Origin of the sequence: Listeria cornellensis FSL F6-0969 (assembly GCF_000525855.1) — a bacterium.
Classification (GTDB): Bacteria; Bacillota; Bacilli; order Lactobacillales; family Listeriaceae; genus Listeria_A; species Listeria_A cornellensis.
The window spans coordinates 1-57,671 of record NZ_AODE01000005.1; the positions used below are offsets into that span (position 1 = coordinate 1).

Annotated in this window: 54 protein-coding genes, 2 tRNA genes, 13 pseudogenes and 2 other annotated features (1 of these 71 running past the window's edge); of the genes and pseudogenes, 49 read left to right on the forward strand and 20 right to left on the reverse strand. The window is 42.3% G+C overall.

Annotation, left to right across the window (positions count from 1 at the left end; genetic code table 11):
- The 8 genes and pseudogenes from PCORN_RS01690 to PCORN_RS01725 all read left to right on the forward strand — a co-directional run.
- The coding region (locus PCORN_RS01690; RefSeq protein ID WP_036077021.1) for an LPXTG cell wall anchor domain-containing protein at window positions 1–751 on the forward strand (751 nt) is incomplete at its 5' end.
- Between the two features lie 80 nt (window positions 752–831).
- A complete protein-coding gene (locus tag PCORN_RS01695) occupies window positions 832–2,517 on the forward strand; it encodes a poly(glycerol-phosphate) alpha-glucosyltransferase (protein ID WP_420912009.1) in 1,686 nt (561 codons plus the stop codon).
- A 41-nt stretch (window positions 2,518–2,558) separates the two neighbouring features.
- A complete protein-coding gene (gene rpsP / locus PCORN_RS01700; RefSeq protein ID WP_036077025.1) occupies window positions 2,559–2,831 on the forward strand; it encodes a 30S ribosomal protein S16 in 273 nt (90 codons plus the stop codon).
- A 14-nt stretch (window positions 2,832–2,845) separates the two neighbouring features.
- Window positions 2,846–3,076 (forward strand): KH domain-containing protein, encoded by a 231-nt coding sequence (locus tag PCORN_RS01705; protein WP_036072758.1) that lies wholly within the window; start codon window positions 2,846–2,848, stop codon window positions 3,074–3,076.
- Window positions 3,077–3,522: 446 nt separating this feature from the next.
- Window positions 3,523–3,910 (forward strand): annotated as a pseudogene (locus PCORN_RS01710) (YlqD family protein).
- Between the two features lie 10 nt (window positions 3,911–3,920).
- Complete coding sequence (gene rimM, locus PCORN_RS01715; protein WP_036077028.1) at window positions 3,921–4,439, forward strand: ribosome maturation factor RimM; 519 nt, start codon at window positions 3,921–3,923, stop codon at window positions 4,437–4,439.
- Window positions 4,440–5,181 (forward strand): annotated as a pseudogene (trmD, locus tag PCORN_RS01720) (tRNA (guanosine(37)-N1)-methyltransferase TrmD).
- Window positions 5,182–5,183: 2 nt separating this feature from the next.
- On the forward strand, window positions 5,184–5,528 hold the full coding sequence (locus PCORN_RS01725; RefSeq protein WP_036077031.1) for a hypothetical protein: 345 nt from the start codon (window positions 5,184–5,186) through the stop codon (window positions 5,526–5,528).
- Here the strand turns inward: PCORN_RS01725 and PCORN_RS01730 are convergent.
- Window positions 5,515–6,174 (reverse strand): MBL fold metallo-hydrolase, encoded by a 660-nt coding sequence (locus PCORN_RS01730; RefSeq protein WP_065520105.1) that lies wholly within the window; start codon window positions 6,172–6,174, stop codon window positions 5,515–5,517. The two genes, PCORN_RS01725 and PCORN_RS01730, sit on opposite strands and share 14 nt — an antisense overlap.
- A gap of 137 nt (window positions 6,175–6,311) precedes the next feature.
- Between PCORN_RS01730 and rplS the strand changes: the two genes are divergently transcribed.
- Window positions 6,312–6,656 carry a 50S ribosomal protein L19 gene (rplS, locus tag PCORN_RS01735; protein ID WP_036077033.1) on the forward strand — a complete coding sequence of 115 codons (345 nt, stop codon included), beginning with the start codon at window positions 6,312–6,314 and terminating at the stop codon, window positions 6,654–6,656.
- A gap of 112 nt (window positions 6,657–6,768) precedes the next feature.
- A complete protein-coding gene (locus PCORN_RS01740; RefSeq protein WP_036077036.1) occupies window positions 6,769–7,164 on the forward strand; it encodes a VOC family protein in 396 nt (131 codons plus the stop codon).
- Window positions 7,165–7,215: 51 nt separating this feature from the next.
- Here PCORN_RS01740 and PCORN_RS01745 read toward each other — a convergent pair whose 3' ends face one another.
- The gene (locus PCORN_RS01745; RefSeq protein WP_036077038.1) at window positions 7,216–8,277 is read right to left on the reverse strand and encodes a type I restriction endonuclease; all 1,062 of its coding nucleotides are present in this window, start codon (window positions 8,275–8,277) and stop codon (window positions 7,216–7,218) included.
- A gap of 132 nt (window positions 8,278–8,409) precedes the next feature.
- Between PCORN_RS01745 and PCORN_RS01750 the strand changes: the two genes are divergently transcribed.
- The 7 genes and pseudogenes from PCORN_RS01750 to PCORN_RS01780 all read left to right on the forward strand — a co-directional run bounded on the left by PCORN_RS01750 (window position 8,410) and on the right by PCORN_RS01780 (window position 12,369).
- On the forward strand, window positions 8,410–8,655 hold the full coding sequence (locus PCORN_RS01750; RefSeq protein WP_036077040.1) for a hypothetical protein: 246 nt from the start codon (window positions 8,410–8,412) through the stop codon (window positions 8,653–8,655).
- Between the two features lie 124 nt (window positions 8,656–8,779).
- Window positions 8,780–8,918 (forward strand) — a sequence feature (ribosomal protein L20 leader region).
- Between the two features lie 44 nt (window positions 8,919–8,962).
- The gene (gene infC / locus PCORN_RS01755) at window positions 8,963–9,478 is read left to right on the forward strand and encodes a translation initiation factor IF-3 (protein WP_149024216.1); all 516 of its coding nucleotides are present in this window, start codon (window positions 8,963–8,965) and stop codon (window positions 9,476–9,478) included.
- A gap of 21 nt (window positions 9,479–9,499) precedes the next feature.
- Window positions 9,500–9,701 (forward strand): annotated as a pseudogene (gene rpmI / locus PCORN_RS01760) (50S ribosomal protein L35).
- A gap of 66 nt (window positions 9,702–9,767) precedes the next feature.
- Window positions 9,768–10,127: a 50S ribosomal protein L20 gene (rplT, locus tag PCORN_RS01765; protein ID WP_036062116.1), complete on the forward strand. Its 360-nt coding sequence runs from the start codon at window positions 9,768–9,770 to the stop codon at window positions 10,125–10,127.
- A 137-nt stretch (window positions 10,128–10,264) separates the two neighbouring features.
- Complete coding sequence (locus PCORN_RS01770) at window positions 10,265–11,344, forward strand: M42 family metallopeptidase (protein ID WP_036077044.1); 1,080 nt, start codon at window positions 10,265–10,267, stop codon at window positions 11,342–11,344.
- A gap of 40 nt (window positions 11,345–11,384) precedes the next feature.
- On the forward strand, window positions 11,385–11,753 hold the full coding sequence (locus PCORN_RS01775; RefSeq protein WP_036077046.1) for a hypothetical protein: 369 nt from the start codon (window positions 11,385–11,387) through the stop codon (window positions 11,751–11,753).
- Window positions 11,692–12,369: an NAD-dependent epimerase/dehydratase family protein gene (locus PCORN_RS01780; RefSeq protein WP_149024211.1), complete on the forward strand. Its 678-nt coding sequence runs from the start codon at window positions 11,692–11,694 to the stop codon at window positions 12,367–12,369. Before PCORN_RS01775 ends, PCORN_RS01780 begins: the two co-directional genes overlap by 62 nt.
- A 45-nt stretch (window positions 12,370–12,414) precedes the next feature.
- Here PCORN_RS01780 and PCORN_RS01785 read toward each other — a convergent pair whose 3' ends face one another.
- Window positions 12,415–13,761, reverse strand: coding sequence for a sodium-dependent transporter (locus tag PCORN_RS01785; protein ID WP_036077050.1), 1,347 nt, complete (start codon window positions 13,759–13,761; stop codon window positions 12,415–12,417).
- Window positions 13,762–13,904: 143 nt separating this feature from the next.
- On the opposite strand from PCORN_RS01785, the gene PCORN_RS01790 reads away from it, so the two are divergent.
- Window positions 13,905–14,663, forward strand: coding sequence for a TrmH family RNA methyltransferase (locus PCORN_RS01790; protein WP_036077052.1), 759 nt, complete (start codon window positions 13,905–13,907; stop codon window positions 14,661–14,663).
- A 54-nt stretch (window positions 14,664–14,717) separates the two neighbouring features.
- Here PCORN_RS01790 and PCORN_RS01795 read toward each other — a convergent pair whose 3' ends face one another.
- A complete protein-coding gene (locus tag PCORN_RS01795; protein WP_036077054.1) occupies window positions 14,718–15,062 on the reverse strand; it encodes a DUF6054 family protein in 345 nt (114 codons plus the stop codon).
- Between the two features lie 175 nt (window positions 15,063–15,237).
- Here PCORN_RS01795 and PCORN_RS01800 point away from each other — a divergent pair, with 175 nt between their 5' ends.
- The 7 genes and pseudogenes from PCORN_RS01800 (at window position 15,238) to PCORN_RS01830 (ending at window position 25,378) form a co-directional block, all read left to right on the forward strand.
- Window positions 15,238–15,573, forward strand: a complete 336-nt coding sequence (locus tag PCORN_RS01800; protein WP_036077056.1) for a winged helix-turn-helix transcriptional regulator — start codon at window positions 15,238–15,240, stop codon at window positions 15,571–15,573.
- 453 nt (window positions 15,574–16,026) lie between these two features.
- Window positions 16,027–16,259: a binding site (T-box leader), on the forward strand.
- A gap of 45 nt (window positions 16,260–16,304) precedes the next feature.
- A complete protein-coding gene (pheS, locus tag PCORN_RS01805; RefSeq protein WP_036077058.1) occupies window positions 16,305–17,345 on the forward strand; it encodes a phenylalanine--tRNA ligase subunit alpha in 1,041 nt (346 codons plus the stop codon).
- A gap of 14 nt (window positions 17,346–17,359) precedes the next feature.
- A pseudogene (gene pheT / locus PCORN_RS01810) lies at window positions 17,360–19,766 on the forward strand (phenylalanine--tRNA ligase subunit beta).
- A gap of 102 nt (window positions 19,767–19,868) precedes the next feature.
- A pseudogene (locus PCORN_RS01815) lies at window positions 19,869–20,314 on the forward strand (MarR family winged helix-turn-helix transcriptional regulator).
- An 18-nt stretch (window positions 20,315–20,332) separates the two neighbouring features.
- The gene (locus PCORN_RS01820) at window positions 20,333–23,551 is read left to right on the forward strand and encodes an MMPL family transporter (RefSeq protein WP_036077061.1); all 3,219 of its coding nucleotides are present in this window, start codon (window positions 20,333–20,335) and stop codon (window positions 23,549–23,551) included.
- A 142-nt stretch (window positions 23,552–23,693) separates the two neighbouring features.
- Complete coding sequence (locus tag PCORN_RS01825; RefSeq protein WP_051999169.1) at window positions 23,694–24,671, forward strand: HD domain-containing protein; 978 nt, start codon at window positions 23,694–23,696, stop codon at window positions 24,669–24,671.
- Between the two features lie 32 nt (window positions 24,672–24,703).
- The gene (locus PCORN_RS01830) at window positions 24,704–25,378 is read left to right on the forward strand and encodes a uracil-DNA glycosylase (protein WP_036077063.1); all 675 of its coding nucleotides are present in this window, start codon (window positions 24,704–24,706) and stop codon (window positions 25,376–25,378) included.
- 50 nt (window positions 25,379–25,428) lie between these two features.
- On the opposite strand, the gene rnhC is transcribed toward PCORN_RS01830, so the two are convergent.
- The gene (rnhC, locus tag PCORN_RS01835) at window positions 25,429–26,355 is read right to left on the reverse strand and encodes a ribonuclease HIII (protein ID WP_149024217.1); all 927 of its coding nucleotides are present in this window, start codon (window positions 26,353–26,355) and stop codon (window positions 25,429–25,431) included.
- 188 nt (window positions 26,356–26,543) lie between these two features.
- On the opposite strand from rnhC, the gene zapA reads away from it, so the two are divergent.
- The 9 genes and pseudogenes from zapA (at window position 26,544) to PCORN_RS01875 (ending at window position 36,133) form a co-directional block, all read left to right on the forward strand.
- A complete protein-coding gene (gene zapA, locus PCORN_RS01840) occupies window positions 26,544–26,810 on the forward strand; it encodes a cell division protein ZapA (protein ID WP_036077066.1) in 267 nt (88 codons plus the stop codon).
- A gap of 1 nt (window position 26,811) precedes the next feature.
- Window positions 26,812–27,354 carry a CvpA family protein gene (locus tag PCORN_RS01845; RefSeq protein WP_036077068.1) on the forward strand — a complete coding sequence of 181 codons (543 nt, stop codon included), beginning with the start codon at window positions 26,812–26,814 and terminating at the stop codon, window positions 27,352–27,354.
- 76 nt (window positions 27,355–27,430) lie between these two features.
- Window positions 27,431–29,144, forward strand: a pseudogene (gene polX, locus PCORN_RS01850) (DNA polymerase/3'-5' exonuclease PolX).
- Window positions 29,145–29,174: 30 nt separating this feature from the next.
- A pseudogene (locus tag PCORN_RS01855) lies at window positions 29,175–31,535 on the forward strand (endonuclease MutS2).
- Between the two features lie 78 nt (window positions 31,536–31,613).
- The gene (gene trxA / locus PCORN_RS01860) at window positions 31,614–31,928 is read left to right on the forward strand and encodes a thioredoxin (RefSeq protein ID WP_036077069.1); all 315 of its coding nucleotides are present in this window, start codon (window positions 31,614–31,616) and stop codon (window positions 31,926–31,928) included.
- A gap of 143 nt (window positions 31,929–32,071) precedes the next feature.
- A complete protein-coding gene (uvrC, locus tag PCORN_RS01865) occupies window positions 32,072–33,871 on the forward strand; it encodes an excinuclease ABC subunit UvrC (protein WP_036077071.1) in 1,800 nt (599 codons plus the stop codon).
- Between the two features lie 11 nt (window positions 33,872–33,882).
- A pseudogene (locus tag PCORN_RS01870) lies at window positions 33,883–35,098 on the forward strand (aspartate kinase).
- Window positions 35,099–35,336: 238 nt separating this feature from the next.
- A complete protein-coding gene (locus PCORN_RS19190) occupies window positions 35,337–35,513 on the forward strand; it encodes a hypothetical protein (RefSeq protein WP_159102507.1) in 177 nt (58 codons plus the stop codon).
- Window positions 35,495–36,133, forward strand: a complete 639-nt coding sequence (locus tag PCORN_RS01875; RefSeq protein WP_051999170.1) for a hypothetical protein — start codon at window positions 35,495–35,497, stop codon at window positions 36,131–36,133. The genes PCORN_RS19190 and PCORN_RS01875 overlap by 19 nt, the downstream gene beginning before the upstream one ends.
- A gap of 137 nt (window positions 36,134–36,270) precedes the next feature.
- On the opposite strand, the gene PCORN_RS01880 is transcribed toward PCORN_RS01875, so the two are convergent.
- The 5 genes and pseudogenes from PCORN_RS01880 to racE all read right to left on the reverse strand — a co-directional run bounded on the left by PCORN_RS01880 (window position 36,271) and on the right by racE (window position 39,206).
- Window positions 36,271–36,344 (reverse strand) — tRNA-Arg (locus PCORN_RS01880).
- A gap of 146 nt (window positions 36,345–36,490) precedes the next feature.
- Window positions 36,491–37,016: pseudogene (locus PCORN_RS01885) on the reverse strand (metallophosphoesterase).
- Between the two features lie 32 nt (window positions 37,017–37,048).
- Entirely contained in the window at window positions 37,049–37,654 is a 606-nt protein-coding gene (locus PCORN_RS01890; protein ID WP_036077073.1) for an XTP/dITP diphosphatase, read from the reverse strand.
- Window positions 37,651–38,400, reverse strand: a complete 750-nt coding sequence (gene rph, locus PCORN_RS01895) for a ribonuclease PH (protein ID WP_036077075.1) — start codon at window positions 38,398–38,400, stop codon at window positions 37,651–37,653. The genes PCORN_RS01890 and rph overlap by 4 nt, the downstream gene beginning before the upstream one ends.
- Window positions 38,400–39,206 (reverse strand): glutamate racemase, encoded by an 807-nt coding sequence (gene racE / locus PCORN_RS01900; protein ID WP_036077077.1) that lies wholly within the window; start codon window positions 39,204–39,206, stop codon window positions 38,400–38,402. Before racE ends, rph begins: the two co-directional genes overlap by 1 nt.
- A gap of 204 nt (window positions 39,207–39,410) precedes the next feature.
- Here racE and PCORN_RS01905 point away from each other — a divergent pair, with 204 nt between their 5' ends.
- From PCORN_RS01905 to PCORN_RS21050, 3 genes are read left to right on the forward strand one after another with little or no spacing between them, the layout of a single operon-like run.
- Window positions 39,411–39,866 (forward strand): YslB family protein, encoded by a 456-nt coding sequence (locus PCORN_RS01905; protein WP_036077079.1) that lies wholly within the window; start codon window positions 39,411–39,413, stop codon window positions 39,864–39,866.
- Window positions 39,867–39,924: 58 nt separating this feature from the next.
- A complete protein-coding gene (locus tag PCORN_RS01910; protein WP_338151755.1) occupies window positions 39,925–40,290 on the forward strand; it encodes a YbaK/EbsC family protein in 366 nt (121 codons plus the stop codon).
- Window positions 40,193–40,408 carry a YbaK/EbsC family protein gene (locus PCORN_RS21050; protein WP_338151756.1) on the forward strand — a complete coding sequence of 72 codons (216 nt, stop codon included), beginning with the start codon at window positions 40,193–40,195 and terminating at the stop codon, window positions 40,406–40,408. Before PCORN_RS01910 ends, PCORN_RS21050 begins: the two co-directional genes overlap by 98 nt.
- A 49-nt stretch (window positions 40,409–40,457) precedes the next feature.
- Here the strand turns inward: PCORN_RS21050 and PCORN_RS01915 are convergent.
- Window positions 40,458–40,547, reverse strand: a tRNA-Ser gene (locus tag PCORN_RS01915).
- A gap of 212 nt (window positions 40,548–40,759) precedes the next feature.
- On the opposite strand from PCORN_RS01915, the gene PCORN_RS01920 reads away from it, so the two are divergent.
- Window positions 40,760–41,212 (forward strand): hypothetical protein, encoded by a 453-nt coding sequence (locus tag PCORN_RS01920; protein ID WP_036077081.1) that lies wholly within the window; start codon window positions 40,760–40,762, stop codon window positions 41,210–41,212.
- 395 nt (window positions 41,213–41,607) lie between these two features.
- Here the strand turns inward: PCORN_RS01920 and PCORN_RS01930 are convergent, their stop codons facing one another.
- Genes PCORN_RS01930 through PCORN_RS01940 form a run of 4 tightly spaced genes read right to left on the reverse strand, consistent with a single transcriptional unit; the run spans window position 41,608 to window position 43,286 of the window.
- A complete protein-coding gene (locus PCORN_RS01930; protein WP_036077086.1) occupies window positions 41,608–42,021 on the reverse strand; it encodes a VOC family protein in 414 nt (137 codons plus the stop codon).
- A 43-nt stretch (window positions 42,022–42,064) separates the two neighbouring features.
- A complete protein-coding gene (locus PCORN_RS18085) occupies window positions 42,065–42,400 on the reverse strand; it encodes an FBP domain-containing protein (RefSeq protein ID WP_077913747.1) in 336 nt (111 codons plus the stop codon).
- Window positions 42,378–42,707, reverse strand: coding sequence for an elongation factor G-binding protein (locus PCORN_RS18090; protein WP_051999172.1), 330 nt, complete (start codon window positions 42,705–42,707; stop codon window positions 42,378–42,380). Before PCORN_RS18090 ends, PCORN_RS18085 begins: the two co-directional genes overlap by 23 nt.
- A gap of 3 nt (window positions 42,708–42,710) precedes the next feature.
- Window positions 42,711–43,286: a TetR/AcrR family transcriptional regulator gene (locus tag PCORN_RS01940; protein WP_036077088.1), complete on the reverse strand. Its 576-nt coding sequence runs from the start codon at window positions 43,284–43,286 to the stop codon at window positions 42,711–42,713.
- A 152-nt stretch (window positions 43,287–43,438) separates the two neighbouring features.
- On the opposite strand from PCORN_RS01940, the gene PCORN_RS01945 reads away from it, so the two are divergent.
- A complete protein-coding gene (locus tag PCORN_RS01945; RefSeq protein ID WP_036077090.1) occupies window positions 43,439–44,143 on the forward strand; it encodes an AzlC family ABC transporter permease in 705 nt (234 codons plus the stop codon).
- A complete protein-coding gene (locus tag PCORN_RS01950) occupies window positions 44,140–44,463 on the forward strand; it encodes an AzlD domain-containing protein (protein ID WP_036077093.1) in 324 nt (107 codons plus the stop codon). The genes PCORN_RS01945 and PCORN_RS01950 overlap by 4 nt, the downstream gene beginning before the upstream one ends.
- 242 nt (window positions 44,464–44,705) lie before the next feature.
- Here the strand turns inward: PCORN_RS01950 and PCORN_RS01955 are convergent, their stop codons facing one another.
- Both PCORN_RS01955 and PCORN_RS01960 read right to left on the reverse strand, forming a co-directional pair.
- On the reverse strand, window positions 44,706–45,308 hold the full coding sequence (locus tag PCORN_RS01955) for a DUF1361 domain-containing protein (RefSeq protein ID WP_051999173.1): 603 nt from the start codon (window positions 45,306–45,308) through the stop codon (window positions 44,706–44,708).
- Window positions 45,309–45,465: 157 nt separating this feature from the next.
- A pseudogene (locus PCORN_RS01960) lies at window positions 45,466–45,931 on the reverse strand (hypothetical protein).
- A gap of 159 nt (window positions 45,932–46,090) precedes the next feature.
- On the opposite strand from PCORN_RS01960, the gene PCORN_RS01965 reads away from it, so the two are divergent.
- The gene (locus tag PCORN_RS01965) at window positions 46,091–47,017 is read left to right on the forward strand and encodes an alpha/beta fold hydrolase (protein WP_036077096.1); all 927 of its coding nucleotides are present in this window, start codon (window positions 46,091–46,093) and stop codon (window positions 47,015–47,017) included.
- 59 nt (window positions 47,018–47,076) lie between these two features.
- Here the strand turns inward: PCORN_RS01965 and PCORN_RS18095 are convergent, their stop codons facing one another.
- From PCORN_RS18095 to PCORN_RS01980, 3 genes and pseudogenes are all read right to left on the reverse strand, one after another.
- Entirely contained in the window at window positions 47,077–49,149 is a 2,073-nt protein-coding gene (locus tag PCORN_RS18095) for a glutamate-5-semialdehyde dehydrogenase (RefSeq protein WP_077913748.1), read from the reverse strand.
- A 105-nt stretch (window positions 49,150–49,254) separates the two neighbouring features.
- Window positions 49,255–50,455, reverse strand: a pseudogene (locus PCORN_RS01975) (PrsW family glutamic-type intramembrane protease).
- Window positions 50,456–50,544: 89 nt separating this feature from the next.
- A pseudogene (locus PCORN_RS01980) lies at window positions 50,545–50,959 on the reverse strand (helix-turn-helix domain-containing protein).
- Between the two features lie 149 nt (window positions 50,960–51,108).
- Between PCORN_RS01980 and PCORN_RS01985 the strand changes: the two are divergent.
- The 8 genes and pseudogenes from PCORN_RS01985 to ylqF form a co-directional block, all read left to right on the forward strand.
- Window positions 51,109–51,324, forward strand: coding sequence for a helix-turn-helix domain-containing protein (locus tag PCORN_RS01985; RefSeq protein ID WP_036077098.1), 216 nt, complete (start codon window positions 51,109–51,111; stop codon window positions 51,322–51,324).
- A gap of 154 nt (window positions 51,325–51,478) precedes the next feature.
- Window positions 51,479–52,072, forward strand: coding sequence for a hypothetical protein (locus tag PCORN_RS18100; RefSeq protein ID WP_051999174.1), 594 nt, complete (start codon window positions 51,479–51,481; stop codon window positions 52,070–52,072).
- Window positions 52,065–52,433, forward strand: a complete 369-nt coding sequence (locus tag PCORN_RS18105) for a hypothetical protein (protein ID WP_051999175.1) — start codon at window positions 52,065–52,067, stop codon at window positions 52,431–52,433. Before PCORN_RS18100 ends, PCORN_RS18105 begins: the two co-directional genes overlap by 8 nt.
- 118 nt (window positions 52,434–52,551) lie before the next feature.
- Window positions 52,552–53,848, forward strand: a pseudogene (tig, locus tag PCORN_RS01995) (trigger factor).
- A gap of 389 nt (window positions 53,849–54,237) precedes the next feature.
- On the forward strand, window positions 54,238–55,497 hold the full coding sequence (clpX, locus tag PCORN_RS02000; RefSeq protein ID WP_036077100.1) for an ATP-dependent protease ATP-binding subunit ClpX: 1,260 nt from the start codon (window positions 54,238–54,240) through the stop codon (window positions 55,495–55,497).
- Window positions 55,498–55,718: 221 nt separating this feature from the next.
- Window positions 55,719–56,303, forward strand: coding sequence for a type I signal peptidase SipX (sipX, locus tag PCORN_RS02005; protein ID WP_051999176.1), 585 nt, complete (start codon window positions 55,719–55,721; stop codon window positions 56,301–56,303).
- A 149-nt stretch (window positions 56,304–56,452) separates the two neighbouring features.
- Window positions 56,453–56,992, forward strand: coding sequence for a type I signal peptidase SipZ (sipZ, locus tag PCORN_RS02010; RefSeq protein ID WP_036077103.1), 540 nt, complete (start codon window positions 56,453–56,455; stop codon window positions 56,990–56,992).
- Between the two features lie 12 nt (window positions 56,993–57,004).
- Window positions 57,005–57,671 carry the 5' portion of a ribosome biogenesis GTPase YlqF gene (ylqF, locus tag PCORN_RS02015; protein WP_036077106.1) on the forward strand. Its footprint extends 227 nt past the window's final position, so only the first 667 of its 894 coding nucleotides appear in the window; it begins with the start codon at window positions 57,005–57,007; its stop codon lies beyond the right edge, outside the window.

The following is a 57,671-nucleotide window of genomic DNA, read 5'->3' on the forward strand; positions in this document are numbered from 1 at the left end:
CGATGCCGATGCCGATGCGGATGCTGACGCCGATGCCGATGCCGATGCCGATGCCGACGCCGATGCAGACGCTGACGCGGATGCCGATGCCGACGGGGACATTGATTGGATGAACTATATTGTCGATAGACCGCTTATCAATCCTGTTCATGAAGGTGATACGTTTATCCGTGGCGATGGGATCTATGATGATGCACCTAGTCCTATCAATAGCTTGATTCAACGAGCTCAGGCTTTAGCTCCGGAACTTCCAGAAGGAACGGATTTGGAGTTAACGCTACAACTTCCAGATGGTACTATTATTGGTGATGTAACGTTAGATGACGACGGGGATTATGTTGTCAATGTCTCTGGTCATAAGTTAGATGCTGGTGATATTATTACGGCGTATCTAACAGCAACTAGAGGAGAAACTACTAAAACTAGCGCTATTGCTTCAACGGAGGTACTTCCTTTAGTCGATGATGCTGATGGTGATACAGATCCTAATACGCCAATCAATACAGGAACTGGTGGTACAGGTGGAACTGGCGGTACTGGTTCGGTGATTGTGCCTATTAGTACAGGTGGTACGGGAACTGGAACGACGAGTATGATAAGTGCGGATACTTCCTCGTCTGGCTCTGACGGCTCATCGTTACCGTCTACTGGTGATGAAAATTCTACTACTGCGCAATGGTTCGGTGCTGGATTGCTCGCGTTAGCTGGTGGTTTCTTACTAAGATTGTTTAGAAGAAAGCCGCAAGAATAATTCGATTTTTTCACGCTAAGTAACAATACTAGGCCTCCTTATTTTTCGGAATAGGGGGGCTATATAAGGAGTGGATGGCTATGCAAAGTGTGGATGCTGTTTTGGAAATTAAAAAAGCTATTGAAAACGAGGCAAAACAAGTCGGGACTATGAGTTGGCTCGGAAATTGGAAAGTCTTCCTATCACTGGAACATTCTACAAAACGCGCGACGGTTATCAATTACAGCAATGCGTCACTTGACTATATTTTTAAGCAACTTAGAAAAGAAACAGATAAACATACTGCTAATTTTAAAATTGACGTGGCTTATCAGTTCAAGGCAATGCTTTTTTCGGAATGGAACGATATGGCGCTACATACGAAGAAGAATTATTGCCGTCTCGGTGTTTCATTTGATAAAGGGTTCCACACGGCTTTGTTGGAGCAAGAGGTCAATGGAAATGCAATGATACAGCCAAAAGAAACTGGTTTGGCGCTGAATGTGGAGAACTTGAATCGTTATTTGATACAGTCGCATAAGGAACATGGCAAATTAGAAATAGAGGCGAATTCCGAAGTGATTGTTTTTGATACGATTGGGTTTTACTTTGATGGAGATACTGTTTTGCCACTTTACCGTGGGGAGCTAAATCATGGGCGACGCATCATTTCACAATTGGAGCCTTCAGAAGTGGAGGAGCTCATCCGGAAATCTGGCGCGTATTTGGCAGATCAGGTTGGTGCGGATGGTGAATTTATCTATGGTTACTTCTCTTGTTTTGATAAGAAAATAAAACATTATAATAGTCTGCGTCATGCGAGCTCCACGTATTCGATGCTGGAGTCGTATGAAGTGTCTGGCGAACCAAAGATTTTGCGAGCTGCTGAGAAAGCACTCCGTTTTCTGGCGATTGATCTGATTCGTGAGCAGGAAAGCCGTGCATATGTCATTGAGCGCGATAACAATGAAATGAAGTTAGGCGCGAATGCAGCGGCAATCTTGGCTTTTTCAAAATATATGCAGGTGACTGAAAATAATAGCTATTTAGCGCTTTCTCAAAAGCTTGCGCATGCGATTTGTGACCAGCAGCAGGAGGATGGCCGGTTTATTCATGTTCTTGAATACCCAACGCTTGCAGTAAAAGACGCTTTTCGGATTATCTATTATGATGGAGAAGCTGTTTTGGGCTTGCTGCGTTTATATGAACTCGATCGCGATTCACGTTGGCTGGACGTTGCAACGAAGGCGTTTGATCATTTTATTAAAAACGAATACTGGAAAAATCATGATCATTGGCTCAGCTATTGTACGAATGAAATAACGAAATACTTACCGGAAGACCGCTATTTTGAATTTGGTCTAAAAAATGCTTTCGGGCGCCTGGACTTTATTTATGATCGCGCAACGACATTCCCGACATTCCTGGAGCTGACTGTGGCAACGCATGATATGTGCGAACGGATTGAAGCGGAAAACAAAGCTTATTTGCTCGAAGGCTTTCATCGTGAAAAATTAGAGCGCACCATCGAAAAACGCGCGGACTATCAACTGAATGGTTTTTTCTATCCAGAACTGGCAATGTATTACAAAAATCCAGCACGTATTCTGCACAGTTTCTTTATTCGCCACCATTCGTTCCGCGTTCGCATTGACGATGTCGAACATAATATTTCTGGTTACTGTCGCTATTTACACCGAATCACAGCAGCTGTTCCAGAAAAAAAAAGAAAGAAAAAATGCAGCTGTAAAGAAAAAACACTTTACAAACAAATCCTTTACTGGTAATATATATACTTGTGTAAGACTTTATGGAGGTGTATATATAAATGGCAGTTAAAATTCGTTTAAAACGTATGGGTTCTAACAAGAAACCTTTCTACCGTATTCAAGTTGCAGATTCTCGTTCTCCTCGTGATGGCCGTTCAATCGAAACAGTGGGTACATACAATCCACTTTTGAACCCAGCAGAAGTGAAAATCGACGAAGAAGCAGTTTTAAAATGGATGCATAATGGTGCGAAACCATCTGACACAGTTCGTAACTTGTTGTCAAATGAAGGCATTATGGAAAAATTCCACAATTCAAAACTAGGTAAGTAATAGAGGTCATGGCTATGGAGGATTTAATTCTAACCATCGTAAAGCCTCTCGTTGATCATCAAGATGACGTAGTTGTCTCGGTGGAAGAGAGTGCTACAAGCCTTCTTTATAAGTTATCAGTAAACAAAGATGATATGGGCCGTGTGATAGGCAAGCAGGGACGGATCGCGAAATCGATTCGTACGCTTGTCTACGCGTCAGGCAACCGTAGCGAGAAGAAAGTGCGTCTCGAAATCATTGAATGACCACCTACATTAATTTGTGAGGTGGTTTTTTGTTGGAGCTGTTTGAACAAAGTGAATTACAGCTCCAATATGCATGCGAGCGAAGCGAGCAGGTAATCCTCTCTGGAGCGGAGTATTGGATACAGACATAGACTTATAGGTGAATAATGATTGATTTTCTGTGATATCGCTTTTCGTGCCTCTGGTCTAGCTTTAACGGCCACAAAAAGCAAGAGCGGCTTTTTCCTGCGGCCGCTCCAGTTTTTTTCGGAGCTGAGCGGGCCGTTTCAGCTCTTCATCGGATCCAGCTTCGGAAGCCAGACCCTCGAAATTTTCGTGGTCTCCGCAAAAACCAAAAACGGGTTTTCACGGAGACCCTAACAAATTTTTTCGGGTCTAACGGGCTTCCTCAGCTCTTCATATGTTACAATAAAACAAACACCCCAACGGATAAAGGAGCGTGCCTCATGAAAATTATCCAAAAAGTCACTGTGAAACAAATTCTTACGGAAAAAAGTAAGGAGAAATTATTTCAATTCTACTTAGAACAACGGCAAACGTTACAAAAAGAAAGTGATCAACTCCATTTTGAACAAAAAAAAGATGGAACACAAAAATAAGTTTAATCAAGAATCGGTGAATAGTTACTTTGCAAAAGAAATTGAAATGCGACACGAGAAAGTAAAAAGGATTGAATTCCAAGTCGAGCAGCTCGAAATTTTACCGATTGGAAGTGAAATCAAAGAGCGTGAATTGGAGGCAATCCTAGACGTCGCGGTTGGCGATGCTTGGGACGAGACCATTTTTGCGAAAACGATTGTCGTGAAAGATGATGTTATACTAGAAATACGCTAGAGGTGAAAGCATGGAACAGATGTTTAATGTAGGAAAAGTAGTGAATACACACGGTTTAATGGGAGAGATTCGCGTTATTTCGCAGACGGATTTTGCGGATGAGCGCTTTGTCCCTGGAAATGAGTTATTTTTATTCGCAAAAGGTAGCAAGAAGCCTGAAAAACTGATTATCAAGACGCATCGGAAACATAAGAATTTTGACTTGTTGACGTTTGAGGGGATTATTGGTATCAATAACGTCGAGCGAATGAGGGACGGGATACTGAAAGTGCCGGAATCGCAGCTTGGTGATTTGGAGGAAAACGAATATTACTTCCACGAGATTATTGGATGTGAGGTGTATACGGAAGAAGGCGACTTGCTCGGAACGATTAGTGAAATCTTGACGCCTGGCGCGAATGACGTTTGGGTTGTGCAGATGAAGGGCCAGAAAGACAAGTTAATTCCATATATCGCGGATGTCGTGCAGTCGGTCAATATCAAGGATCAAAAAATCACGATTTCTGTCATGGAAGGATTGTTTGACTAAATGAAAATGGATGTTTTGTCGATTTTTCCAACGATGTTTGATGGCATGACGGGGAATTCGATTATAAAAAAAAACAATTGAAAAAGGACTCGTGGATGTTTCTATTACAGACTTTCGGGAATATGCAGAAGGAAAGCATCAAACGGTCGATGATTACCCGTATGGCGGCGGCGCTGGGATGCTTTTGAAGGCACAACCGATTTTCTCAGCAGTGGAAGCGCTACGGGAAAGAACGCCGGATACGAAACCGCGAATTATTTTGATGGATCCAGCTGGCAAACGATTCGACCAGAAATTGGCGGAGGAATTTGCGCAGGAGGAACATTTGATTTTTATTTGTGGGCATTATGAAGGCTATGATGAGCGAATTCGCGAGTTTTTGGTCACGGATGAAGTTTCGATTGGTGATTATATTTTAACGGGTGGCGAAATTGGGGCGATGGCGATGATGGATAGCGTGATTCGTCTGCTTCCAGGAGCGCTTGGGAATGCGGATTCAGCTGTAACGGATTCTTTTTCTACAGGCCTACTTGAGCACCCGCACTACACGCGACCAGCGCAGTTTCGCGATATGGAGGTTCCGGAAGTACTTTTAAATGGGAATCATAAATGGATCGAAGAATGGCGGGAACGTGAGTCATTGCGCCGCACATGGGAACGCCGACCAGACTTACTTGAAAGTTATACTTTATCTGACCAGCAGCAAAAATGGTTGGAGGAGATTCAAAAAGGAGTGGACTAGGCATGGGAATTTTTAAAAATGAAGAGGCTGAAAATCGCGACGACGTATTGAATCGTGACGTGGAATCCGTACTTGTATCGACTGGACCAACAGCAGTAAACCACGATGTTGTACAGGTTGTTTTTGTTCGTAATTACGTGCAAGCGGAGGCAAAAGTGGGCTGGGCCGCGACATCTGATTTTTCAGGAATCGTTCGAGGTTTGCAAGAGCAGGCTCACGAGCTTGGCGGAGACGCGGTACTTAACTGCCATTTCGAGGAGCAGTTCATTCGAGAAGAAGATGGCAAATTACTCATGAGCCAAGTTGGTTATGGCACGGTAGTCATGACGAAAATTACGAGATTTTAGTGGAAGCAATACCGGTTTCTAAATCCCATGTGCCCATTGTAGGGAAAGGGAAGAGGAGACGCGTATCGCCTGCGACTGCTATGCCGCCTTGTGTTTGCAACAAATCACCGACAATCACAGCTTTCGTCCGATTATCAAAAAAAGAAACGGATCCAGGCGTGTGACCTGGCGTCTCAATCACGGATAAGGAGCCAATCATGTCGCCTTCTACGATTGTTTTATCTACCTTAACTGGAAATGTTTTGGGATAGGAACCTTTGATGGGTTTCTGCGCTTCAAATGCATACGGTGCTGGATTTTTGAGTAGTTGCAATTCTCGGTTAGAAATCATAATTTTCGCATCAGGATGAGCTTCTGCAATTCGTTGTAGCGACCCAATATGATCGCCGTGTGCGTGCGTCAAAACAATATACCGGAGCGGTAAACCAATGGCCGCAATCTGCTTTAAAATTTTGTTAGCGCTCATTGGCAAGGCTGTATCAATGAGTGTGAGGAAATCTTCATCTTTAACTAAATAGCAGTTGACCGGAAATAGGAATGGCAATGTGGTGAGTTGTGTGAGGTTATTTTGCGTCACCGTTCTCATCGTTGGAACACGTCCTTTCTTCTTGGAATAGATAGCATCATCATACCATATTTTAGCCATCAAGAAAAAACCCTTTACACACCATGATAAATGTGATAAATTAGATGAGTAACTGGACAGATCCAGTTTTATAACGATGTTCCGCTTCATTACATATGTTGAATGAAAGAATGTCTGTTGGAAGGAGATGAAATGTAATGAATTTGTTAATCAATGAAATTACTAAAAGTCAATTAAATCCAGACGTACCTAGCTTCCGTCCTGGTGATACTGTTCGCCTTCACGTGAAGGTTGTCGAGGGAACTCGCGAACGTATTCAGCTTTTTGAAGGTATTGTAATCAAACGCCGTGGAGCAGGAATCAGCGAAACTTTCACAGTTCGTAAAATCTCTTATAGTGTTGGCGTTGAGCGTACATTCCCTGTACACACACCGCGTATCGCTAAATTAGAAGTATTACGTCGTGGTAAAGTACGTCGTGCGAAATTGTATTACCTACGTGATCTACGTGGTAAAGCAGCTCGTATTAAAGAAATTCGTTAATTATAAAAAGACGGTCGGCATCGCGCTGATCGTTTTTTTTATGTATCGCTTGCAAAAAAAAGAGACAATCGCGTATTCTGATACTATCAAATAATGGAAGGAAGTTAAAACGATGAAAAAGCTCATTCCTTATTTAACAACAGATCACTGTAAAGAAGCAGTTGCCTATTATCACGCCATTTTTGGAGGAGAAATTAAAAATTTTCAAATGTCAGATGGGATTCCCGGTTTTGAACAATATCCGAATAAAGTCCTCCATGCAGAAATCGTCATTAACGAAAATTTGACACTCTATCTCAATGATATTTTCCAAACGCCAGTCACAGAAGGAAATAGCGTCATGCTAGGCTTAGAGTTTGATTCAGAGGAGGAGATTACCAATATCTACACAGCGCTTGCCGAAGAAGGCACAATCGAAATGGAACTCCAAGAAGCTTTCTGGGGCGCCGTACACGCAAAGGTTGTCGATAAATTTGGATTTAGTTGGGAACTGAATTGGGAGAAATGACAAGCAAAGGCTTGAATCCGTTTTATGAGATTCAAGCCTTATATACTATATTTATTGATAGCTATCTAGTATTGGAATAATTTTATCTGCATGATTGTATATATCCAAGACTTCATTGATGTCAATGGTTGTCTTTTCTTCATCATTTAACGTGATAAACTTCCGACTATTATTTACATGTAATCTAAGTATCCATTTGCGTATATTATCGTCTAGTATAATATTGAAGTACGAACGATTATCCCTAAAGAAAATACGACTTGTATCAATCTTATCTTTTAAAAGAAGTTTTACTGTTGTAAATGCTTCCAGTTCTTCGTGTGTTGTTTCAATTTCAACTTCTTCTACTTGGGAGTCTTGCAAAATTTCCTCAACCTCTACGGAAGAACTCACGTTATTGTTTAATGCGGCACTCAACTTGTTGTTTACTTGGTCAGAAATATATTGACGGAAACCGCGCCTTACGACAGGTGTAAACTTATCAATAACGGCTTTTGTCTTCATACCCTCATAGACCTCATTAATGACGAATTTTACAAACTCTTCACTTGGATTATCAATTTCTTGCTCGATGAATTTTTTAATGTGACCTAAATATTTTAAATCGGAGGCATTTTTAGCAATCGCTTCAACATCGAAATTTTCTTTATGAAATTTAATGATTTCAGGAATCTGTACATCTTGTAAATCAGTGAGTGAGAATGTGAAGAAAGGTGTTGGATCCATTTTGTTAGGCGCTTCCAAATCTGTATAAATACGATATTCGTCACCATTTGTCAGTATCCCGAATTTTGCCGATGTTGTACCGAAATACCTGAAAAGTTGCGAATCATGTTTTTTAAGTTTCTCATTAATAGACTTTGCTTCGATTAAAATTAATGGTTTACCGTCAGCTAAAATAGCATAGTCCACTTTTTCACCTTTCTTTATGCCTACATCTGCAATAAATTCTGGCGTGAACTCAAGCGGGTTGAAAACATCATAACCAAGTATTTGAAAAAATGGCATAATCAATGAGGTTTTCGTAGCTTCTTCTGTGATAATCGATTCTTTCAGTTGCGTGATACGGTCTCCAAGTACTTTTACATTTGCGGTAAATTGGTCTTGTTCCATTTTTATTCGCTCCCTATTTCAATCTATTTTCGAAAAGTGCTATGTAAGGCCTCCTTATTCATTATAAAAGATAGTACAATTATATCACGGAATACACATTTTTACATATCTTAGGCGGAGGAGGGAAATAAAATGTATATACTAACAGGTCACAATAATCACATCACCATCGAAAATCAATCTGGCCAACACTTCCAACTAAACGGCGAGCTCATCCGCGGCGGCTTCATCGCAGATCCAACATCCATCCAAAACTGGCACAAAGCAAACGAAATCACGCCAATCTCCCAGCTCGAAAAAGACCAAATCATGACCCAAATCATGCAACAAACGATCCACAGCCCATTCAAAATCCTCTTTGCCGAGCCGGGAATTTGAAAAAGTTTCAGAAAGCTCTTGAAAAGCAGGCCAAACTTTGATATGATAAATCTCGTAGTCGAATGAGTAGGTGATTTGACATATGCAGTCTAGCCGTGGTACAATAACTTCTGGTTAATGAATGACAAGAAAGAAGGAGCATCCCGCTTCTCGCCTCGTAAATGTATTTTTGCAGGCAAAGAATTGGAATTATAGTTCACGTATGATGTATGTGAATTTTCTGATGTGCGGGTTTGTAATGAAACCGGCGCTTTTTTTATGCGTACTTTCACTTGTTATGAGTAATAATTTATGGAGGTGGCTCACCATTAGCAAAGACATGTTGGTAAACGATGGGATTCGTGCACGTGAATTAAGATTGATTGATCAAGACGGCGAACAGCTTGGTGTCAAAACAAAAGCTGAAGCACTTGAAATTGCGGAGAAAGCCAATTTGGATGTTGTTCTAGTTGCCGCGACAGCGAAACCGCCAGTAGCCCGTATTATGGACTATGGTAAATTCCGCTTCGAGCAGCAGAAGAAAGACAAAGAAGCTCGCAAGAATCAAAAGATCATCGTAATGAAGGAAGTTCGTTTAAGTCCTACGATTGACGAACATGATTTCGATACGAAACTACGTAACGCGCGCAAGTTCCTTGAAAAAGGCGATAAAGTAAAATGCTCTATCCGTTTTAAAGGGCGTGCGATTACCCATAAAGAAATCGGTCAGAGAGTGCTTGACCGTTTTGCAAAAGAGTGCGCAGACCTTTGCACAATTGAGCAAAGACCAAAAATGGACGGACGTTCAATGTTCCTAGTCCTAGCACCAATTCAAGAAAAGTAAAGTTCTGAGGAGGAAAAATTCATGCCAAAAATGAAAACTCACCGTGGCTCTGCTAAGCGTTTCAAAAGAACAGGTTCTGGTAAATTAAAACGTTCGCACGGTTACACAAGTCATATGTTCGCAAACAAATCTCAAAAAACAAAAACGTAAACTACGTAAAAGTGCGTTAGTTTCAAAAGGTGACTTCAAGCGTATTCGCCAAATGGTCGCTAAAATGAAATAAGCAAGTTTTAATTCGGAAAAACACAGAATCTTAATTTTTGTGAAAACCCATTAGGAGGTAATTTATATGCCACGCGTAAAAGGCGGAACAGTAACACGCAAACGTCGGAGAAAAGTAATTAAATTAGCGAAGGGCTATTACGGCTCGAAGCATACACTATATAAAGTAGCAAACCAAGCGGTAATGAAATCTTACCAATACGCTTATCGGGATCGTCGTCAAAAGAAACGTGATTTCCGTAAATTATGGATTGCACGTATCAATGCGGCAGCTCGTTTGAATGATCTTTCTTACAGCAAATTCATGCACGGTTTGAAACTCGCCGGTATTGACATGAACCGTAAAATGCTAGCAGATCTTGCAGTGCACGATGAAGCAGCTTTCACGCAAATCGCGACACAAGCAAAAGACGCTTTAGCTAAATAGGAGATACATTGCATAAGCGGTGAACAGAGAATCTGATTCTTGTTCGCCGTTTATTTTTATGCCTAGAAGTGGTTTTGCCAGAAAAATAAGCGTATACTATAGAAGGAAAAGATGTAATTTTCGAGGAGGAACGAAAGATGGATAAACAATTAGAAATGTTGAAAGAGCTTACCGACGCGAAAGGAATCTCAGGAAATGAGCGTGCGGTGCGTGAAGTCTTCAAGCATTACATAGAGCCACTTGCAGACACGTTTGAAACGGACGGGCTTGGCAGTGCAATTGCAACAAAAACAGGAGATGCAAACGGTCCTAAAATCATGATTGCGGGTCATTTGGATGAAGTCGGGTTCATGGTTACACAAATCGATGACAAGGGTTTTATCAAATTCCAAACGATCGGTGGCTGGGTTAGTTCTGTGATGTTAGCGCAGCGTGTAACGATTGTGACGCGTTCTGGGGAAGAGATTACTGGTGTTATCGGTTCGAAACCGCCACATTTGATGAGTGCAGCGGAGCGCCAAAAGGCTTTTGATATAAAAGATATGTTTATCGATGTTGGTGCGGCGGATAAGGATGAGGTCGTGAGTTGGGGCATTAAGCCTGGCGATATGATTGTTCCTGCGTTCGAATTTACTGTGATGAAAAATGAGAAATATCTCCTTGCAAAAGCGTGGGATAACCGGATTGGTCTTGCGATTGCGATTGAAGTGTTGCGCAACTTACAAGGCGAAAAACATCCGAATATCGTCTATGGCGTTGGAACCGTGCAAGAAGAGGTCGGCTTGCGTGGCGCTAAAACGTCGGCATATCAAATCATGCCGGATATCGCATTTGGTGTCGATGTTGGGATTGCGGGCGATACGCCGGGCGTGACGGCGAAAGAAGCAGTCAGCAAAATGGGTGAAGGTCCGCAGATTATTATTTATGATGCGTCGATGATTAGTCATGCGCCATTGCGGAATTTTGTGACAGATGTAGCCGATGAGCTAGAGATTCCTTATCAATTCGAGGCAATTGCTGCTGGTGGGACGGATTCTGGTGCGATTCATTTGACTGGTAATGGGATTCCATCGCTCTCTATCACGATTGCAACGCGTTATATTCACTCGCATACATCAATGTTACATCGTGATGACTTTACGAATGCTGTGACATTGATTACAGAAGTTGTGAAACGTCTAGATGCGGATAAAGTAAAAGAGATTCGTTTAGGTTAAGAGTAGCTTCACTTCAGACGAGCTGGGAGGGTCTACAACAGTGAAATCCGTATTTATTCTTGGCGGAACAGGCTTGATTGGTTACGCCGCAACAAAAGCGTTTTTAGACACGGAGGACTATCGGGTGACGACTTTTTCCTTACCACCAGTACCGGCAGATGGTGTTCTAGATGCGCGAGCCAAACATCATTTTGGTGATATAAATGATATGTCTGACGCTGAAATTGTGAAATTTTTTAAAAGGGCAGGATATTTTTATTTTTGCAGGTGGGGTAAACTCACATTATATTCCGAAAAAGCCGGCGAAAGCGTTTTTCTTTCAGGTCAATGTGGAACCTGTGCAACACTTGGCGCAACTCGCACGGCAGGCTGGGGTATCTCGATTTATTCTCTGTACATCGTTTTATAATTACTTTCATGCGCTATGGCCTGATATGCAGTTGACGGAGCTTCATCCGTATATTTATGCAAGTGTGGAGCAGGAGATGCGTCTGCTGGCTGAGAACGGGAATGGCTTGGAAACGATTGCTCTGCGCTTACCCTATGTTGTGGGGCTAGTTCCTGGCCATGAATCGGCTTGGAAAACGTACGCCAAACGCTTGCAACGCAGGGAGTTTCCACTTTACGTTGATCAGCATAACAAGGCGACAGGGGGATCGTGCTATATGACCGCAAAGCAGGTTGGACAGGCGCTTGTTGGAGCAGCCAATGATGAGGTCGCACCGAAAAGTTATACGCTAGGTTGGCGAAATATCTCAAATGAGGCTTTTTTGATGAAAGCCAAATGTGCATTGCAATCCGATATACAGATTAAGACGTTGACATTTCGCGAATTTCAAGCAGTGGCAAGAAAAGAGGCGCACGAGATTGAATTAACTGGTCGTGAGGCAGGATTTGAACCAGTGGCGTACACAGAACTGCTCGCTCGTGCCCTTTACGTGGATCCAATCGAGGCGTTAGATGTGCTTGATTACCATACAGACAATGTAGAAAAAGCGATTCAAGAAGTTTTCACGACTTTATAACGCAAAAACGATGATGCCTAGATTGCGCATCATCGTTTTTTGCGTTTATAAAATGCCTAACTGTTGTAAGAATACAAGGAAAATCGCGATGGGACATACATATTTTAAAATCAATAACCAAGCCGCGAAAAGTTTGAATCGAAACGCCCCGCCTGATGTAATTTCATCCAGTAAAACTTGGCGTGGCATCCGAAACCCGACAAAGATAGCAATCAAGAAAGCGCCAATTGGAAGTAAGATATTCGATGCAAGATAGTCCGCGATACCGAATAAATTTTTCCCGAAAAGGGTGACGTCGGCTAGAACGCCAGTACTTAATGACGTTGGAACGGCGAGCAACGTTACGATCACGACAACGATGAGAAGTACGCGTTTTCTAGCTTCTGGTCGTTTTTCGAGGAATGCTGTGACTGGCACTTCGAATAAGTTGAAGCTGGATGTCAGTGCTGCGAATAGGAATAAAACTAAAAATAACAGTAAGAAAACAATGCCGAACGGGACTTGGTTAAAAATCGCCGGTAAGACGATAAATAAGAGTCCTGGTCCTGCTTGTGGCTCGATTCCGAATGAGAAAGCAGCTGGGAAAATCGCAAGTCCAGCGAATAAAGAAACGAGCAAGTTCATCAAGGCAATCGTCAGCGCGCTACTCGGCAAGAATACATCGCGCTTTAAGTAGGAAGCATAGGTGATCATCCCACCAACGCCGACCGCAAGTGAGAAGAAACTCTGTCCAAGCGCCTGCAAAATTCCATCAGAAGACAAATCCTCAAACTTCGGCTGTAAAAAGTAAGCGACACCATCCATCGCGTTCGGCAAGGTCAATGCATACACGATTAATATGAGCAAAAAGAGAAATAAGGCAGGCATCATCCAACGATTCGCACGCTCAATTCCAGCCGTAATCCCTTTTAGCAATACGAAAAAGTTAATCGCAATAAATAGGACCGTTGCTAAAATGACCTGTAGCGGATCATTGGAAGTCGTTACAAATAGCTCGGTCAAAGCGTCTACAGAGAGCCCATGGAGTGCTCCGGTCGCGGCCTTCCATATGTAGAGTATCGCCCAACCACCGACCACACAATAAAAAGCAAGAATCAAGAAGCAAGTGAGAACGCCGATACGCCCCGTCCAGTCCCATTTTGTGTTAGGCGCCAATTTTCGATAGGCCGCAATGGTTCCGCTCTGCGTGTTTCTGCCAATGACGAATTCGCCAAGTAACACGGGCAAGCCGATAAATAGCGTGAAGATAGCGAAAATAAGAAAGAAAGCGCCACCGCCAGCGTTTGCTGTTACGTAAGGCATTTTCCAAAGCGCTCCCAATCCGATTGCCGATCCTGCCGATGCTAAAATAAATCCTAATTTTGATGTCCATTGTTCCCGATTTTTTTGCATAATAGTTTTAATCTCCCCTTTAGTGCGTTTCATCTTTAACGTATTATACCAGTTTTACATAGGAGATAACAACCTGAAAATAAGCTTTTCACGAATAGTTATGCATTATGCTATAATAGATAGGAATGGGAGCGTGATGAATCGTGGAAATGATCAAATCAACGAAAAACGACCGCGTCAAAAATTGGCGTAAATTGCAAACAAAAAAAGGGAGACAGCAAGAGTTTTCCTATCTGATAGAAGGGTTTCATCTTGTAGAAGAGGCATTGCGTCAAGACGGCTTAGTAACGGAGCTAATTGTAGCGCCAAATGTGAAGATACCGGAAGAATGGAGTATCACGAATATCCCTGTGTTTTACGTGAATAAAGAAGTGGCGACAAGTATTAGTGAAACAATTACGGATCAAGGCATCTTCGCCGTCGTGAAAATGGAAGATCCAGAAATTATGATGTTGTTCGGTAAGAAATTCTTGCTGCTAGATGGCGTGCAGGATCCAGGAAACGTCGGGACTTTGATTCGTACAGCGGATGCCGCGGGATATGACGCGGTTGTTCTGGGGCGTGGAAGTGCGGATCTATACAATCCAAAAGTGATTCGATCGACACAAGGAAGCCATTTCCACATTCCGGTTTTGCAAGCGAGTTTGTTAGACTGGATTGAGCGTTTGGAAGAGGATGGCGTCCCAATTTTTGGAGCTGTTTTAGATGATACTGCAACAAAATTACAGGACGTGGAGCCGCGCGAAACATTGGCCTTGATGGTTGGTAATGAAGGAAACGGTATTCAGACAGAACTACAAACACGGCTTACGCACAAGGTGTACATACCAATATACGGTGCTAGTGAATCGCTGAACGTTGCGGTAGCTGCGGGGATTTTGATGTATGGTTTGAGGAAGTAGGGCGATAGATTGAAAAACAGTGCGAACCTAATATCAGGTTCGTACTGTTTTTGTCTAGTCTCGCATCTTTACTTCTTTAATAAGCACGGGTTTCAAAGCGGATTTGACACCGCCCATAATCCCTTTTGCGGCACTCCAATCGATGTTAAATAGGGTGCCAGAACCGCCTGTCGTAATCATAGTGACTTCCGTGACGTGGTTAAAATCATGCACGACAATGAATAAAGCGCTATGATTACTGGGACGTAAAGATGTCTGGTCATAGGTTAACATGCCTTGATGGAACTCACCAAATTGGCGTAGTTCTTCAAAGCAAAGATCGTTCGTAGATTGGGATAATTTAATTAAATCCATCGTTTCGGCTACGCTACTTTTTACAACATACCTGGATTGAGTCATGATTTGCGATCCCTCCAATGACGTTTTGCTACGCTAGCTTATCTGATACCTCTATTTTACGCTTAAATAAGGTATTTTTCAATGCATCCATTCGCTTATTAATTGTAAGCTAGTGAGTTTAAATGAGTTACTTTCTAGCATGAAATATGATATAATACTTTTAGAGGTGAGAACAATGAAAGAAGAAACGCATACAATGTGTCCGAAGTTCGAGAATGCCTTTTCGCTACTTGGTAAGCGTTGGACCGGTCTGATTATTAATGTTTTGCTGGATGGACCGAAACGCTTTAAGGAGATTGCAGGCGAGATTACACAAATGAGTGATCGTGTCCTTGCAGAGCGCTTAAAAGAGTTAGAAGAATCCGGAATCGTCGTGCGCCACGTGTACCCAGAGACACCTGTTCGCATTGAATATGTATTGACTGAAAAAGGTAAAGGCTTGGAGAAAGTGATGATTCAAGTTCAGGAATGGGCGGAGGATTGGATCGAATTGACTCCAGTAGAAAAGTAGTGAAATTTACAGGCTGGGGCAAACTCCAAACAAGATAAAATTGCCTTCCCTTCACTTTTGGGTAAGACGAAAATGAAGCTTTACACAAATCGAGCGAAAGCGTTTGTATTCAGGGGATTTGGTGGAAGTCGGAGAGCTGCGCATACTGGTGTATGTGATGACTGAAAGCAGGGAGAGAGTAGTTTCCTCGACCATGCAAGAAGTTAAGCGAAACGGCTATCGTGTAGCAGAACCGCAAAGATGTACCGCATCCTTGTTCTAAATCTCCAGAAGGAACGCCTATTCGCGATGCTCATAGGCATATTGGGGCTGTAACTCATTTCATTTCGAACAGCCCCAACAATGCGAACGCTTGTCGCCGATTTATTTGGGCTATGTTCCAGACCTATTTCTTTTTTACCTTGAAAATTCCAACCAAACATACTATAATGGAACGTATCAACTAAATATTGCTTAAAGACGTTGAAGGAGACAAGTAGCTTTACGGATTCATTTTTAGGGAGAGGTTATCTTAGACTGTAAATAACCTCATGTGATACGTATGTGCGAACATTTCAGCTCTGGAGTCGCTGTCGGGATTTTTTATAATGAAAGACAGATCGGTGTGAAGCCGTTATTTGAATGAAGTGGATGGCATTTTGCTGTCTATTAGGGTGGTACCGCGTGATTATAACCTCGTCCCTTTGTGGATAAGGTTTTTTATTTTGGCTAAAAATAAGGAGTGAAGTAGCGTGTTAGATCAGTTGGAGCAATTGAAACAAGAGGCTGTGAAGGAAATTGCGGCTGTGGAAAGTTTAGAGACGTTGAACGATTTACGTGTGAAGTATTTAGGGAAAAAGGGACCAATGACGGAAATTATGAAGCAGATGGGAAAATTGTCTGCGGAGGAGCGTCCGAAAGTGGGAGCAATCGCCAATGAAGTTCGGGAGCAATTGACGAACGCGATTCAAGAGAAGCAAGAGGAATTGGGTGCGGCGGAAATTAAGAAACAGCTCGCGAATGAAACGATTGATGTAACGCTTCCTGGAACGACTGTGAAAGAAGGCACGGCGCATTTGTTGACACAGGTTATTGAAGAAATCGAGGACTTGTTTATCGGAATGGGTTACACGATCGCTGAAGGTCCGGAAGTGGAGAAGGACTATTATAATTTCGAGGCGTTGAACTTGCCGAAAGATCACCCAGCGCGTGATATGCAAGATAGTTTTTACATTACGGAAAATACGTTATTGCGTACACAAACGTCTCCTGTTCAGGCGCGCGTGATGGAGCAACACGACTTTGCAAATGGCCCGATTAAAATTATTTGTCCGGGTAAAGTGTATCGCCGTGATAACGATGACGCGACGCATTCTCATCAATTTACGCAAATTGAGGGTTTAGTTGTAGATGAAAATATTACACTAGCTGACTTAAAAGGAACGCTGACAGTGCTTGCGAAGAAAATGTTTGGCGAAGCGCGTGATGTGAGATTACGTCCTAGTTTTTTCCCGTTCACGGAGCCTTCTGTTGAGATGGATATTTCGTGTTTCAAATGTGGCGGTGAAGGTTGTCGTGTGTGTAAAGGCACTGGTTGGATTGAAATTCTTGGTTCTGGTATGGTGCATCCGAATGTGCTTGAAATGTCAGGAATCGATTCGAAAAAATATAGCGGTTTTGCCTTTGGAATGGGTCCAGAGCGTGTCGCGATGTTGAAATATGCGGTGGATGATATTCGTCACCTGTACACAAACGATTTGCGGTTTACAAAACAATTTTCGGTGAAAGAATAAGGGGGCGAAGAGGCATGTTAGTATCATATCAATGGGTAAAAGAATATTTTCCAAATCTGGCGGTTTCAGCAGAAGAGCTGGGAGAACGCATTACGCGTGGCGGGATTGAAATAGAAGGCGTGGAGCATTTGAACGCTGAAATATCGAATGTCGTAGTCGGCGAGGTAGTCACGTGCGAAAAACATCCGAATGCGGATACATTAAATAAATGTACGGTGAATGTTGGTGAATCGGAGGCCATTCAAATTATTTGCGGCGCGCCAAACGTTGCAACTGGACAAAAAGTGATTGTCGCTCGTGTTGGTGCGAAATTACCAGGTGGCATGAAAATCAAGCGTGCGAAATTGCGCGGAGAAGTGTCAGAAGGCATGATTTGCTCGCTACAAGAGTTAGGCTTTGAAGGGAAAACGATTCCGAAAGCAGTGGCGGATGGGATTTTTGTATTGCCGGCGGAAGTGGAAGTTGGCGTGGATGCGACGGCTTTACTTGGCTTGGATGATGCAATCTTGGATATGGCCATTACGCCAAACCGGGCGGATGCGCTTAGTATGACGGGTGTTGCGTATGAAGTTGGCGCGATTGTGGGTCAAAAATCGGTGTTTGATGCGATTCCGGAAGTAGCCACGCAAGGCGATGTATCGGAATATGTGCAAGTGAGCGTGCAAGATGCGGACACGACGCATTTTACGGGATGCAAGTTATCAAGGACGTTGTTGTTCGCGAATCGCCGCTGTGGTTACAAACGAAGCTAATGAAGGCTGGGATTCGACCGCATAACAATGTTGTTGACGTGACGAATTATATTTGTTTGAAATACGGTCAGCCGCTCCATGCTTTTGACTATGAGCGACTTGGCAGTAAGGAAATTGTGGTTCGTCTTGCTACGGATGGGGAAGAAATCGTAACGCTCGATGGCGAAAAACGTACGCTAAATGCTGGTCATGCGGTGATTACAAACGGGACGAATCCGATCGCGATTGCAGGTGTGATGGGCGGCGAAACGTCCGAAGTTATCGAAACAACGACGACGGTTGCTTTAGAAGGTGCTATTTTTAGCAGTAGTTACGTTGGGCGTGCGTCTCGTGAGCTTAATTTGAGAACGGAAGCAAGTATCCGTTACGACAAAGGTAGCGACGCTTGGAAGGTGGAAAAAGCATTGCAACACGGTGCGGCGTTGATTGCTGAACTTGCAGGCGGTACGCTCATTGGTGGCTTGGCGGCTGTTGATAACCGCGCAAAAAACAAGAACACCATTGAAACAACCTTGACGCGGATTAATCGTGTTTTAGGAACTGAAATTAGCCCGACAGAAGTACAAGCTATTTTCGCAAAATTACAGTTTGATTTGGCTGTGGATGGCGATACATTAGCGATTACCGTCCCATCGCGTCGTTGGGATATTCTGATTGAAGCGGATATTTTTGAAGAAGTAGCGCGTATTTATGGTTACGATAAAATTCCATCAACGTTGCCGAACAGCGTTTCAGCGGGTCGTTTGACAGTCGAACAAGCCGCTAAAAGAACGATTCGTAGCTATTTGGAAGGCGCTGGCTGAATCAAGCGTTAACGTATTCTTTAACTGCCGAACAAGCCGCAACAAAATTAGCGCTTTCAGAAGAAAAAGCCGTGTCGCTTTCTATGCCGATGAGTGAGGAACATAGCCACTTACGGACGAGTATCGTGCCACAACTTCTGAAAGCAGCAAGTTACAATGTGGCTCGTAAAAATAGCAATGTCGCGTTATACGAGCTAGGTACGGTCTTCTATGCGACAGAAGGCGATAATTTACCGCTTGAAACGGAACATTTAGCCGGACTTATCACAGGAAATTGGCGGGAAACGGATTGGCAAAAACAAGAGAAGAAAGTCGACTTCTTCCTATTAAAAGGTATGGTTGAGGGTGTTGTTGCAAAACTTGGACTAGAGGAAGCTTTGGAATGGAAGCAAATAGAGAAACAAGATTTGCATCCAGGAAGAACAGCGTCTATCTCGCTAGCTGGTGAAGAAATCGGTTATTTAGCGCAAATACATCCGTCACTTGCCGCTGAACTTGATTTGAAAGAAACCTACGTGTTCGAATTGGGTGCCACGCAACTTTTAGCAGCACCGAAAAAAGCAGTGGCATACCATACGATTCCGAGGTTCCCAAGCATGACGCGTGATATCGCTTTGTTAGTGAGTAAAGAAGTCAGCCAAGCCGCGCTAGAAAATGAAATCAAAGCACAGGCCGGCAAACTTTTAACCAACATCCAGCTTTTCGACATTTTTGAAGGCGAAAAACTTGGCGCAGATAAAAAATCGATGGCTTACACGCTCACATTCCTCGATCCTGAACGCACATTGACGGACGAAGAAGTGACGAAAGCTAACCAAGCGATTGTTACAGCGCTTGAAACGAAATTTGACGCGGTCATTCGATAATTTTTGAAACTGTTCTTTTCCTAAATTTTGGAAGAGAGCAGTTTTTTTGCACCCAATTACAATTTGCTATAGTAAATAAATAGTTTAGGGGGTGAACTTGTTTTGGAGAAAGATAAAGTAAGGCAGCTAATCAAAAGCTACGAAGAAACATACATATTTGTGACACGGCAACTACACGATGCCATTGCGGAACAAATTTTAGGGAAGCAGGGTATTTCATTTGAACAATTTTTGGTATTGCGTTATTTAGCGGAGCACGGTGAGTCTAGTCCGAACGATCTGGCGACGGCGCTCAGCATGCACAAAAGCGCGATTACAGCGAAGATTAACCGGCTATTCGAGAAATACCTCGTTCATCGCATGAAAAATGTAGAAGATAAGCGTGGAATTAGGTTAACAGTAACCGATAATGGGGAAAAGGTATATCAGGCGTGCGAACAAAAACTAGAAGAACTCGTTTCTAACTGGCTTGAAATTCTAGCGAGGAAGACAGCGAACAATTTTTAGCGTTGTATAAAAAAATAACGGAGTCAGTCATCGAAAAATAAAGAGGGGGATTCGATCAAATGAAATGGATTGTAAAATTTAGATGGCCGATTGTAGCAGCTTGGCTCGTTGTCATGGCGGTACTCATTTTCACGGCGCCCAATATGGCTGATTTGGTTCGCGAAAAAGGGGAAATCAAACTCCCAGGTGGCTACCCATCATCGCTTGCAACCGAAATGGAGAAAAAACATAATCCTGATAAACAAGGTCAGGCCTACATCGCTGTCTACACATCGGATAAAAAGCTCACAAAGACAGACTTAAATAACATCGAAGGCTCACTCAGTAATATCGACAAAAATAAGAAATCGCTTCACATCACGAGTGTTGTCGATAGTTTTAACCAGCCGGAGTTAAAAGATAAATTCCTATCAAAAGACGGCAAAACGATGGTCGCGACATTCAATGTGGACGCAGGAAAAACACCAGTCAAAGAAATTCGCGCAGATATTGACAAGAAAATGAACATCAAAGGCGTGGACACGTATTTAACAGGAAACGCTTTGATCCAAGAGGATGTTGTTCAGAGTTCCGAAGACGGTTTACATAAAACAGAAGGCATCACCATCGTCTTTATTCTAGTCGTATTAGTCTTAGTTTTCCGTTCTGTTGTGGCGCCTTTTATCCCGCTACTAACGGTTGGAGTCAGCTATTTAACCAGTCAGGCAGTGGTTTCCTTCCTAGTCGATCAATGGAACTTCCCAGTTTCGACGTACACCCAAATATTCATGGTTTGTATCCTATTTGGAATCGGAACAGATTACTGTATCCTATTGATGAGTCGTTTTAAAGAAGAAATCGGGAATGGTTTGTCCGGAAAAGAAGCCGTTTTTGCAACGTATCGAACAGCCGGAAAAACCGTTATTTATAGCGGAATCGCAGTACTCGTTGCTTTCGCCTCACTCAGTTTCGTGCAATTCGAACTATATCGTTCGGCAGTCGCTGTTGCAGTCGGAATTGTGGTCCTACTCGCTGCACTGTTCACGATTGTTCCATTTTTCATGGCAACGCTCGGCACGGCATTATTTTGGCCACTCAATAAAAATGTTGGTCATAAAGAAAATAAATTATGGGGCGCGGCAGGCAAATTTGCGTTCGCCAGACCATTTCTTGCCCTTCTCATCGTAGCCGCAATCACCGTGCCACCAATCATCATGCACACAGGGAACTTATCCTTTAATTCCCTCGACGAAATCAGCGACAAATACCCATCCAAAAAAGGTTTTGACGTCGTTTCCGATAGCTTCGGAGCAGGCCAAGTTGCGCCAACCACCGTGTACTTGGAAAACGATGATTCTATGAAAACAACAGAATATTTGGCACTACTCGAACAAATTTCGACAGACTTATCCCATGTGGATGGCGTCGATATGGTTCTCAGCGCCTCAAGACCAACCGGAAAACGTCTCGATGACATCTACATCAAAGACCAAGCAGGCAAAGTTGGAGATGGGCTAGATACTGCAGGCCAAGGCGTTGGCACGATTCAAAAAGGTTTATCCGACGCTAGTTCACAAATGGCGAAATCAGAACCACAGTTAAACGAAGCGGTTAAAAGTGTTGGGGAGCTCCAAGCAGGAACCGTCGCGACCAAAGATGGCGTCGACCAACTACAAGCCGCCTTAGCCCAAATTTCGACAGGTATTAAAGCTGGGGCATCAGGCGCGGGTGATTTAGAAAAAGGTGTCCAAGAAGCACGCGCCCAACTTTCCAAATTACAAGATGGTCAAGAACAAATCCAAGCAGGCTACAACCAAATCGGAACGGCGTTAGAAAAAGTAGCCGATCAAACAGCTAGCTTCCAAAATCCAGCGAAACCAGCTATCGATGCGACCGCTTTAAATGCTTTGTTCAGCGACATGGAGGGCTCCTTAAAAGCTTATATCGCAAGCCACCCAGCTGCAATGAACGATCCTGATTTTAAAGCGATTATGGGAGACTTCGCCAAAATCGGTCAAGCAACGAAAGCACTCGGACCACAAATCCAAGCGAGCATTGACAAAGAAATGGCAAAAGCCAAACAACAAATGACAGCTCTAAATCAAGGCATCCAAACATTAGCGGCTGGTATGGCTGAACTAAACGCAAAAAATGCAGAAATAACACAAGGACTCGGCGCCTTCAACAGCGGCCTAGGTCAAATTGAAACAGGCTTAACACAATTAGAAAGCGGCTTAAATCAAGCAGCGACAGGCGAAGATCAAGTCGTAGCAAAAATGCCTGAAATTTCCTCTGCACTAACACAACTCGCTGCAGGACAAGGCCAATTGCAAACAGGATTCACCGCGATGTCAGGCCAAATTGGACAATTAACAACAGGCTTGAAACAAAGCGCAGATGGCCTAGGAAAAATCGAAACCGGCTTGACAGACGCCAACGATTTCGTGAAAAATTGGTCCAATGTACCGTACGACGAGTCAGGTATCTACATCCCAGAGCAATTACTAAACAACGCCGACTATCAAAAAGTACTCGATCAATACATGTCCTCCGACGGCAAATTAGCCTCACTAAACTTAGTTTTAACGAAAAATCCATACTCCGATGAAGCAATGGACACCATCGATGGCATAAACGACCAACTAAAATCAAGTTTACAAGGCACGAAACTGGAAAATGCAAACATCGGAATTGGTGGAATGACAAGCATTAACTACGATACGAGAGATATGTCCAGCGCTGACTACCAATTAGTATTAATTTTCGTACTAACAGGCGTATTTATTGTTCTAGTCATCGTGTTACGTTCGCTCGTGATGCCACTTTACCTTATTGCGTCACTCGTATTAACGTACTTCGCATCCATTGGAATCGCTGAAATCATCTTCGCCCGAATTATTGGTTATGACGGCCTAACATGGGCAACACCGTTCTTCGGCTTTGTCGTACTCGTCGCACTCGGAATCGATTATTCGATCTTCCTGATGACCCGATTTAACGAATATCATGGCATGCCGATTCGCGAACGCATGATTCTAACCATGAAAAACATGGGTGGCGTTATCTTCTCCGCGGTACTTATTCTCGGAGGGACATTCGCCGCGATGATGCCAGCAGGAGTGCTATCCCTACTAGAAATCGCCTCCGTGGTGCTCATAGGACTGCTACTCTATGCATTCGTCGTTCTACCGCTATTCGTCCCAGTCATGGTTCGACTATTCGGAAAAGCAAACTGGTGGCCGTTCATCACTAGAAAAAATGATCATCAAGAAAATATCGACCCGAAAGATCGTAAATAGATTCCCAACCGAGCAGTGTAAGAGCTGTTCGGTTTTTTGAGAAAATAATTTTAAATCGTGTAGCTTTATTATCATTATAGTTGACATGGGGAATAATTTGATGTAAAACACGAACATAAGTTCTTGTTTGAGAGGTGTTCAAATGATGAATGGAAAAGATATTTTACACGGTGAATATGAATGGAATAATAGTATGCAAGATTTAATAGCGACCAGAGCCATGCAAAGACTTCAACATGTTCATCAAGCTGGAGCTGCTTACTTGATTCATGGGAATTGGACTGTGACTCGGTTAGAACATTCTATTGGTGTGATGCTACTCATCAAGCGATTTGGTGGCAGTGTAGAGGAGCAGGTGGCAGGGCTATTGCACGATATATCGCATACGAGTTTTTCACATGTTATCGATTATCTCGTGGACGACAAAAAAGAAAGTTATCACGACCAAATTTTTTTAGACACGATACAAAATAGTGAGGTTGCCAATATACTAACCGCTGCGAACTATAATTTGTCATTAGGAGACTTGAGCCAATATAAATTACTAGAGCAGTTGGCGCCTAATCTTTGTGCTGATCGAATCGATTATTTTCTAAGAGATATGCGGACATATGGATATATTAGTGAAGAGGAAGTCACTGATTTCTTTGATGATTTATCTGTTGTGGATGGCCAGTTTGTGTTGCAATCAGAAGATATTGCTATGTGGTACATCCGGAAATATCAAGAATATGTTGCTGTAGTTTTGCTCGACCCGCGAAATATATATAGTGCATGGAAAATGACGATGATTTTGCGATATGCTATAGAAGCAAACTATATAACGTTGCAATTTTTAGAAACGAGTACAGACGAAGCGGTTATGGAGAAATTACGTGGGATTCTAGATAAGAAGCTACAGGACGAGTTAGCAACTTTACATAGAGGGGTGAAGGTTGTGCTAGATGAGCGGAATTTCGATTTTCATATGCGAGGGAAAACGAGAGTGGTGGACCCACTTGTACAAACGATGACAGGTGTTGTTCCAATCTCGACCATAAATGAAGAAGCTAAATCGACCATCAAAACTTTAAAGGAAAAGTATCAAAACGGTTCATTTATTCGAGTGATACATGTATAATTGTGGTATCAAGAATAAGTGGGGGAAACAACATGATTCCATTAGGAAATGATTGGGATGCATTGCTAAAAGAAGAATTTACGAAGGATTACTATTTGAAATTACGAGCGTTTTTGAAGGTGGAGTATGGGAATCAGAAAATATATCCAGATATGTATGATATTTTTAATGCGTTGAAATATACGGCTTATCAAGATGTTAAGGTTGTGATTCTTGGACAGGATCCATATCACGGAGCAGGACAGGCGCATGGGATGTCTTTTTCTGTGAAACCAGGTGTCAGAACGCCGCCGTCACTCGTTAATATGTACAAAGAATTAGCGGATGATTTGGGGCTAGTTATTCCGAACAACGGTTATTTACTTCCATGGGCAGAACAAGGTGTGTTATTGCTAAATACTGTTTTGACGGTGCGGGAAGGGCAGCCGAATTCACATGCGAATCAAGGATGGGAGAAGTTGACGGATACTATTATTTCGCTACTTGGTCAAAGGACGGAACCGGTTGTCTTTTTATTGTGGGGAAATAACGCGAAGTCGAAACAAGTATTGTTGCGAAATCCGAACCACCTAATATTAACTTCGGTACATCCAAGTCCCTTATCAGCGAATCGAGGTTTTATGGGTTGTCGACATTTCTCGAGAGCGAATCATTATTTAACACAGAGTGGTCTCGCGCCGATTCATTGGCAAATTTCGAACATATAAAAATGATATCCTTACTTGGCAGCTACATTGCGAGGTAAGGATATCATTTATTAATTTCTTCGCGATAACTTCCGAGCTTTGTCGGTGTTTGCGAAATGCCACTTTGTATAGCGTTGAAGCGTCTCTTCTCCTTTTGTATCCAGAATATCAGCGGCTACTTGATCAACTTTTGAGCTGGCGCCTTTAGGGATTTGGAGGCCGAGTTCTTGCTCCATCTCACGGAAAGCTTCTACAAAACGTGATCTAGCAATAATCGATGCAGCGGCTACAGAGAGATGCAGCCCTTCCGCTTTCGTTGCGAAGAAAACATCTTCACGGACGACAGAAGCTTCTTTGGTAAGGTAGCGATAATAGGTATTCTTTTCAGCAAATTGGTCGATAAGAATCGCGTCTGGCTTGACAGGGGCTATTTTCTTGAGGACGTTTTCTAACGCGCGATTATGCAGGATTGCTTTCATCTGGCCTTGATTCATGCCTTTTGCCTGTAACTCGTTGTATTTAGGATTAGGTAACAGTAAGAGGCTATGCGGGACAACGGGGATGATTTTTTTAGCAATCTCACAAATTTCTGGATCGGTCATCGCTTTCGAATCTTTCACACCAAGCTGCTTCAAAAGTGGCATCATCGCTTGGTCGACATAGCAAGCCGCGACGATCATTGGCCCGAAATAGTCCCCAGTACCAACTTCGTCCGAACCGGCGACGTTTTTCGATGCGAAACCTGGTGGTAGAACGGAGGTGCTTACTTTTGTAGACTTCGCTTTTGGTGTTGTTGCAGTGCCCCATTTGGCGGCTTCGCGTTCGCCAGCTACGCCTTGGAACATGACTTTTCCAGATTTATAGGCGGTGATGGAGAGACCTGTTTTCTTCACAGCGAAAATCGCACCGGGTGGTATTTTATCGGACATATGGGGTAAATAAGTTTTTTGCATGGCTTTGATTTGTTTTGGTGTGGCTTGGATAACGGTGTTTGCGATTGGAATCATCTTCTTTCTTTTAGGTTCATTGCTTTTTATTTTACCATAATTCGCGGGATTGTTTCATACTTAAGACTGAAATCATTCTGGATTAGAACATTTGCGCTTTTCTTCGGTTGCTTTTCATGATAAGATGGGGTACAAGTAGGATAAATGTGTGTTGAGGATATTAATGAGGAGGAAGACAGATGGCGGACAATACTAGAAACAAGCTGACAACAACAATATATGGAAGAGAATATACGATTGTTGGTGTAGAATCTACCGAACATCTTCGTCTGGTTGCGCGTCTTGTCGATGAAAAAATGCATGAGATTGGTGCGCAGAATCGGTCTTTAGATAGTGGTAGACTTGCTGTGTTGACTGCCGTTAATGCCACTCATGATTATCTGAAATTAGAGGAAAAATATCAAGAGCTAGAGAAAGAACTGGCTCGGATTAAAGGACGCGAATAAATTGATTTTAAATGCTATTATACTCATTTTGTTGATTGGCGGATTCGTCAATGGCTATCGGAACGGTGTTTTACGCCAGTTAATTATTACGATTGGTTATCTATTAAGTTTTTTTGTAGCGTACAAATATTATGAAGAGTTAGCACCGCATATTACGTTCATTCCATATCCAAAATTGGACAAGTCGAGTGATTTATATGCGTTACTCGATGCGCTTCATACAGAGAACGCGTATTATAATAGTATTGCTTTTCTGATGATTTTCCTAGTTGCGATTATCGTTGTACACATGATTGCTTCTTTGTTTAAAGGCGTTACAAAAGTACCGGTTTTACGTCAGGTGAATGGCTTGATTGGTGCTGTATTAGGTGTTTTACAAACGTACTTGGTCATTTTCTTGATTTTATATGTTGGTGCGATTTTTCCAGCAGAGTGGGCGCAAAATGCGATTACTGGCTCGTCAGTTGCTACATGGATCCTAGAAAATACACCGTTGTTATCTGATTCTTTTTACAAGTGGATGACGGGGATATTACCTAAATAGTTTTTATGGATGTCAGCGAAAAGCTGGGGCTACTCAGTTCCAGCTTTTCTGCTTTTTTTAAAGGGAGAGATGGGAAATGAATAAAAAGAAAATTATTAATTTATTAGAGACAATCGCGTTATATATGGAGTTAAAAGGTGAAAACTCTTTCAAAATATCAGCATTTCGTAAGGCAGCACTCGCATTGGAACAAGATGAACGCAGTCTTTCAGAAATCGAGGACTTTACAAAGATTGCGGGAATTGGTAAATCAACAGCTGTTATTATTCAAAATTATCTAGAAACTGGCGAGTCAGAGGAGTTAGAGTCGCTGATGAAAGAGGTTCCAGAAGGGTTGGTGCCACTTTTGAAAGTGCCTGGACTTGGTGGGAAAAAGTTATCTCGTTTGTATCAGGAGCTTGGTGTTGTTGATCGTGACTCGCTTCTTGCCAAAGCGGAGGATGGTAGCATTTCTGCGTTGAAGGGATTTGGACAGAAGTCTGTTGATAAAATGGTGGAGGCTGTTCAAGAAATGGGCGAACGTCCGGACCGATATCCACTGAATGATGTGTTGCCAATTGCAAAAAGTCTGGAAGCTTATTTAGCTGGAATTCCCGAAATTATAAGGTTTTCGCATGCGGGAAGTTTCAGAAGGTTGCGGGAAACGGTGAAGGATTTGGATTTTGTGATTGCAACGGATCAACCGGATGCTGTAGCCAAGCAACTTTTAGCGATTGAAACGATTGATCAAGTGATTGCGGCTGGGGATACGAAGGTTTCGGTGGAATTGAATGATGTTATCAAAATTTCTGTGGATTTCCGAATGGTCGCGCCGGCTGAATTTGTCAGTACGCTACATCATTTTACGGGCTCAAAAAAATCATAATATCCGGATGCGTCAAATCGCCAAGCAACGAGACGAGAAAATCAATGAGTATGGCGTGGAAGACGAGGTTGGAAACGTGAAGCAGTTTGAGACGGAGGAAGCGTTTTTTGCGCATTTTGATATACCATTTTTACCGCCTGAGATAAGACGTGATGGTACGGAGATTGATCGAATCAAAGCGGATACTGCGTTCGTGCAACTTGCGGATATAAAAGGTGATTTGCATATGCATACGACGTGGTCCGATGGTGCGTATTCGCTCTCTGAAATGATTGAAGCGTGTATCGCGAAGGGTTACGAATACATGGTGATAACGGATCATGGGCAGTTTTTGAAAGTGGCGAATGGTTTGACCGAGGAACGGATTCGGAAGCAGCAAGCGGAGATTAGGACATACAATGAGCAGTATTCAGAAATTGAGATTTTATCGGGAATCGAAATGGATATTTTGCCGGATGGAACGCTCGATTTTGACGATGATTTGCTGAAAGATTTGGATTTTGTGATTGCTTCGATTCATTCTAGTTTTTCACAATCAGAGGAAGAGATCATGAATCGTCTGCGAGTGGCTTGTGAAAATCCTTACGTCCACTTGATTGCGCATCCGACAGGGCGAGTTATTGGTCGTCGTGATGGGTATCGTGTGAACGTGGAGGAATTGATTGCATTGGCTGCGAAAACTGGAACAGCTCTTGAACTCAACGCGAACCCACAACGACTAGATTTGACGGCGAAGTATTTAGAGCTTGCGGCAGAGCATCACGTGCCAATTGCGATTAATACAGATGCACATGATACAAAACATCTTGATTTCATGGAGATTGGTGTTCGAGCAGCGACCAAGGGGTGGCTACGTAAAGAAAATGTATTAAATACGATGGGAAAAGAGGATTTTCTCGCGTTTATTAAAAATAATCGTCCGTAATGGAAGGACGCTAACTGGAGTTAAAATAATATGAGTAAAAAAGTAGAAACGATTTTAGAATTCGATAAAATAAAGCAGCAACTCCTCGAATTTGCTTCTTCTGCGCTAGGTGAAGAGGCCATTCGAGCGCTAGAACCAACGTCGGATATAGATAAAGTGAAATTAGCGCAACGTGAAACCGAAGAAGGTGCAAAAGTCATTCGTTTACGCGGAGCTGCACCGATATCTGGGGTTTATGATGTAGCTGGACATATGAAACGTCTTGAAATAGGTGGGGATTTAAGTGGTTTGGAACTTTATCAAACCGGAAGTAATCTTCGTGTCAGTCGTTTAATGAAGCAATTTGTTGATGGTCTCGTAGAACAAGGTGTTGAAATCGAGTTGTTGGATGAACTTGCGGGGAAACTTGTGCCAATGCGCGATACGGAAGATACGATTGCGCTGACAGTGGATGAAGCTGGTGAAATTTTGGATACGGCAAGTGAGGCTTTACGTAATATTCGGCAAACATTGCGTCGTACGGAAGGTCGTGTTCGTGAACGCTTAGAGCAATATTTACGCGATAAAAATGCGTCGAAAATGTTGAGTGATACAGTTATTACGATTCGAAACGATCGCTATGTTTTACCAGTAAAACATGAATATAAGGGGCATTATGGCGGAATTGTGCATGATCAATCGGCATCGGGCCAAACGCTATTTATCGAGCCGCAAAGCGTGGTGGATATGAACAATGAACGCCGTACTTTACAGGCAAAAGAGAAGCAGGAAATTGAACGTATTTTAGCGGAGGTTTCTGCGGTGTTAGCAGAATTCATCACCGAAATTCGGCAAAATACCTACGTCTTAGCGCGATTCGATTTTATTTTTGCGAAGGCACGGTTTGGTAAGTCGATGAAAGGGATTACGCCACGGATTAATCAAGATGGTATTGTGAAACTTCTGAATGCCCGCCATCCGCTACTCGACCCTGAAGCGGTTGTTAGCAATGATATCCTGCTTGGTGGGGATTATCGTGCGATGCTGATTACGGGGCCAAATACTGGTGGGAAAACGATTACACTGAAAACGCTAGGTTTGCTTACTTTGATGGCACAAGCTGGATTGCAAGTTCCTGCAGAGGAAGAATCGGAAATTGCTGTTTTCTCACAAGTTTTTGCGGATATTGGGGATGAACAGTCAATTGAGCAGAGTTTGAGTACGTTCTCCTCGCATATGACGAACATTGTATCGATCCTTGACAAAATGGATGCCGATTCCCTGATTCTATTTGATGAGCTTGGGGCGGGAACGGATCCGCAAGAAGGGGCCGCGCTTGCGATTGCAATTCTTGATGCGGTGGCAGCCAAACAAGCGAGTGTTGTTGCGACGACACATTATCCTGAGCTAAAAGCGTACGGTTATAATCGCGAATTTGCGACGAATGCATCGGTGGAGTTTGATGTTGAGACATTGAGCCCGACTTACCGCTTATTGATTGGCGTACCTGGGCGAAGTAACGCTTTTGCGATTTCGCGTCGTCTTGGTCTTAGTGAAGCGGTTATTGAAGATGCTAGAAGTCTCGTAGACACGGAAAGCGCTGATTTGAACGATATGATTTCGAGTTTGGAAGAGAAGCGTAAGGCTGCGGAATTGGAGTACGAAGAAGCGTATCAAATGAGCCGCGATGCTGAAAAACTGCAAAAAGACCTTCAAAAAGAGATTATTGCATATCATGATAAAAAGGATAAATTGCTTGAAAAGGCAAACGAAAAAGCAGCAGGTGTTATTGAAAAAGCGGAAGTCGAGGCCGAAGCGATTATTCAAGAGTTGCGCCAAATGCAACTTCAAGGTGCGGCAGGGCTCAAAGAACATGAACTGATCGAGATGAGAAGCCGTCTCAATCAAGTGAAGCCAAAAACGATTCAGGAAAAAAGTCGTCCATGATGTGCCAAAAGTGGCGCATAAGTTTGCACAAGGAGACCAAGTACGAATTTTGTCATTAGGGCAAAAAAGGGGGTGCTTCTAAATCGTGTGAATAGTAAAGAATGGAACGTTCAAATCGGGATCATTAAAACGAAAGTGAAGGAAGCGGATCTTGAGTATATGAAACCAGAGCAACCGAAGAAATTGCGCCATGTGACAACGGTGAGAAGTGATAATTCTGTGACAAAAACCGAGCTTGATTTGCGTGGCGTTCGGTATGAAGATGCGCTACAACAGGTGGATAAATATATCGATGCGGCCTTGCTCGCAGGTTACCACCAAGTCAGCATCATTCACGGTAAAGGAACGGGTGCGCTACGACAAGGGGTTACCGAATTTCTGAAACACCACCGGATGGTGAAGTCGATTCGATTCGGAGCCGCGGCAGAAGGCGGGAACGGGGTAACCATCGCCGAGCTGAAGTAAGATTTTGAGCAGATTATTGGCTCCATATAGAGACGCAGTGCTATACTAACGATACAATATGTGTAAGGAGGTAGAGAAATGGCTATTCAAGAAATTACAGACGCGGATTTCGAAAAAGAAACGAGCGAAGGTTTAGTGCTTACTGATTTCTGGGCAACTTGGTGTGGTCCTTGCCGTATGGTTGCGCCAGTTCTAGAAGAAATTGACGCAGAACAAGGCGACAAATTAAAAATCGTTAAAATGGACGTGGATGCGAATCAAGAAACACCAGGAAAATTTGGTGTAATGAGTATCCCGACATTGCTTATCAAGAAGGACGGCGAAGTGGTGGATACAATTATCGGCTATCGTCCAAAAGAAGAATTAGATGAAGTTTTAGCGAAATATCTATAAAATTTTCGAAGAGCTGGTTAAAAATGAGAGGAAGCGCGATTTAGTTCACGTTTTCCCCTCGTTTTCCTAGCTTTTTTTGTTGCAACAAAGCCGATTTATGCTACACTAAAGAAGAAGTAAAGCAAGACTATGGAGTGATGACAATGACGACAGAACATATCCGAAATAAGCTTGCCTTTTTGCCTGATCAGCCTGGTTGTTATTTGATGAAAGACCAGCAGGGCACGATTATTTATGTCGGTAAGGCAAAGATTTTGAAGAATCGTGTGCGCTCCTATTTTACTGGTTCACATGATGGGAAAACACAACGTTTAGTCCAAGAAATTCGCGATTTTGAATATATCGTGACATCCTCGAACGTCGAGGCGCTGTTGCTCGAAATAAATTTGATTAAAAAGCATGATCCGCGCTACAACATTATGCTAAAAGATGACAAAACCTACCCGTTCATCAAAATTACGAACGAGCGGCATCCGAGATTGATTATTACGCGCAAAGTGAAGCGTGATAAGGGGAAATATTTTGGTCCATATCCGAATGTGTATGCGGCGAATGAGACGAAGAAAATATTGGATCGGTTGTATCCGTTGCGCAAATGTACGACGATGCCGAGCAAGGTGTGTCTGTACTATCATTTGGGGCAGTGTCTCGCGCCATGTGTTTTCAAAGTGGAAGCCGATACGTATAAAACGATGACGGATGAGATTGTTCAATTTTTAAATGGCGGATATAAAGAAGTGAAGCAGGATTTGACGGGAAGAATGCAAAGCGCGGCTGAATCGATGGAATTCGAAAAGGCGGCGGAGTACCGCGATCAAATCACAGCGATTGAAACGACGATGGAAAAACAGAAAATGACAATGAATGATTTCGTGGACCGCGATGTGTTCGGTTACGCGATTGATAAAGGCTGGATGTGCGTGCAAGTGTTCTTCATTCGCCAAGGTAAACTGATTGAACGCGATGTGTCACAATTCCCATTTTATAGCGATGCAGATGAGGATTTCTTAACGTTTATTGGGCAATTTTATCAGAAGGCGAACCATATTCCGCCACAGGAAATTTTTCTTCCGGATGATGTGGACGAAGAGGCGATTCAGGCGTTATTGCCGGATACGAAAATCCTCGTTCCCAAGCGCGGAAATAAGAAAGACCTTGTGAAACTAGCGTACAAAAATGCTGAAATAGCGCTAAATGAGAAGTTTCTGCTACTCGAACGCAATGAAGAACGGACGGTTGGAGCTACGGAAAAACTCGGAGAAGCGATGGGGATTCCGACGCCAAACCGCATTGAGGCTTTTGATAACTCGAATATTTACGGGACAGACCCAGTTTCCGCGATGATTACGTTCCTCGATGGGCGCCCAAGCAAGAATGATTACCGCAAATATAAAATCAAAACCGTTGTGGGACCTGATGATTACGCAACGATGCGCGAAGTGGTGCGTCGTCGGTATTGGCGCGTGCTCAAAGAAGGTTTGCCACTCCCAGATCTCATTTTGATTGATGGTGGGAAAGGTCAGATTGATAGTGCGAAAGATGTGCTAGTCAATGAACTTGGGCTGGATATTCCGGTCGCAGGGCTTGCCAAAGATAGCAAGCACAAAACGAGCCAACTGCTGTTCGGTGATCCACTGGCGGTCGTGCAACTACATCGCAACAGCCAAGAATTCTACCTACTACAACGCATTCAGGATGAAGTCCATCGGTTCGCCATCACATTCCACCGCCAACTACGAAGCAAAACCGGATTTCAATCCTTACTTGATGGCATTCCAGGCGTTGGCCCAGGCCGCAAAAAAGCGATTCTCAAACATTTCGGCTCCATGAAAAAACTAAAAGCCGCATCCGTTGCTGAAATTCAAGAAGCAGGCGTACCGGTAGCCGTTGCCGAAGCAGTCCACGCAAAATTTGCAAAAATGAACGAAGAAAAACCGAAATAGGAGGGGTATTTTTGGGAAGAGTAGTTTTAAAATTCGGCGGAACCTCAGTAGGCACCATCGAAAAAATCAAAAAAAACCGCAGATCAAGCAATCCGCGAATTTGAAAAAGGGAATCAAGTCATCGTAGTCGTTTCCGCAATGGGAAAATCCACAGACAGACTTGTCGACATGGCGCTAGAAATCAGCGAGCACCCAAGCAAGCGCGAAATGGACATGTTGCTTTCGACCGGCGAACAAATCACGATTTCCTTACTATCAATGGCCCTTCACGAGAAAAACTATGAAGCGGTATCGTACACAGGTTGGCAAGCAGGTATCACGACCGAACCAATCGCGAGCAATGCCAGAATTCTAGACATTGACACCGAAACGGTTCAAGATGCACTAGAAAAAGGCCAAATCGTGATTGTTGCAGGGTTTCAAGGTGTCAGTGGAGACGGCGAAATTACGACATTAGGAAGAGGCGGATCAGATACAACAGCCGTCGCGCTTGCCGCTGCCCTAGAAGCCGATAAATGCAGTATTTGCACAGATGTCGTTGGCGTTTTCACAACAGACCCGCGTTACATCAAGAAGGCACGCAAGTTGAGTCGAGTAACCTATGATGAAATGCTGGAACTGGCGAACCTCGGAGCAGGCGTTCTGCACCCAAGAGCAGTGGAGTACGCGAAAAATTACCGTATCCCGCTTGAAGTCCGTGCTAGCCACGAAACCGAAGCAGGAACGATGATTGAGGAGGAAATGACCGTGGAAAATACGAAAGTCGTGCGAGGAATCGCATTTGAAGATAAAATAACCCGCGTGACGATTCACTGGGATAAGAAAGAAAACATGCGCGTATCGAAGGTTTTTACAACGCTTGCCGATCATAATATTGATGTGGACATTATCATCCAAGGCATCACTGGACTTGGCCACGGCAACCTTTCCTTCACGATTAAAACAAAAGCATTACTCGAAACATTAGCCGTGCTAGAAGAGCATCAGGAGACGTTACAGTACGCAAAATTAGAATCCGAGCAGCACTTAGCAAAAGTATCGATTGTTGGATCTGGGATGGTCTCTAACCCAGGAGTCGCAGCCCATATGTTTGAGGCGTTGACGGATAATGATGTCGCGATTAAAATGATCAGTACATCGGAAATCAAGGTTTCGACTGTGGTGGATGAGAAGAAGATGATCAAAGCCGCGCAGGTGTTGCATGATCGGTTTGAGTTGGAGGATTGATTTTGGTGCAATTATTATGCTCATTCGGTAAAGATTGTCGCCAATGAGATCATTAAAATAGCACGAAGCCCACACTGAGTTATGATTGTGAGTTTCGTGCTATTTAATGTTTCCTTACTTACTGTATGCTCAAATGAGGCTTGTGGCATGTTTTTTGATTTGTGCCAATCTAAACTCTTCTTGTTCCGAATGTAGTAGCTATGATATAATGTAATTGATATAGAGAGGAGCGACTGATATGGCAACAGTTAGTATTGATAGACAAATCACCTTGACTGCTGATGATGTAGAGAAACTAGATAAAGCGGTCCCTACGGAGAAATTAAAGCAGGCATTAAGTGCAGAGAGCAAGGCAGCGATGGCGAAAACAAAAGTTACAGAAAGAGTTGTTGCGAGTTGGATGAGAAAGGCATAAGCAAACAATATAAAACGGAGTCTCTGGGCGGTATAATCACAAACCTAATATATGTAATAAAAGAGGAATCACCAGAATTAAGCGATAAAAATGTCAAAAAAGAAGCTAAACGTCGCTTTGTTGCTAGAGTAGATTCTTCTTTTATGTGTGCCAGAAATGCTGATGTTGTGACATTCTTGCGAAACAAAGCCTTTGACAACGAATTGCATCACATGACTAGGACGTATCTCTACACATATAAAGAAGAGTGGCTTGGCTTTTCTACTATTTCAATAAAAATTTTGGATATTAGTAAACTAGAAAAATTAGTAAAGAAAAAACTCATCGCTAGTAGCAAGAGTCCTGATAACATGAATGAGATGCCCGCTTATTTGCTGGCGCAAGTCGCCAAGAATGATATTTGCGCGTTAAAAGGATTCTGTGCTAACGATATTTTAACGCATGCATTACAGGAAATTGATAACGCTCGTGCCTTGGTTGGCGGTAAAATTGTTGTTTTAGATAGTATCAACGTGACTAAAGTAATTAAAAAATATGAATTAGTTGGATTCGTGAAGTTCGGAGAAGTATTTAACGCGCCTAATGAATTACAACCAATGTTCCTTGACTTGAGTAAATAATAAAGCCCCTCCTAGTCCAATTGGATCAACGAGGGGCTTTTGTGTTGAATGTGCGGCAAACATAAAGGTTCGAATACCGTTCTTTCACCTATCGTAAAGAAATGCTTACACCGCAATGTGTTTGACGTTTTTGATTATGTCCTGAGCAGGATTCGAACCTGCGACCGACGGCTTAGAAGGCCGTTGCTCTATCCAGCTGAGCTATCAGGACGCGCTATACAATTTTCACAGCCAAGTATCATTCTATGATTTTTTCGGCGATTTGTCAATGCTTTTAGGCAAACTTTCTAAAAAATATTCATATTACTGCAAGTTTATCCATTTTTAGCGCCCCAATTGTCTTGCCCGCTTGAAAAACTAGTTGTTCTTCACAAGCGGGAATGTTTGCGTTAGTTCGGTTAATTCGACATCATCAATCGTCATAAAACGAATCGTCACGCCTTTATCTGTTGCGTCAATCAATGCATACGTCTTATCTTGAACGCGTCCTCTTGGAAGAGAAATGCTTCCAGGATTCAAAATAATCGTGTTATCCAGCATATCAACGCCTAATTCATGCGAATGACCAAAGAAAACAAAATCAGCGTTCAATTCACGCGCGCGATAACGCAGGTTCATCAATGTCATCTTGATATTATACAAATGACCATGTGTCGTGAAAATACGATAACCATCAACGACACCAACCCAATCATTCGGATAATCCGAGCCGAAGTCACAGTTTCCCCCGAACTGTATGGAATCCTTGCATCGCGGGATCGTCTTTTTCAAGCTCAGAATCGCCACAATGAATCATCGCATCAACATTTCCTTCATATTTTTCCTTCAAATGGATGAGACAGTCGCGTTCATGATGACTGTCACTGACTACTAGTAATTTCAAATTATTCTCCCCCATCTTCTTACACTTTCTTATTATACAATCTTTTCTAGCAATTGGTCTATATTTTTCGCAACTTTTTCTAAAGCTTTTGCGCGATGGCTCATTTTGTTTTTCTGTTCGGGGCTAATTTCAGCCATGGATTTATCAAACTCTGGCAAGTAGAAGAGGGGATCATAGCCGAAACCATTTTCTCCTTGCGCGGCGGTTAATATTTGTCCAGCACATTCGCCAGTGAAGAATTCCGTCGCCTCGCCAGGAAAAGCAATAGCAAGCGTACAATGAAACTTGGCTTGGCGCGCATCGTTTGGCACGCCTGTGAGCTCTCTCAACAGTTTTTCGTTATTGTCGGCATCATTATGCTGATTCCCGGCATAACGCGCAGAGTACACGCCTGGCGCGCCATCTAACGCATCGACAATCAGACCAGAATCATCACCAATCACGACTTGCCCGATTCGTTCCGCCACGGTTTCTGCTTTCAACGCTGCATTCTCAGCAAACGTCGTACCAGTCTCCTCAATATCACCGATTTCTGGAAAATCCGCCAATGTCAAAATTTCAATGCCGTGCGCGCCGAAAAGTTTCTCGAATTCCCGAGCTTTGCCGACGTTGTTCGTTGCAATCACAAGCTTCTTCATTCCGCAGCGCCTCCAATCAAGCCAGCCGTCGCGCCCAGAATATCCTTTTGCAAAGCGACTAATTCCTGAATTCCTTTTTTACCAAGCGCCAAAAGTTCGCTCAGTTCTTCCTCTGAAAAAGTAGCTTCCTCGCCGGTTCCTTGCAACTCCACAAAGCGCCCAGCACCAGTCATCACGAGATTCATATCCACCGCTGCCGCACTATCTTCCACATAATTCAAATCAAGCGCGGTATCGCCATTTTCAAGCAAGCCAACACTCGTCGCAGCCAGAAAATCCTTGACTGGAAATTTCGCAAAAGGGATAGCTTCATGTAACTTACCAATCGCAATCACCATCGCCACAAATGCGCCAGTAATCGAGGCTGTACGCGTGCCGCCATCCGCCTGAATCACGTCACAATCCAACCAAATCGTCCGTTCGCCCAAAGCGTCCAAATCAACTACGGCGCGCAAAGAACGACCAATCAAGCGTTGAATCTCCATCGTCCGACCAGTCACTTTTCCCTTCGAAGACTCGCGAATATTTCGGCGTTCCGTCGCACGAGGCAACATCGCGTACTCTGCTGAAACCCAGCCACGGCCTTCCCCGCGCATGAAAGGTGGCACACGATCTTCCACAGAAGCAGAACAAATCACTTTCGTATCACCAACCGTAATTAAAATCGAGCCTTCCGGATGCTTTATGTACCCAGGAACCATCTCTATTTGACGTAGCTCATCTTTTTCTCTACCGTCGAATCTCATCACGACGCACCCCCTAATTTAATATGTTCCACTTGTATATCCGGAACATCGAGCCAATCTTGCGCAATATCTTGAAAAATGGAGACAGAACCAGTCGTGAAAAACCGATGATTCGCGCCAATTTCGTCATGGTCCAGCAAATCATGATAATCAAGTAAAGCGCTGACCTCACTTGCCGTTTCCTCACCAGAATTAATAACCGCCACATCTGAGCCCATAAAATTCTCAATCAATGTTTTGAGTAGCGGATAATGTGTGCAGCCTAGAATAATCGTGTCTATTTTTGTACTTTTCAGTGGGAGTAGGGATTCCGCAACGATTTTTTTAGCAATCGCGCTTTTATACTCGCGACTTTCAACGACCGATACAAACTTCGGGCACGCAAGCGAATCCACTTCGACACGGCGATTTAGACCTTTCAAAGCTTTGGGATACGCCATACTTTGCACCGTTCCAATTGTACCGAGGACGCCAATTCGGTTGTTTTGCGTTGCTTTCAAAGCCGCACGGGAACCCGGTTGAATAACACCAATAACTGGAATGTCTAGTTGTGCCCGAATATCTGTCAAAGCTGCCGCTGTCGCTGTATTACATGCGATAACGAGCATTTTTATATTGCGATCTACGAGGAAATTCGTCATCTCCCACGTAAACTGATTCACTTCTTGACTGTCACGCGGTCCATACGGGCAACGTGCGGTGTCACCTAGATAATATATTTGTTCGTGGGGCAGCTGTTTCAGGACCTCTTTGACAACCGTCAGTCCACCAACGCCCGAATCAATAAAACCAATTGCTCTTTTCACACGTCTCGCCTCAATTTCTATATTTTCATCTTCCTATAAGTATACTACAGTTTTGGATTATACTCTCCATTTTCTTATTTTTTCACCGTTTTCGCAAGTTTTTTTGCCGATTTTATAGTTTTTTTTACGAATTTTGTAGGTTGATGTTTCTATTTTGGTGATTTTCTGGGTATAATAAGTGGAGAAGAAAGCGGGGTACTGTGAATGACAGAAAATAATGAAGTTGTAAATGAAAAAATGATACCGGTTTTTGGATACGAATTAATTCGTGACACGCTATTGCCGAATGTGCTAGGTGAAGAAACGCCACACATCCTATATTGGGCAGGAAAAGAACTTGCACGCAAATATCCACTGGAAACGCTAGAGGAACTTGCTGACTTTTTCCAAAAAGCATCGTTTGGCGACTTAGAAGTGAGCAGCGAGAAAAAAGATGAAATGCATATTTTATTGCGTGGCGAAATGATTGCGCTCCGCTTGACGAATGACAGCAACGCAACGTTCAAGCTAGAAGCCGGCTTTATTGCAGAACAAATACAGCACCAGAAGAAATTGTATTCAGAAAGCTATGAAGAAGTAGACAAACGCAAGAAAACCGTGAAAATCATCGTGAAATGGGACCGCAAAGAGAGCGTTTCAGACGACGAAATTGTAAGTTAATACGACGACAGGTATTCTGATTTCATATAGAGTACCTGTTTTTATGGAGGCGTGGCTGATGAAAATACCGAAAACGAATGTCGGCAGAATTTTGGATCAACGGAAAATACCATACGAACTCTATCAAATCCCGTTTCAAGATAAGCATGTGGACGCGGTAACCGTCGCGCTGGATCTCGATTTACCGCCAGATAAAATCTACAAAACACTCGTGACAAAAGGCGATAAAACAGGTGTTGTGGTTGCATGCATTCCAGGAAATCAAGAACTAGATTTAAAACTACTAGCCAAGGCAAGTGAAAATAAAAAAAATGGAGATGCTACCAATGAAGGATTTAGAAAGTGTCACAGGATACATACGTGGCGGTTGTTCACCGATTGGTATGAAGAAACTGTTTCCAACTTTTATCGCGGATGCTGCTGAATCACAAGAAAGCATCCTGATATCAGCTGGCAAGCGCGGATTTCAAGTAGGCGTGAATCCGCAAGCCTTGGCGGAAGTAGTGCCGGCACAGTTTGTAGCGATTAGTCGAGATAGGTAGACAAAAAAAGATCCGAATCAAGTAGACTCAGATCTTTTCGTATTAATGAAGGAGGAAGAGGGATTCGAACCCCCGCGCGGTCTTACCCGCCTGTCGGTTTTCAAGACCGATCCCTTCAGCCAAACTTGGGTATTCCTCCATAAGCACAAGAACTATTGTATCACGATTTCTTTCGTTTGCCAATACCTAAATGAAAAAAATTTGTATGAATAGTAATCGCGAGGAGATATGTTCATTTTTGTATGATAGTCGAGACATCAATGATAATATACATGACAAAAAAAATGTTGCATCTTACTACAAATAAAAGTACAATGAAGATATGTCTTATAACCAAAAGGTGGAGCGTAAATGCATGAAAAGCTGATATCTAATGAGATTACGAAACTTTTTTCAAAGGAAATTTTCCGTTTTGCTGAGTTCTGGTTTGATAATTACTACGCAACAGACATTGACGACCTCGTTTTAGAAGAACACCCTGAATTCGTGCAACTATACCGAACGACGATTGTCAAAACCGTATCAAGCGGTTTGCGGGGCATTAGTGGCGGCGGATATTCCCAATTGGATTACTACAACCTTGGAAAAACGGAAGCGCAAAACGGACTTACAGCAGAAGATGCACTACGAAATCGCGGTTCCTTTGAAGCTGCAATGGAAGCCTTTTTATGGAAGCGTAAGAAAGAAAGCGCAATGGACGTTACGGAGCAAGAAATAAATTATTATTTGGATGAATTAACCGCATTCCACGATATTATTATGCCGGTTATTTTGCAAGGGTATAGTGATTATGCGAAGAAATAGAACGATTAAAAGCTAGTTCCCACATAATCAGGGAGCTAGCTTTTGTTAATGAACTTACTTTATTTTCAGGTCTTTATATATGTACAGCATCAAAAAGACAAAACTAATACAAAAAAAGATAATGGGAATAGGCATTAGACCAGTACCCAGTAAATTCGGATATGGATCGCCGTCAATAATTCCACCCTCAATCGCTATTTTCTTCACGAAATTAATAGCCTGTACAAAAAATAGCAAAATGAAGCCTATAATACCACTAGTGTAAAAATACTTAAAATACATAGTTACCTCCTGTTTTTAATTCTTATTCAAAGAACTAATCTCATGATACCACTGAAATAAGGAAATATAAACAAAATAAAACTAGCAAGGAGAAAACCTCACCAGTCATATTGTTATGCATTAACCGCACTAGGATCCATATAAAGCACTTCCCACAAATGCCCATCAATATCTTGAAAACTCCAACTATACATAAAACCTTCATCCATCTTCTCATTCGACGTTGTTCCGCCTGCTGCAAGGGCTTTTTCAACAAATTGGTCAACTTCTGCGCGACTACTTACCGAAATCGACATAATTGCCTCCGTAATCATTTTCGAGTCAGCGATAGATTTCTTCGTAAAGTTTTGGAAAAATTTCTCCACGAGCAGCATCACGAACGCGCCCTCATTTATAATCATACAGGTTGCGTTTTCGTCTGTGAATTGCGGATTAAACTCAAAGTCAAGCGCCGTATAGAACGCAATCGACTTATCTAAATCCGATACTGCTAAATTAACAAAAAGCAAATTTGGTTGTTCAGCCATCTTTATACCCTCCTTTAATTTATCTTTATTAGTATACCCCGATTCAGGATTTCAACTCACGAATAAAAGCATCCAGTCGGTCCGTACTTTGCACATGCGCACTACAAGCGAGGCTATCAGCGCAGATATACTGTCCGATGGCGCGGAAATTATCTGTATTTCCTTTTGCTTTAATATCCGCTTTAAACAAACCGACACGCTCATTCTGATGACAAAAAGCGCAGATGCCTTTCTTTGAGACAGGGGTAAAGCTACCTTGGACACCAGTTAATTGCCCATCATGCTTGGCAATAATGAACTTCTTCTGAGCGCCGGTATCGTTCCACCCTAGAAATACAAGTCGTTCCATTTTCGTATCAGGCAGGGTAGGGGCCTTCAATTTTTTTTGCTTTCGGGAACAATTTTTTCACCGTCGTATCCGTCACAACAGGGAAGGGCAACAGAAACTCCTGCAACCGCTCGTCAAAATGACCAAGCTCCTCCTCCGAATGAATATGAAAAATCTCCCCAATCAACTGTTCTTGCTCAGGTTCCAACGATTCAAAAACTGCTTGAGCCTTGTCGATACATGAGAACCGCAACGCATTTTTAACCCCTTCATCGTTCGTATTTTGCGCGCCATAAAAAGCATTCATCGCTTGCTTTAAAATAAAATGATAATTAGCATTCGTCATAAAAGCTTGCATTTTTTACATCTCCTTCTGTGTCCCGTGGAAGAAAAATCGCTCCGTCAAAGCGACAATTTGATCTTCCAGGATACCTTCTTTTAATAAATAGTCAAAAATAGCCGGATCGAATAAATGGATAAAATACGAAATCAAAAAGGGGGTAGGATAAACAGGATCCATCAAGCGCTGTGTCTGCAGATGTTTAAACAAAACGCCAAGCTCTCCTAATATATGCTCGAAAATACGCACAAGTTCCGTCGTTCCCGTCATATCAGGCTTATTCCGCAGCACAAAAATAAAATAAGGATTTCGGATAATCATCCGAATTAATGTTTTCAATTTCATCAAACTATCATCCACGTTAATCATCGTTTCCCGCATCATCTGCAAAAAATTCTGCGCATTGCGTTCCATGATACGCGCGATAATCGCATCTTTATTTGAAAAATGATTGTACAGCGTTCCTTTTGAAATTCCAACAGCAAGTGCGAGTTCATCCATATTCAGTTGGCTGTCCGCCGTTTGAAATAACATATTTTCCGCCTGCGCTAGTATAAGTTGTTCTCGGTCGTACTTTTGCTGTTCCTTCCAATTCATTTAGAGGCCACCTTCATACATCGAGTCATATTTTGACTTCGGAGTCATTTTTTAATACAGTATAGAACCAAATCGGAGAAATGTCAAGAAGCTCTAGTCACAAGCGCCAAAATTTGATAGGATAGTAGAAAAAGAAAAAGGGGGCGTGACAAATGTCAAATCAAACGGGGAATCTCACCTTCCAGCAAGGCGTGAAGGATTGCATTCCAACATTATTAGGCTACATAAGTATTGGTATAGCGGCAGGTGTTGCTGGCATTGCGGCGAATTTGAGCATTTTAGAAGTTACCTTATTGGCGATTTTTGTCTATGCAGGCGCCGCACAATTCATTATTTGCGCCATGTTATTAACGAACAGCACCACATTAGCCATCATTATCACGACATTTATCGTCAACTTTAGACATTTTCTGTTAGGCGCAACACTAGCACCGCACTTCCAGAAAGACTCAATGCTCAAAAATATCGGAATCAGCCTCCTTGTCACAGATGAATCCTTTGGCGTGGCAGCGATGAAACTGGCGAAAAAAGAGCCTATTTACGCGTCGTGGATGAATGGATTAAACATAACCGCGTATCTCGTCTGGATTGCCTCCTGCGCACTCGGGGCTCTCGTCGGGAAATTAATCCCTAACCCAGCGGTATTCGGTCTTGATTTTGCGCTCACAGCCATGTTTGTTGCACTATTCGTATTCCAACTACAAAGCGTACCAAAATCAAAATTGCGCCACATCGCATTTCTAATCCTATACATGCTTATTTTCATGATAGGCCTGTCCTTTATCGTCTCAACAAACGTTGCCGTCGTGCTATCCACGCTCATTGTTGCAACCATTGGGGTGGTGACCGATCGATGAGCATCAGCTACGGATTTATTCTCATGCTGCTAGGTTGTTCTCTCGTAACCGCCATCCCGCGAATGCTACCGTTTCTAGTTATGCGTAACATGCAAATTTCCGAGCCCGTTCTAAAATGGCTAAGCTACATCCCGCTCTGTATTTTCAGCGCACTTATCATGGAAAGTTTCATGACAAACGGGGCACAGGGATTTCAAGTTCACTGGCTAGAACTGGTGGCCGTCATCGCAACGCTTATTATTTCCCTAATCACGCGCAGTTTACTATGGACAGTTATTTTAGGCGTGGTCATAATGGCGCTACTTCGCCTCATTTTTTGACAGTTTCTGATGTGAAATACAATAAAAACTTGCATTATTCCCAAATTCATGGTATTATAGATACCGTTGTTAAAATAACATTATCGGTGGCGGAATAGGTAGACGCATTTAGTTGCAAAGAACTTCGAAGCAAAGCAACATTAATAAAGTACATTTAAACAAGTTAAGATTTAAATATGAGTTTGTGTGGTGCAAATCCACACCCGATGATCAATAAAAAAGACTAGCGATTTCAACCATCGCTAGTCTTTTTTATGAGGAAATTTCAAAAAAACAAGATAGACAATCGTTTGAATCACCATAAAACAAACAACAAAGTAACCCATCTCATACGAAAACGCATCGATCATCTGCTGTATAGAATAAATCGGCTCTGTAAATAGGTAAACAGAATGCAACCTCGCAAAACGCCCCAAATAAATCGCGTATCCAGACAATGCTGCAATCCCTACAAATGTCGACCAATAAACAAGGGCTCGCGTCGATTTACAACGAATCATCCACTCATCCAACATCCATTTGAGCGAAACAAACCCAGTATAGAGTCCAAAACAAACACCCACGGTCAGCGCAGTAAAACGTCCCCAAATATACGGATCACTCGAGAATACACCCGTCCCAGCGACGTTCACCCGCAAACCCTCCAAATGAAAGAAATCAGTCAACAAATACGGCGCATTCGGAAAGAACAGTAACCATAAAAAAGCAATGGGCCAAAATAGATAAGCTTTGCGCTGTTTTCCATAAACAAAGGCTGCTAATTCAAGCGGAATATAAGCCAATGAAACATTCAGAATCATAAAGTAATACCCGTCCAAAATAAACATAATATACAATAAATACATCACAAAAAAAAGCTCTACACCATTTCATCATACAAAGTCATTCCTCCTCTATAATAGCATACCAATCCAAGCAGTCCAAAAACTTCAATGTACGTGACAAAATTGTAATACTAGCATAAAAAAGAACGGTAGCAGTAAAAACCACCGTTCGCAACTATTATACCGTTAATGAAACCAAAAGGATATCTTTTTTCGAGATATCTAAAAATGGTAATTTCACGCGTGTATCTAAGCAATAAGCATTATATAGAACTGGTTTTAAAGCTGTTTTTTTTGTTGTCAATCGTTCCAATAAAGCGATGAATCTCTTGATACAGCGTCTCAGGGTGTTTCAGCGAGGCAATCTTCGCATCGATGCGATTCTGACTGACATTCACATTCGAAACTTTAATAGCTGCATCAAAATCAGCATTAATCGATGCACGAGTTAGCTCTACCTGCGTATAGCCGTTGTCTGCCCAGTCAATCTCAAGAATATGACAATCATCTAAAATCAAGAAATCACCAGTCCAAAGCTTGCCGTCTATTTCCACGACCATCCGCGTGTTAGCGAAAAGCTCCTTATTACCATATTTCTTCAAAACATAGTCAAACATTTGTAAATGCGCGATATCATTTGTCATGTTAACATCTCCTTCATGCCTCTATTCTAACATGTTGTGATTAGGTGAACAAGTGTTAAAAGTGCTAAATAACGCAAAAATGACATCAGCGAGTAGCATTTTTGGGAATTCTAGAATGACTCATGTATAATGGAATTATATGAGAAGAGGTGGGGTACGATGCATACAGAAGTGAAGGTAGAAACGCATGATCAAATACCGTTACACGTACATATTTGGGAGAAAGTTTCAGAATCAATCGGTATTGTTCAAATTATTCACGGTATGGCAGAACACGGCGCGAGGTACAGCCAGTTTGCCGAATATTTAAACACACAAGGATTTATTGTGATTGCCGATGATCATCGCGGATTTGGTAAGAGTGCGGGGGATTCCGCGGAGCTTGGACATCTCCCTTTCCCAGACGGATTTGAGGCGATGGTGGCGGACGAAGAAGTAGTGGCTGCCTTTATCAAAACGCGTTACCCGAATCTTCCACATCTTCTTTTTGGCCACAGTATGGGAAGTTTTGTCACGCGTGTCTTGATTACACGGTATGGCGTAGACGCAGCGATTTTGGCAGGGAGTGGCCTACAACCAGACCCACTTTTGAAATCAGGCTTGTTCTATGCCAAACTACGCGCACGAAAAAATGATACCAAACGTAGCAAAATTCTGCATAAATTATCATTCTACGGTTTCAATCGTGAATTTATTGCAGAAAAGCATCCATTTAGCTGGCTTTCTCGGGATAAGGCGGTGCATGAAGATTACATGGAAGATCCATTTGGTGGGCAAGTCGTTGGCTCTCTAGGTTTCTATCATAGCCTGCTTCGAGGTGTGGAGCAGTCACAAAATCCGGAAACAATCTTGAAAACGCCAAAAAGCCTCCCGTTACTGCTTATTTCAGGAAGTAAAGATCCAGTTGGTCACCTTGGAAAAGATGTGCCGAAATTAGCCGTTAAATTTGAAAAAGCAGGGGTGCAAGATGTGACGTTAAAAATATATGAGGACGCGCGCCATGAACTAACAAATGAGATTAATAAAGAGCAGGTTTTTGAAGATGTCGTTTCTTGGTATAAAAAGTATGTAGCGACTGATAAATAGTAGTAAAATAGCAAATCAGCTCATGTGAGGAGTGAACGATTTGCTTGTTTTTTTTTGCTTTATTCGCGTATTTGACCTTCACCATAAATGATGTATTTCGTCGATGTTAGTTCATTTAAGCCCATTGGACCGCGGGCGTGTAGTTTTTGAGTACTGATACCGATTTCTGCGCCGAACCCGAATTCAAATCCGTCCGTGAATCGAGTAGAGGCATTGACGTAAACTGCTGCAGCGTCGACTTGTTGTAAGAATTTTTGACTTGTGAAGTAGTTATCAGTGACGATGGCCTCAGAATGCTTAGTTCCATACTTGTTAATATGAGCGATTGCAGCATCTGCATTCGGCACCACTTTAATCGCTAAAATATAGTCCGCATATTCCGTTTCCCAATCGAGCTCGGTCGCTGGAATCACATCAGAAACGATGGATGCGACTTCTTCATCACCGCGAATCTCTACATTTTCTGCGCGGAGTCGGGAAGCGATGGTTGGCAGGAAATCACGGGCAATAGCTTCATGAATCAAGAGCGTCTCGGCAGCGTTACAAACAGATGGACGACTAGCTTTGGCGTTAACGATGATTTTCGTCGCCATTTCTTGCTGTGCCTCACTATCAATATATACGTGACAATTGCCAGTTCCAGTTTCTATAACCGGGACCGTTGCATTCTCAAGGACAGCTTGGATTAAACGAGCACTACCGCGTGGAATCAAGACATCAAGATAGGCGTTTAGCTTCATTAGCTGTTGCGCAGTGTCTCGTGACGTGTCTTCCACAATTTGCACAGCATCCGCAGGAAATCCAGAGCTAGCTAGCGAATCGCGAATCACGCGCACGAGGGCAAGGTTGGAATGGAAAGCTTCACTTCCACCACGGAGAATGGTCGCATTTCCTGTTTTGAAGCAAAGAACGGCAGCATCTACCGTGACATTTGGCCGTGATTCGTAAATAATACCAATAACACCCAGTGGTACGCGCTGTTTTCCAATCGTTAACTCTGCTTCGTTTTTCCACATATGCACGACTTCACCGATTGGATCCGCGAGAGCAACTACTTGTTTCACGCCTTCCGCGATATCCACAATTCGTTCTGGCGTTAAGCGCAACCGATCAAGCATCGCATCCCGAACGCCATTGTCCGAAGCCGTGGCTAAATCTTTCTCGTTGGCCTCTAAAATAGTAATTGTATTCGCGACTAAAGACACGGCAAGCGATTGTAGCGCCTCATTTTTCGCCTTCGTTTTTGCTTGTGCTAATACCAAGGCAGCTGCTTTCGCTTGTTTTCCTTTTAGAATGAGTTCGGTCATCGTTTCGTTTCCCCCCTTCACTAGATCCTTCGTAGCAAATAAAGTTCCCACTGGATCGCCATTCATAATATCGAAAATAGTACCTGGATTATTGCCGTTCGTCAGCACCATTTTCCCACCATTTTTCAAAACTATTTCAGCAGCGGCAAGTTTGCTCAACATACCACCAGTGCCAAATTCAGAGCCTTTTCCGCCAGCTAATGCTTGCAATTCCGGCGTGATTTGGTTAATCTCGGTAAACATTGTAGAATCCGGATTTTCATTCGGATTGCTATCATAAAAACCGTCAATATCCGATAACATAATCAGCAAATCGGCTTGGATAACTTCGGCTACAATAGCAGACAAACGATCATTATCACCGAATTTTGTAAGGTGCTCAATTTCTTCAATCGCGACCGTATCATTTTCATTGACGATAGGAACGATTTCGTTTTCGAGCAATTTATTGAACGTATTAATCACATTTTTGCGACTGACAGGGTAATCGATGACGTCGCGGGTCAGCAGGACTTGCCCGACCGTATGCCCATATTCACCGAAAAACTTACTATAAATATGCATCAGTTCACTTTGCCCAACCGCTGCGATCGCTTGCTGTTCAGGAATCGTAGTAGGGCGTGTGGCTAATTGTAGCTTATGACAACCAACGCCGATCGCGCCAGAAGAAACGAGCACAACGTCCTTGCCTTCATTAGAAAGGTCGCTGAGAACCATCGCTAATTTTTCAATAGTTCGTAAATTTATATTGCCATTTGGATACATGAGCGTACTAGTTCCAACTTTAATGACAATTCGTTTGCAGTTCTTTAAAGATGTACGCATAGAACGAGTCTCCTTTTCAAGTCAAATTATATTCCATTCATTGTACACTATTTCGGCGCACAAAAAAAACCCATTCTATCAAAAAAGATAGAACAGGTCGTGAATTTACGCTTTCGCAGGCTCTTTACCTGAGATTTGGCGTAAACCTTTATTGATAAGCGAGAAGATAACAATCCAAACAACAATGATAAGTAAAATTTGTTTGAACGCGATTTGTGGTAGTGGATTCCAAGGGCAGTCCCAAAGGAAATGAAGACCGATTGGGATAATGAATAGGCTCAGGAATCTGCCTGTGAAGATATGACGCATTTTGAGCTTCGAATCGGAACCTTTTGCAATCATTAATGCCGCGCCGGAAATAGCTGCCCAAACAACATGTCCACCGATTGATTGCCAACCACGAGAGAAAATGATACTTAACATAGTATCGCCAGCAAAATGGAGGTTTTTAAATACCGCGGCGGCTTCAAGGCTGTAATTAAATGCATAGCCCAGAGATTCAAAGGAGGCAAAACCGGCTCCAACTGCTGCCCCGATAAGTAAACCGTTCAAAATATATTTTGGCTTCAGTGCCACGATGAAGAGGGCGACGATGACCATTTTTCCGGTTTCTTCAATGACTCCGACTAAGAAAGCGTTGAAATAATTCAGTTTTCCGACGGGAATTAAATCATATAGAATCAGTGTGGCAACAAGTGCCGCGACACCACCGATAAAAAACATTTTTAGAACATCGAAGAAACTAATATTCCGTGGCGCGTTGATTTCGAAAAATAGCACAAGTACCGAAAATGGCATAGTGAACGATCCGATAACCATCAAGCCAGGAATCGTATTTGAATTAGAAAAAATATAAGTACAAGCAAGCAGTAAGAAATATGTGATAGCTAGCGCGAAAAATACACGAGAGAAAAGGAACGGTCTCGTCCAAGAAGATGCAATATCTCCTTCTTTTGGCGTTGTGTAAGTGGTACCTGCGATAAAGACTTTCTCACTATCTGATTTTGGATGCTTTTTAAAGACGTCCGCAAAAATATCACCCAGACCTAAATGCTGTGACCCATTTTTTTCGTGTGGATGGTGGTTTGTTTCTTTTTTTTGGACCTTTTGGAGCGTCATGAGGCTCGTGTGATTCATGAATCGTGTGGAAGATTGGGCTATCCTTTAGAAAGAGCCATTCCCCGCTTTCCTCTTGCTTGACTCTCGTTTCCGCAGTTAATTCCTTTCTTTTGTATAGTGTTCTGAGTTCGTAGTCTGTTAATGGACCAATTGTCTTGTCATTTTTTTGAAAATACCAATGAGACAAATGGATCGCCTCCCTTATTTATATTTAAAGTCTTTACCTATTTCCACAAAAAGAATAGGTTGAAACTTAATATATATAGAAAAACGATTTTATTTGGCCTTACGAAGTTCAGTATTAAGGGTTTGTGCCTGATTTAACAGAAAAATAATTGTATCGTCAATAAACTTAACAACTTCAGGGCGAATAGGTTGTCTGTCGAGTTGGATATCTTCTTCAAAACGGAGATCTTGCCTGATTTGCTCTAATGTTTTTGCAATATCTGGATTTTTTTTCTACTCGCTCGGTTTATAGTCGGAATCATTTTTTTTGGCCGACGAGATAATCTACAGAAACGTCGAATAGCATAGAAATATGACGTAACATCTCGATATCTGGCTCCCTGATGCCATACTCCCAGTTACCGTACGTAGATGTCGCGTTAAGGTCGAGTCGTCTTGCTGTTTCTGCTTTCGACCAACCTTTCTGCTCTCTTAAAATAGTTAATCGATGACTTAATTTGGGCATATAATCACTCCTTTTAGAAGTCATTATATCATAACTTACACAATACAGCTATTTTATTACACGAAACGAATGTTATGGATTTGACATCAACTATTAGAGTTGATATTATGGTTTTATAAACACAAATTGAGTAGAATGGAGCGATACACATGAAAGCAACTGCAGACAAGAAAATCAATTGGGCGAAAGTGAGAAAGAGAAGAGAATCTCTAGGCATTTCGCAAGCGTTTATTTCAAGGAAGATGGGATATAAATATAGTTCGGGATACTCTAACTTGGAGAAAGGGATGGTACGGCTAACAGCAGAAAAAGCAGCGGTATTAGCAGATATTTTGCGTTGCAAGCAAGAAGATTTCTTTAAATAAAATCCCTTCAAAACGTGACGATTTGTCGCGTTTTTTTATATGTCAATAAAATAAAACAAAAAAAGAATATCAACTAGCCGGAAAATCGTGTAAAATAGAGTCAAATGAGGACGAGTATACAAAATGGACTTATTCTGTGAGGAGTTTTTTAGTTATGAAAGGATCAGATATAATTTTTCCCACTATTGTAGAGAATTTTTTAAACGATGGCATCGCGATTCTTGGTGAAGAAGAGGAATACGTTGTACAGAAGTTTTTAGAGCAAGCCTATGTGGAGCAACCTTGCAATGAGGCGGTTGTGTACGCGCTAATTAGATTTTCCAATGCGAAACAGAATTTTGAAGAGGCAAAGGAAATTGGGCAAGCCTTTTTAATGATGGATGGTTACAATAAAGAGATTTTGGGCGAACTATCGGCTACTTTTTTATCACTGAATGAGATGGACACCTACTTCAGTCTGGTCAAACAGCATTTGGATAAGGAAGCGCAGTTGGACCACTTTGAAACGAATGGCATGGAGGAAGAGAGTAATGTCATTCCATTTCCGAAAAAAATTAAACCAAGACGGAGCGTTGCGAATTTTTTGGAGTGGGGAACTGCGGAACAATTGGAATTTTTGCAACAAGCGAGATTCCATGATGTGGAGCCATATGTTGAAGTTTTTTCTGTATTCTTAAAAGATGCGACAACATCCCCGTTCGTGAAATCGATGATATTTGAGCTTTTGCAAGAAAAAAAAAGTGGATGACCTTTTCTTAGTTAAAAAGGTAGGCATGGAGGAGCAAGTGAATCCGAGTAAGTTGCCATTTTTAGAGAGGGATCCTTTCATTGAGGAGCTGATTGAAAAACTAACGAGGCGATGGGAGCACACAAATCCGAGCTTTTTGGAGCAGTTGTTAGTCACTGTGCAACAACATCTTTTCATCATGTATCCATTCCGGTTTCCGTTTGAGAATACCGAGCTTTGGAGTGAAGCCTATAGCAAGTGGTTGTCACAAATGTATGGCGAAATTTGGCGAGATAATGCGGATATAAATCATGAAGAACTAATGGAAGCAACCCAGTTTATCGAGAGAATGGAGCAGGCGCAGCAAAATTATCTGCTTTAACCAGAGGATTGTAGTTTTCAAGTAGATAAGTTTTGTGTTATTATGTATGAGTGCGACTGAAATCAGTATTGAGGAATCAAGACTAATAACCAGTAAATAGATGTATGGAGGGAATACCATGTCAGTAAAATGGGAAAAAAAAAGAAGGTAATGTTGGTACATTAACTTTCGAAATCAATCAAGAACAAATCAAAACAGGAATGGATAAAGCGTTCCAAAAAGTGCGTAAAAATCTAAACGTACCAGGCTTCCGTAAAGGGAAAGTACCTCGTCAAATTTTCAACCAACGTTTTGGTGAAGAAGCATTGTATCAAGATGCGTTAGATATCATGTTGCCAGAAGTTTACGCAGCTGCAATTGAAGAATCTGGAATAGATCCAGTGGATAACCCGCAAATCAATGTGGAATCAATGGAAAAAGACGCAGTTTGGGTATTAACAGCAGAAGTTACTGTGAAACCTGAAGTGAAATTAGGCGACTATAAAGGCGTTGAAGTAGAAGCACGCGACGCGAAACTAACAGATGAAGAAGTAGATGCAGAGCTTAAGAGCATGCAAGAACGTCAATCGGAATTAGTTGTTCGTGAAGATGCTCCAGCTGAGGATGGCGATACAGTTATTCTTGATTTTGAAGGATTTAAAGATGGTGTTGCTTTTGAAGGCGGCCAAGCAGACAATCATTCATTAGAACTTGGGTCAGGTTCATTCATTCCAGGTTTTGAAGAACAAGTGGTTGGTTTGAAAGCTGGCGACGAAAAAGATATCGAATTAACATTCCCAGAAGAATACCATGCGGAAGATCTTGCAGGTCAAGCGGTTGTATTCAAAATCAAAGTACACGAAGTTAAAACAAAAGAAGTTCCAGAACTTGATGATGAGCTTGCAAAAGATATCGACGAAGAAGTGGAAACTCTTGCTGAATTAAAAGAAAAAGTAGCAAAACGTTTACAAGAAGCAAAAGAAGATAGCGTTGTCCAAGCAAAACAAAATGATGCGATTGCGAAAGCGGTAGAAAATGCAGAAGTGGAAATTCCACATGCGATGGTTCACCACGAAGCAGATCACATGATGAACCATTTTGCGCAAGATTTACAAGCACAAGGACTAACTCCTGAGCTTTACTATCAGTTCACTGGTCAAACAGAAGAAGCGATGCATGCACAAATGGAAACAGACGCTGAAAAACGCGTAAAAACAAACCTAGTTCTTGAAGCAATTGCTGAAGCTGAAGGCATCACGCCAACAGAAGCAGACATTGATGAAGAAGTAAAAACACTTGCTGACAAATACAGCATGGAAGTAGACGCAGTTCGTGCAGCATTAGGCGATATGAACGAATTGAAATCTGACCTTAAAATCCGTAAAGCAATCGATCTTTTAGTAGAAAATGCTAAAGAAGTGAAAGCAGCGGAATAATTTTTAGGAAGCAAGACAATTCACTAGTATGTTTAGGAGAGGGCATGAGATTATAACTTGTGTCCTCTCTTTGTTGCGCCTCTTATGAAGCGATTTTCGCTGAATTAGAGGCGCAATATGAGTGCGAGCAAAGCGAGCATTAGTTGTTCGTGTGCTGTTTTACGGCGAATAAGGACTGAGCGGTATCATATTTTGTGCTTCGAAAACAAGCTATGCTTCTTACTTGGAAAACGTGTTTTGTTAAATTACAATCATAATATTCAAGAATGCAATCGGCTCAATGTTTCTTAATAGCATTTCTCACAAACTAGTGATATGATAAACAGACATAAGCTTGTTTTATAAGGCATTACGCTTATGAAAACACTTAATTAGAAGGGGTGAAAACCTTGTTCAAATTTAATGACGAAAAGGGAACGCTGAAATGTTCTTTTTGTGGTAAAACACAAGACCAAGTGCGCAAATTAGTTGCGGGACCTGGCGTGTATATTTGTGACGAGTGCATCGAATTATGTAACGAAATTATTGAAGAAGAGCTAAATGTGTCCGAATTTGTGGACTTTGGCGATGTGCCGAAACCTCAAGAAATTCGCCGCATTTTAAGTGATTATGTAATTGGTCAAGACCGTGCGAAAAAAGCATTGGCTGTGGCGGTTTATAATCACTATAAGCGCATTAATTCTAACGAAAAAGCAGACGATGCTGTGGAGTTATCCAAGAGTAATATCTGCCTAATCGGACCAACTGGTAGTGGTAAAACATTGCTAGCTCAGACGCTGGCCAGACTTTTGAACGTTCCATTTGCTATTGCAGATGCTACGAGTCTAACAGAAGCTGGGTACGTTGGAGAAGATGTAGAAAATATTCTGCTGAAACTGCTTCAAGCGGCTGATTTCGATGTAGAACGTGCTGAAAAAGGTATTATCTACATTGATGAAATCGATAAAGTAGCACGTAAATCAGAGAACCCGTCTATCACCCGTGATGTTTCAGGTGAAGGTGTACAACAAGCCTTGCTGAAAATTTTAGAAGGCACGGTTGCAAGTGTTCCTCCACAAGGCGGGCGTAAGCATCCACATCAAGAGTTCATCCAAATCGATACAGGAAATATCCTGTTTATCGTTGGTGGCGCTTTTGATGGCGTGGAACAAATCGTTAAGAATCGTCTTGGTGAAAAAGTCATCGGATTCGGAACAGAAAATGAGCAACTAAAAGAGGATGAAACGTACCTTTCAAAAGTTGTTCCCGAAGATTTACTGAAATTCGGTCTAATTCCTGAATTTATCGGACGTTTACCAGTTATTGCAACATTGGAGCAATTGGACGAAGAGACATTGATTTCGATTTTGACAGAGCCAAAAAATGCCCTTGTGAAGCAGTACCAAAAAATGTTAGAGCTTGATGATGTAGAACTGGAGTTCACAGCAGAAGCTTTATCAGAGATTTCCAAAGAAGCGATTGCTCGTAAAACCGGGGCACGTGGTCTTCGCTCTATTATTGAGCATATTATGCTGGAGGTTATGTTTGAGATTCCTTCCCGTGATGATATCAAGAAATGCATCATTACGAAAGAAGCCGTTACTGGTGAAGCTGAGCCACAATTACAATTAGAAGATGGCTCTATTATCCCAATTAAAACATCAGCTTGATGGAATGAAAAACGCTAAGTCCAGATTGTGGATTTTAGCGTTTTTCTTTTTGGGAATTGGGTAAACAGTAGTTAGGATAGCGTTTCTATATTAGAAATGGATTAGAATTACTCAGACACGATATAATTTACTGTTTTTTTTTCAAGTGTTTCATGCTATACTTTAAATTGTGTTTAGTAGTAATTGTAGAGAGGAACTAGAGGATATGGATAGTGAGACTAATGAGACTAAAAAAAACTGGTCGTGGTAAAGGTAAGGCGATATGGGGATGGGTTCAAGTAATTCTTGTAGCGGTTGTACTTTCCATGGCGCTTCGCTATTTTGTGATTTCACCAGTTACAGTATTTGGGGATTCCATGTACCCAACATTGCATGATGGAGAGCACTTATTTATTAATAAAGTAACAGGTCCAGATCGATTTGATATTATCGTATTCCCTGCTCCAGATGAGAAGGATACAGAGTATATCAAACGCGTTATCGGATTGCCTGGAGATACGGTAGAATATAAGCAAGATCAACTGTATATCAACGGGAAGAAATACGATGAACCTTACTTAGATGAAGCGAAGAAAGATTTATCAAATGGCTATTTAACGACGCTAAATGATGGTGCACAAGGCAATCCTAACTTTTCCTTAGCAACAATACCGGCGTGTGGAGGGGCTACGAAGGTACCAGAGGGTAAATTATTTGTTTTAGGTGATAATCGCCCAATAAGTAAAGATAGTCGCTATATTGGCTTTATTGACGAGGATAAAGTACTAGGAAAAGTTATTTCGTTTGGTAAGTCGCTACAAAAATAAGAAACGAGAGTCTGAATTAGCCTCTAACCGAAAGCTTGCACACAAATTATGTGCAAGCTTTTTTTGTGTTATTAGTGTATACTTAGAACTATAAAAAATAAAATCCAAAGGGTGATAAGACTAGCAAGAGATTTAGGGGAGATGGCATTTTGAACGAGAAGAATTTAAAATTATTATGGAGCTGGACTTGGGCGATTGTGCTAGGTCTGCTTTTGACGCTGCTTATCCGTTTTTACTTTTTTGTGCCTGTGATGGTAGACGGTTCTTCAATGATGCCGACGTTGCACGATGGAGACCGTGTGATTATTAATCGTTTTGGAAATGTGGATCGCTTTGACGTGATCATTTTTAAAGACGAAGGTAGAGAATATGTAAAGCGTGTAATCGGAATACCTGGTGATAAAATAGTGTATAAAAATGATACGCTATTTATCAATGGGAAGGAGCAGGATGAGCCCTATCTAGATGATTATAAAAAACAGTTAGGAAATGCATTACTAACGGATGATTTTAGTACGGAAGACATGATCTCAGGAGGCGTTGTGCCAAAAGGGACGGTTTTTGTGCTAGGAGATAACCGCCGTGCGAGTAAAGATAGTCGGATTATGGGGCCAATTCCTGAGTCAAAAATACTTGGAACGACCCCGATTTGCTATTGGCCGCTGGAGCACGCGAAGTTTATTCGATAAAAGGAGTTTATTATGACAATACAATGGTTTCCGGGTCATATGGCAAAAGCCCGTCGCGAAGTAACAGAGAAATTGAAATTAGTAGATGTGATTTTTGAATTGGTGGATGCAAGGATTCCCTATTCTTCGTCCAATCCGATGTTAGAAGAGATTATTCATCAGAAAAGACGCGTGATTATTTTAAATAAAGCAGATACGGCTGACGAGAAAGTGACGCAGGAATGGATTGATCATTTTGCGGAGCGTGGATTACCAGCAGTTGCTGTGAACGCGCAGGAAGGTAAAGGGATGCATAAAATCGAGCGAGCTGCCGAAGCGTTGATGGCGGAGAAGTTTGAGCGCCAACGTAGTCGTGGTATGAAACCGAGAGCGATCCGGGCGATGATTTTGGGAATTCCGAATGTTGGAAAATCGACTTTGATTAATCGGCTGGTGAAGAAGAATATTGCTAAAACTGGGAATAAGCCAGGCGTTACGAAAGCACAACAATGGATTAAAGTGGGAAAAACGTTAGAGCTACTTGATACTCCAGGGATTTTATGGCCGAAATTTGAAGATCAGCGTGTTGGTTATAAATTGGCGTTGACTGGTGCAATCAAAGATGACTTACTACATATGGAAGATATCGCTGGGTTTGGGTTGCGCTTTTTAGAGGAACACTACCCAGAGAAGTTGCATC

Coding starts and splice junctions, on each gene's coding strand:
- PCORN_RS01695 (WP_420912009.1), top strand. CDS start 832: ATGCAAAGTGTGGATGCTGTTTTGGAAATTAAAAAAGCTATTGAAAAC.
- rpsP (WP_036077025.1), top strand. CDS start 2,559: ATGGCAGTTAAAATTCGTTTAAAACGTATGGGTTCTAACAAGAAACCT.
- PCORN_RS01705 (WP_036072758.1), top strand. CDS start 2,846: ATGGAGGATTTAATTCTAACCATCGTAAAGCCTCTCGTTGATCATCAA.
- rimM (WP_036077028.1), top strand. CDS start 3,921: ATGGAACAGATGTTTAATGTAGGAAAAGTAGTGAATACACACGGTTTA.
- PCORN_RS01725 (WP_036077031.1), top strand. CDS start 5,184: ATGGGAATTTTTAAAAATGAAGAGGCTGAAAATCGCGACGACGTATTG.
- PCORN_RS01730 (WP_065520105.1), bottom strand. CDS start 6,174: ATGGCTAAAATATGGTATGATGATGCTATCTATTCCAAGAAGAAAGGA.
- rplS (WP_036077033.1), top strand. CDS start 6,312: ATGAATTTGTTAATCAATGAAATTACTAAAAGTCAATTAAATCCAGAC.
- PCORN_RS01740 (WP_036077036.1), top strand. CDS start 6,769: ATGAAAAAGCTCATTCCTTATTTAACAACAGATCACTGTAAAGAAGCA.
- PCORN_RS01745 (WP_036077038.1), bottom strand. CDS start 8,277: ATGGAACAAGACCAATTTACCGCAAATGTAAAAGTACTTGGAGACCGT.
- PCORN_RS01750 (WP_036077040.1), top strand. CDS start 8,410: ATGTATATACTAACAGGTCACAATAATCACATCACCATCGAAAATCAA.
- rplT (WP_036062116.1), top strand. CDS start 9,768: ATGCCACGCGTAAAAGGCGGAACAGTAACACGCAAACGTCGGAGAAAA.
- PCORN_RS01770 (WP_036077044.1), top strand. CDS start 10,265: ATGGATAAACAATTAGAAATGTTGAAAGAGCTTACCGACGCGAAAGGA.
- PCORN_RS01785 (WP_036077050.1), bottom strand. CDS start 13,761: ATGCAAAAAAATCGGGAACAATGGACATCAAAATTAGGATTTATTTTA.
- PCORN_RS01795 (WP_036077054.1), bottom strand. CDS start 15,062: ATGACTCAATCCAGGTATGTTGTAAAAAGTAGCGTAGCCGAAACGATG.
- PCORN_RS01800 (WP_036077056.1), top strand. CDS start 15,238: ATGAAAGAAGAAACGCATACAATGTGTCCGAAGTTCGAGAATGCCTTT.
- PCORN_RS01820 (WP_036077061.1), top strand. CDS start 20,333: ATGAAATGGATTGTAAAATTTAGATGGCCGATTGTAGCAGCTTGGCTC.
- PCORN_RS01825 (WP_051999169.1), top strand. CDS start 23,694: ATGATGAATGGAAAAGATATTTTACACGGTGAATATGAATGGAATAAT.
- PCORN_RS01830 (WP_036077063.1), top strand. CDS start 24,704: ATGATTCCATTAGGAAATGATTGGGATGCATTGCTAAAAGAAGAATTT.
- zapA (WP_036077066.1), top strand. CDS start 26,544: ATGGCGGACAATACTAGAAACAAGCTGACAACAACAATATATGGAAGA.
- trxA (WP_036077069.1), top strand. CDS start 31,614: ATGGCTATTCAAGAAATTACAGACGCGGATTTCGAAAAAGAAACGAGC.
- uvrC (WP_036077071.1), top strand. CDS start 32,072: ATGACGACAGAACATATCCGAAATAAGCTTGCCTTTTTGCCTGATCAG.
- PCORN_RS19190 (WP_159102507.1), top strand. CDS start 35,337: ATGGCAACAGTTAGTATTGATAGACAAATCACCTTGACTGCTGATGAT.
- PCORN_RS01890 (WP_036077073.1), bottom strand. CDS start 37,654: ATGAAGAAGCTTGTGATTGCAACGAACAACGTCGGCAAAGCTCGGGAA.
- rph (WP_036077075.1), bottom strand. CDS start 38,400: ATGAGATTCGACGGTAGAGAAAAAGATGAGCTACGTCAAATAGAGATG.
- PCORN_RS01905 (WP_036077079.1), top strand. CDS start 39,411: ATGACAGAAAATAATGAAGTTGTAAATGAAAAAATGATACCGGTTTTT.
- PCORN_RS01910 (WP_338151755.1), top strand. CDS start 39,925: ATGAAAATACCGAAAACGAATGTCGGCAGAATTTTGGATCAACGGAAA.
- PCORN_RS21050 (WP_338151756.1), top strand. CDS start 40,193: ATGAAGGATTTAGAAAGTGTCACAGGATACATACGTGGCGGTTGTTCA.
- PCORN_RS01920 (WP_036077081.1), top strand. CDS start 40,760: ATGCATGAAAAGCTGATATCTAATGAGATTACGAAACTTTTTTCAAAG.
- PCORN_RS01930 (WP_036077086.1), bottom strand. CDS start 42,021: ATGGCTGAACAACCAAATTTGCTTTTTGTTAATTTAGCAGTATCGGAT.
- PCORN_RS18090 (WP_051999172.1), bottom strand. CDS start 42,707: ATGCAAGCTTTTATGACGAATGCTAATTATCATTTTATTTTAAAGCAA.
- PCORN_RS01940 (WP_036077088.1), bottom strand. CDS start 43,286: ATGAATTGGAAGGAACAGCAAAAGTACGACCGAGAACAACTTATACTA.
- PCORN_RS01945 (WP_036077090.1), top strand. CDS start 43,439: ATGTCAAATCAAACGGGGAATCTCACCTTCCAGCAAGGCGTGAAGGAT.
- PCORN_RS01950 (WP_036077093.1), top strand. CDS start 44,140: ATGAGCATCAGCTACGGATTTATTCTCATGCTGCTAGGTTGTTCTCTC.
- PCORN_RS01955 (WP_051999173.1), bottom strand. CDS start 45,308: ATGTATTTATTGTATATTATGTTTATTTTGGACGGGTATTACTTTATG.
- PCORN_RS01965 (WP_036077096.1), top strand. CDS start 46,091: ATGCATACAGAAGTGAAGGTAGAAACGCATGATCAAATACCGTTACAC.
- PCORN_RS18095 (WP_077913748.1), bottom strand. CDS start 49,149: ATGCGTACATCTTTAAAGAACTGCAAACGAATTGTCATTAAAGTTGGA.
- PCORN_RS01985 (WP_036077098.1), top strand. CDS start 51,109: ATGAAAGCAACTGCAGACAAGAAAATCAATTGGGCGAAAGTGAGAAAG.
- PCORN_RS18100 (WP_051999174.1), top strand. CDS start 51,479: ATGAAAGGATCAGATATAATTTTTCCCACTATTGTAGAGAATTTTTTA.
- sipX (WP_051999176.1), top strand. CDS start 55,719: ATGAGACTAAAAAAAACTGGTCGTGGTAAAGGTAAGGCGATATGGGGA.